A 55315-nucleotide genomic window follows, 5' to 3' on the forward strand; every position below is an offset into this window, starting at 1 on the left:
CATGCGGCATGGAACGCCTTGGTCAAAGTGAACGCCGATCGCCTCGTCATGATAGCGATCATGATGATGAGCCAGGTTGCTGTTGCCATGCTTGTGATTCCCTTCGTGGCGTTTCCAACGCCGGAAAGCTGGCCGTACATCTGGGCATCAACTGCTTTGAACACGGCATACTGCGTATTCCTTATTAACGCATATCGTTATGGTGATTTGAGCCACGTTTACCCCATTTCGCGGGGTTCCGCGCCGCTGATCGTTGCATTCATATCGGTGTTAATCGTCGGTGAAACGCTGAGCCGGCAGGCCGGACTGTCGGTTGTCGTTATCGCTCTGGGAATAATGAGTCTGACGCTGACGCGCGGCGCGGCAGGCTTCAGCGAGCCCAGAGCGCTGTTGTTTGCCTTGGGCACGGGCATCTTTATAGCCGGATATACAGTTGTAGACGGCTTGGGCGCGCGTCTTGCGGACAGCGCGCACAGCTACACTTTCTGGGTCCACCTCTTTAACGGCATTCCGATTACGCTTTTGGCGCTCTATCTGCGAAGGGGTCAGATCGCCGCATCGGTGAGCAAATCCTGGAAAGCCGGCCTGTTCGGGGGCGTCATATCGCTTTTGGCTTATTGGATTGTCATCTGGGCCATGACGCAGGCGCCCATGGCGCTGGTCTCCGCCGTGCGGGAAACGAGTATGGTTTTCGCTGTGCTCTTTGGTGTCTTCTTCCTGAAGGAGCGCCTCGACCTCGCGAGACTGGCATCTACCGGAGTTACCTTGATTGGGGCAGTGATGCTCAAGATGTCCAGGTAAGCGTTGTTCCTAAGACGACGGGCAACGGGACTTATGAGGTAAGTCTGCGCTGCAGAACGACATGCGGGCCGATGGGTGGCAGATCGAAGACCTCGCCGACCCGCTCGAACCCCTGGCCGAGATAAAACGGCTCGACGGAGGTCCGGCCGTTGCACCAGACGAGCCCGGACTGCCCTTCGGGCACCGGCTGCGCCTCAGCATAGGCAATCAGCGCCTTGAGAACTGCCACGCCGATACCCTGACCCTGCTGGGCCGGATCGACTGCCATGCCGCGGATGCGCCAGCCGTCCCAGTTTTCGGCCCAGTTCCCAGGTTCGAGTGGCAGTTCATGGAAAATCGAACCAATACCAATGATTTGCCCGGCGTTGTTAAAGTAACCGATGTGATGGCTGCCTGGCGCGTTGTCCAAAGGATAGCGGCAGGCGTCGCGGTCCTGGTTGGGCCGCAAGACACTGTGGCGCAGGGCGATACAGTCTTCGGCGGGGATTGGCCGCAGGGCGGGCTTGGCCGGGTGGTCTTCTGGCATCAGGGGCTATCCGAATCTGGCTCTGGTACTTCTTGAACGGCAGGCATAGGTTTCGCTCATGGAGGTCAGGGGTCAATGCCCTCCGGGCTCTTTTTCTCGGTTCCGTCGCGTCTTGATTCCTTCGGCAGGGTCGCCGGGTCAGACGCATTTGGCGCTGGGCACTGAGAGGCCAACCCAAATGAAACAACGCCGTGAACGACGGCGGCAATAGAGGAATGCAGGCAATGTTGGTGGGTGTTCCCAAGGAAGTGAAAAATCACGAGTACCGAGTCGGCCTGGTGCCGGCCTCGGTGCGTGAACTGGTTCACCATGGTCACAAGGTAACGGTCGAGACCAAGGCGGGTGAGGGCATCGGCTTCACCGACACCGACTATGAGGCCGCCGGGGCGGAAATCGCCCCCGATGCGGACAGCGTCTTCGCCAAGGCCGAGATGATCGTGAAGGTGAAGGAACCGCAACCGGCCGAGTACAAGCGGCTGCGCGAAGGCCAGCTCCTTTTCACCTATCTGCACCTCGCCCCCGATCTGGCCCAGACGAAAGGTCTGGTCGAGTCCGGCAGCATCGCCATCGCTTACGAAACAGTGACCTCGGCGCGCGGCGGCCTGCCGCTGCTGGCGCCGATGAGCGAGGTGGCCGGGCGCATGTCGATCCAGGTCGGCGCCCATTGCCTGGAAAAGGAGCAAGGCGGCTCCGGCATGCTGCTGGGCGGTGTACCGGGTGTCGCGGCGGCCAAGGTGGTGATCATCGGCGGTGGTGTCTCCGGCACCAATGCGGCCCGCATGGCCATGGGCATGGAGGCTCATGTGACAGTGATCGACCGCTCCCTGGAACGCCTCTATGAGCTGGACATGCAGTTCGGCCCGACGCTGAACACCATCTATTCAACCGTGGACGCCATCGAACGCCATGTCGAGGGCGCGGACCTCGTGGTCGGCGCGGTGCTGGTGCCCGGCGCGGCGGCGCCCAAGCTGGTGACGCGGGAGATGATCCGCAAGATGCGCCCGGGTTCCGTGCTGGTCGATATCGCCATCGACCAGGGCGGCTGCTTCGAAACCTCCCGGGGCACCACCCACGACGCCCCGACCTATATCGAGGAGGGAGCGGTTCATTACTGCGTCACCAACATGCCCGGCGCCGTGGCCCGCACCTCGACCTTCGCCCTCAACAACGCCACCATGCCGTTTACCCTGGCTCTGGCGAACAAGGGCTATCGCCGGGCACTGGCCGAGGACGAGCATTTGAAGCAGGGCCTCAATGTCGCCGGGGGCAAGGTTGCCTACAAGGCCGTCGCAGAGGCGCACGACATGCCCTACGTTCCGGCCGAAGAGGCCTTGGGGTTCTAGAAGGACCGGCGGACGAAGGGGCGGTGCTCTAGGTCAGGATGACCGGCCCACCCTTTGTCACCACCATGCTGTGCTCGAACTGTGCCGCCAGCGCGCCGTCGACGGTCTTCAACGTCCAGCCGTCGTCGGCCTGGTAGATCCTGCCCGAACCCTTTGTCAGGAAGGGCTCGATGGTGATGACCAGGCCTTCATGCAGAAGCTGGCGGTCCTTGGGGTTATAGGTGTTGGAGACGGTTGGCGGCTCATGAATGGCGCGTCCGACCCCATGGCCGGCCAGTTCCGGGATCACCCGGTATCCGCCTCGGCGTGCTTCCTTCTCGACCGCCTGACCGATGGCGTTGATGGGGCGGCCCGCGCGCACTGCCTGGATCGCCCGGTCCAGCGCCCGGCGGGTGGTGCGGCAAAGCTTCCTGATCTCCTTGCTGGGCGGCCCGACGGAAAAACTGGCGCCGGAGTCCGCCCAATAACCGTCGATCTCTGCCGATACGTCGATGTTGACCAGATCACCCTGTCGGAGCGGTCGCTTGTCAGGGACGCCATGCGCCACGCAGTCATTCACGCTGATACAGGTGGCGCCGGGAAAGCCATAGGCCAGTTCAGGGGCCGGACGGGCACCGAAAGCCCGCAGACAGTCGCGGCCGGCGGCGTCCAGTTCAAGTGGGGTGACGCCCGGTTGGAGCAGACCACGCATCGTGGCCAGAGTTTCCCGCACCGCGGTGCCTACACGTTTCAGCGCGGTCAACTCGTCGTCGGAATCGATGGTCATGAAGGTGGTTCCATAGCTCGTTGTTTTCGGCGGCAAAACTGAATTTGCCCCAATCGCGCTGTCTTGTCACGGTCAGGAGGCTGTGCGAGCCTTTGTTCAGGATCTCCCGGAACCGCCAAGGAAGTGGTCTTCATGGCCTGCTGCCATCATTACTTCGAACCGACTGAAGACGGCGACAACGCCTTTTCCGTCGATGCCTCGTCGATCACCTTCGGACGTGGCTGCCTGGCCGAGGCGGGCGCAGTGGCGAAGGCCCTTGGCATCGGCCGCATCGCGTTGATGACCGACAAGGCTCTGCGGGCGCTGCCGTTCTTCGAGAAGGTTCGGCGGTCTCTGGCAACCGCCGGCATCGACGTTGTGATCTACGACGAGGTTCGGGTCGAGCCGACAGACGAATCCTTTCAGGCCGCTGCGCGCTTCGCCGCAGAGAGCAAGGTGGACGGCTTCTTGTCGCTCGGCGGCGGTTCGGTCATCGACACCGTAAAGGCGGCCAGTCTCTATGCCACCTATCCGGCCGACTTCCTGACCTATGTGAACGCGCCGATCGGCGAGGGCAAGGCGGTGCCCGGGCCGTTGAAGCCGCACATCGCCTGCCCGACGACCTCAGGCACCGGCAGTGAGTGTACGGGGATTGCGGTTTTCGATCTGCTGGCGATGAAGGCGAAGACCGGCATCGTCTCCCGCGCGCTGCGGCCCGACCGGGCACTGGTCGACCCGGACGTCACCGCCAGCCTGCCCGCCAATGTGGTGGCGGCCAGCGGCTTCGACGTTCTCAGCCACGCCTTGGAATCCTATACCGCTCAGGCCTATACGAAACGCAAGGCGCCAGCGGATGCCAGTCTGCGTCCGATGAGCCAGGGCGCCAATCCCTGGAGCGATCTGGGCTGCCGGGAGGCTCTGCGTCTGCTGGGGCAGTACTTTCCGCGTGCCGTCGCCGATGCCGGGGACGACGAGGCGCGGGAACAGGTGATGTGGGCGGCCACCCTGGCGGGCATCGCGTTCGGTAATGCCGGGGTGCATGCGCCCCACGGCATGGCCTATTCGGTGGCCGGGCTGGTGCGTGACTTCCAGCCGGAGGGCTATCCAGATGCGGAGCCGCTGATTCCCCACGGAATGTCGGTCATCGTGAATGCCCCCTCCGTCTTCCGCTTCACCGCCGAAGCCTGTCCCGACCGGCACCTGGAAGCCTCCGGTTGGCTGGGCGCCGATCTGCGGGACGCCGGGGAAGCGGATGCGGGGGAGGTCCTAAGCGGTCAGATCGTCGCCCTGATGCGCCAGACCGGCATGCCCAACGGTCTCTCGGGCGTCGGTTATGGCGAGGCCGATCTGCAATCCTTGACCGAGGGCGCCTATCCGCAGCGCCGCTTGTTGGAGAACGCGCCGCGGCCGATCAGCCGCGAAGCCCTGACCGATCTTTACGGCGGAGCTTTGGCCTATTGGTGAAATCGGCTGAAATCAGCCGATTTTGCGGTGCAACAGTCCCTATCTGGCCTCACCTTTGGCGTTCAATTGGGTCTAGCTCGGTGCCAGGGGGCGGGACTAGACTGGCGCTCAAGATAAAACCGGTATTCCGCAATTTTTCGGGAAAGTTGGTCCGATGAACGTCATTCCGCCGATTCCAAATTCGCTTGAACAGCATTGGATGCCCTTCACGTCCAACCGCCACTTCAAGGCCAATCCGCGTATTCTGACCGGCGCCAAAGGCATGTACTACACGACCGATCACGGCGATCAGGTGATCGACGGCTCGGCCGGTCTGTTCTGCGTCGCGGCCGGTCACGGCCGCCCGGAGATTGCCGAGGCTGTCAACGAGACGCTCACCAAGCTGGATTATGCACCGCCGTTCCAGTTCGGCCATCCGGCCTCCTTCGAGGTCGCGCGCCGCATCGCCTCGGTGACGCCGGCGGATCTCGATCATGTCTTCTTCTCCAACTCCGGCTCGGAAGCGGTGGAGACGGCGCTGAAAATCGCGCTCGCCTATCATAAGGCAAAGGGCGAAGGCCAGCGCCTGCGGCTGGTGGGCCGCGAGCGCGCCTATCACGGCGTCAACTTCGGCGGCCTGACAGTTGCCGGTATGCTCAACAACAAGAAGGCCTTTGGCCTTGGCCTGCCGGGTGCCTGCCATATGCGGCACACCCACCTGCCGGAGCATGAATACGTCCAGGGACAGCCGGAGACCGGGGCTGAACTGGCTGAAGACCTGCAGCGTTTCGTCGACCTGCATGGTGCGGATCAGATCGCCTGCTGCATCGTTGAGCCGATTGCCGGGTCCACCGGTGCCCTGATCCCGCCGAAGGGATACCTGCAGCGCCTGCGCGAGATCTGCGATGCCCACGGCATCCTGCTGATCTTCGACGAGGTGATCTGCGGTTTCGGGCGTTGCGGTACCCAGTTCGGCGCCGATGCCTTTGGCGTGGTGCCGGACATGATCACCATGGCCAAGGCTTTGACCAATGGTGTGGTGCCGATGGGTGCCGTCGCGGTTCGCGACCACGTCTATGAAGGCATCACCGAGGCCTCGCCCGGCAACGGCATCGAGCTGTTCCACGGCTACACCTATTCGGGCTGCCCGGTCGCTTCGGCTGCGGCCATCGCCACCCGGAACATCTTCGAGGAAGAGGGTCTGGTGAACCGTTCGGCCAAGATGGGGCCGAAGTTCCAGGAAGCCCTGTTCTCGCTGAAGGACCTGCCGGTGGTCGCCAACATCCGCGGCTATGGCCTGATGGGCGGTGTCGATCTGGCGCCGGCCGAGGCGCCGGGTGCGCGGGGTATGCGCGTGATGCAGGAACTCTACGATGCCGGCGCCATGGTGAAGATGACCGGCGACTGCGCCTTGATCTCGCCGCCGCTGATCTGCGAAGACCAGCACATCGACGAGATCTTCACCAAGCTGCGGGACGTGCTTTCCAAGCACTGATCGGCGGCAGGATTGTTCCTTTGAAGAGGCGGTCTCGTTCGGGACCGCCTCTTTTGATTCAGACCTCTTTGATTAAGCGTCAGCCGAACAGGACAGCCGGCAGCCAGAGAACGATCTCCGGCCAGATGGTGATAAGGCTGACGCCGAGCACCATCAGCAGGAAGAACGGCAGGGCCGCGACGGCGACACGGTTGATCGGCACACCCGTCAGCCCTTGCAGCACGAAGAGATTGAAGCCGACAGGCGGCGTCATTTGGCCCAGTTCGACCATCAGCACCAGGAAGACGCCGAACCAGATGGGGTCGAAGCCCATGGCGACGACCGGCGCCAGGGTGATAGGCAAGCTCATGACGGTGATCGAGATACCGTCCAGAAAGAGGCCCAGAACGACGTAAAAGACGGCGAGGATGGCGATCAGTTGATAGGGCCCGAGCTCCATCACCGCTATGGCCTTGGCGACGTCCTGCGGGACGTGCATGTAGCCCATGGCCGTAGACAGAAACGCCGCCGCCACCAGGATTGAACAGACCATGGCCGAGGTGCGCACCGCGCCCATCAGGCTTTCGACCAGCAGCCGCCAACTTAGCTGTCTCAGACAGAGCCCCAACAGCAGCGTGCCGGCAACGCCGACGGCGGCGGCTTCCGAGGGTGTGGCAAGGCCCGAATAGATTGCCCCCAGCACTACCGCGATGAGCGACAGGATCGGCAGGAGGTCCAGGCTGGCGCTCAGCAGGCTGTAACGCTCCGTCTGCTCGCGCGGCGCCAATTCCGGCGAGGCGGCGCAACGCAGGGCGATGTAGCTGGAATAGAGCAGGGCAACCATCAGACCCGGCAGAATACCTGCGGCAAAGAGGCGGGAGATCGAGACCTCCGCCAGCACCCCGTAAATGATCATCACGATCGATGGCGGAATGAGCAGGCCAAGGCTGCCGGCCCCGGCCAGCGAGCCGATGGAAAGGCTCTGGTCGTAGCCGCGGCGCTTCAGTTCCACCGTTGTGATCTTGCCGATGGTTGCCGTCGTTGCGGCCGAAGAGCCTGAGACGGCGGCAAAGAGGGTGGAGCCCACCACGTTGGTATGGATCAGGCCGCCGGGCACCCGCGCGACAAAAGGTGTCACGCCGCGAAACAGCCGCTCCGAGATGTTGGTTCGAAAAATCATCTCCCCCATCCAGATAAAGAGGGGAATCGCCGCAAGCTCCCAGGAACTGGCGCTGCGGAAGAGGATCTTGCCGAGGATGGCGCCGATGCGCTGTGGCGGAAAGTCCAGCACCAGGATCAGGCCGCAGGTCGAGACCAGCAGCAGGCTGACGAACACCCAGGTGCCTGATCCCAGGAAAAGCAGGATGAGCACGAGGACAATGAGGCCGGAGAGCAGCGCGTCCATCTACTCGGCCACGTCCTGATTTACCGGGTTGCCGCCTTTGGCGACGCGCAGAAAGTAAGCCAGGAGCTGCAGCATGAAGAGCACGAGGCCAAGCCAGACGGCCCCGACCGGCAGCCACAGAGGCACCTCGGCAATACTCTCCGAGACCGATCCGCGGGTCCAGTGACGCAGGGCATCCCGCCCCACCCACCAGGCGCAGAAACCGGCCATGACGAAGGAGGCGGCGGTACAGCAGAGTTCGACAAGGCGCCGGGGGCGTCCGCGCAGATGCCCCACCGCCAGGTCGACCCTGATCAGGGCGCCTTTGTCGAGCGCGTATCCCAGCGACAGGAAGGTCATCGCCGCGACCGCATAGCCCACGAATTCATCCAGGACGAAGGTCGAGGAGTCGAAGAAACTCCTCAGCACGATCTCATAGATGATGTGCAGAAAGAGGTAGACGAGAAGGAGGGCCGCCAGCGCCCCGGCGGCGCGGCTGATCATGCCGACGGTACGCTCGAACACCGGCGCCCTCTCTTTCCCGCAAACGCCGGGCTAGTTGTTGAAGGCCTCGAGGATTGCCGAGCCCTTGTCGCCGGTTTTGGCCAACCATTCGTCACGCGCTTTGGCGCCGGCGGCATTCAGAGCCGCCAGATAGTCGTTGCCGACACCGGTAACCACCGTCATGCCGGCATCCTTCATGGCGGCGTAGTTGTCGGCGGTCCGGGTTTCCACCGTCTGCCAGACGTAGTCCTCTGCCGCCTTCGCGGCTTCCAGAACGGCGGCCTGCTGGTCGCTGGAGAGACCCTCCCAGGTATCGAGGTTGATGTGGGCCATGTTGAGCGGCATGGCGTAGTTTACCTCGGTAAAGTGGGAAAGATGCTCCCAGAACTTGGCGTTGGTGCCGCCCTCTGCAGAGGTCAGAACGGCCTCGATGCCGCCGGTCGAAAGCTGCGGTACGACATCGGCCCAGGAAAGCTGGATCGGGGCTGCGCCGGCCTGCTGCAGCGTGATGGTGCCGTTGGCGTCGTAGGTTCGGATCTTCAGATTGGAGATCGCGGTATCGCTGTCGACCGGCTTCTTCGCCCAGATGCCCGACGGCGGCCAGGGCGAGGCCCAGAGCAGCTTTTGATTGTTGTCGGCGAAGATCGCCTCATAGTCCGCGCGGGCGATCTCCATCAGCTTGCGGGCTTCGCTCGGGGTCTTTGCCAGGAAGGGCAGAGAGGGCAGCAGGAACATCGGGTCGATGCCGCCCAGAGGGCCGACGTAGGTGTTGGCGATGGGCAGGGCGCCATCGGCAACGGCATCCAACTGGTCTTTGGACTTGAAGCCGATGGAACCACCGAAGTGATGGGTGATTTCGATCGCCCCGCCGGTCAGCTCCGACAGCTTGGTGGAAAACACGCGGTCGCCTTCAGCGTGTATCGATGTGTCATTATACTCGTTGGCCATATCCCATTTGATCTCGGCTGCGGATGCGCCGAAGGGCAGCGCTGCGAGCGCCAAGCCGGCCAGGACTTTGCGAAATCCGTTCATATCTGCCTTCCCCTGTTCTTCATCCCGCTTTGTCGCGGTGATTGGACGAGGGGCAATCATAGCGGAGAATCCCAAAGCCGCAATTTGGCTGCAAGATCAGCAGCGCAAGCCCCGGCTTTTCGTACGGCGGCGGTAGTCGATAACCCCGCCGCGCCGGTCCGTTTCGATCACACAGCAGCGCAGCAGGGCATCCTTCAGTTGGCGGCGGCCGCGCTGGACACGAGATTTTACGCCGGAAACGGAGAGGCCAAGGCGTTCCGCCGCTTTCGCCTGGGTCAGGCCTTCGATGTCGATAAGCAGCAGCGCCTCTGCATAGGGCTGCGGCAGGCTGCGGATCAGTGGGGCGATGCAGCGCGCCAACGCCTCCGTCGCTGCAGGCTCTTCGGCATCGCCTGAAGACGGGCCTTGCGGCTCTGGCGCGGACGCCTGAGATAGAAATCTGCCCTCCGTTGCACGGCGCCGATGGTGATCCGATATCGCATTGCCCGCGACCCGCAGGGCCCAGGCAATCGGGCTGCGGGCCGCCGTGAGGCTGTCCTGATTTTGGGCAAGGCGCAGCAGGATCCCGCCGACGACATCGTCCACCGACGACGGGTCGACGCGGCGGCGCACGTACCCGCGAAGCCTGGTTTCGAATTCCGTCCAGGCGTCGTTATTGAGAGATGTCCGTTCTGCCATTGCCGCCGGGACTTACCCTAAACCGATGTCTTCTGTCTTTTCCCCAGACGCACAACAAACGCCGCCAAAGGCCGCAGGCGCCGGGGCAGGGTTGTCGTCGGTGATGCGATACCACTCCCAGCGCGCGCCGTCCGGCGCCCGCGACCAGACCTTGTCCTGGGTGGCGTGGCAGCAGGTTTCCTTGCGCTGAACCTCCTCGACGATGCCAGCCTGGGTCAGGCGCTCCAGATTGCTTCCCAGGGTCTCCTGGTCCAGAACCTCGACCCCCAGGTGGTTGAGGCGCTCCGGCGCGTCGGCATTCTCGAACAGCACCAGCTTCAGTGGCGGCGTTTCAATCGCAAAGTTTGCGTAGCCGTCGCGGCGCTTGTGCGGTGTGACTCCAAAGAGCTTGCTGTAGTAGTCAACGGCCTGATCGATATCGGGCACGTTGAGGGCCAGTTGCAGACGCATGGTCTTGCTCCTTCCGGGTTGATCTTATCCGGTAAGACGCAGCGGGCGGCAAAAGGACGCAAAAAAAACGAAGGAAAATCGGCCTATTGCGCCGGCTGTCCAGCCAGGGGCAGATCGGCCGCTTTTTCCAGCCGCAGCGCTTCCTCCCGGGCCGCCTCGGCTTTTGCCTGTTCCCGCCGCCGTGTCACCTCGATCGCGATGGCGCCGACCAGGGTGACGGCAATGATCAGCACGGCGAGTGCCGCGAGGTCGGGTTGCGTTCCCATGCGCACCTTGCCCGCCAGAACGGTGGTCAGGGTGCTGTCGGCCTGGATCGTAAAGACCGTGGTGTTGTAATTCTCGAAAGAGGTGAGGAAGGCGAGACCCATGGCCGAGAAGATGGCCGGCCGCAGAAAGGGCATCAGCACCTTCCAGAAGACCTGGACATGGGTGGCCCCGAGATCCAGTGCCGCCTCTTCCTGGGTGCGGTCGAAGCGCTGCAGCCGGGCCAGGAAGATCAGCATGGTATAGGCCGAAATGAAGGTCGATTGCCCGATGATCGTCAGGAACATGCCGCTGTAAAAAAAGGTGTCATAGTCGGCGTTGACGAAAGTGCCCAAGCGATCCCAGAACACCAGCGTGGAGATGCCGAGGATGACGCCGGGCATCAGCACCGGCGAGACCACGACGGTGTAGTAGATCGTCTGGAATTTCCGGTGCACCTGGGTCATCAGAATGGCGGCCGCGAGGCCAATGGGCACCGAGACGACCATCACGCCGATGCCGATCCAGATAGAATTGCGGATGCCTTCCATCATCAGGTCGTCTTCGAGCAGCGCCGGGAACCAGCGCCAGGTGAAACCTTCCCAGGGGACGACCTGGGGGAAGTCCACGTCGTTGAAAGCGGCGGTTCCCATCATCATCAGCGGCGCGAAAAGGAACAGGAAGAACAGGAAGATGTAGAACGAGACCAGAAGGCTCTGAATCCTTGCCGACGTCATTTCGCGATCTCCCCCAGGCTGACCTTGAAGAGGCGCATCACGGTCAGGACGAAGATCAGGCAGGCCAGAAGCAGGACGATGGCGTAGGCCGCCCCCTGTGGCCAGTTACCGCCGGTATTGAACCATCGATAGATGATCTGGGTGAACCAGAAGCTTGAAGGCCCGCCGAGAATCTGCGGCGCCGCCAGGGCGCCCGCCGTCAGCATGAAGACGAGGGTGCAGCCGGAGGCGATGCCCGGCTTTGCATGGGGCATCACCACACGCCAGTGAATGCGCCACCAGGGCGACCCCAGGTCGCGTGCCGCCTCCACCTGATTGTGATCCAGGCTTTCGATGGCATTATAGAGCGGGAATACCATCAACAGAATGTAGGCATAGGAGAGCCCGGCATAGAGTGCGATATCGGCACGGATGAAATCGATCGGCTGGTCGATGATGCCGAAGGTTTGCAGGAAGGCGTTGATGACGCCCGAGGTGCCGAAGAGAATGCGAAAGGCGAAGGCGCGCAGGATCTCGTTCACCCAGAACGGCAGAATGAGGATCAGGATCAAGGCCCGGGCCTGGCCGCCCTTGGCCACCTGGGCGATATAGTAGGCAATGGGGTAGCAGATCGCGAAGTTGATCAGCGTCACGAAGATCGAGGCGATGATGGTGCGCAGAAAGACCGTCAGATGCAGCACGTTGAACATCGCTTCGTCGCCCGGGCGACCGAACAGCAGGTAGCGGTAGTTCTTCAGCGTGTAGACGTCTTCCGGTCCGCCGATTTTCCCTGGCGGCAGATTGAAGCGGAAAGAGAAGTCCAGCATGTAGGCCTGAGGCAGCACGATCATGATCGCAACCCAGACGAAGACCGCCAGAAGCAGGTAGGTCGAGATGACGATGCCGTTGCGCCGAAAGAACCCGGTCATGGCGAAACCCTTCCCATCGCGCGCGAGGGGTGCAGATGGAGCGTCGCCTGAAGACTACTCATCGGCGACCTCCCCAACCGGCAGGACGACGGCGCGGTCGGCCTGAAAGCCGACGGTGGCGGCGGCACCTTGTTCGAAGGCTGGCAGATCACCGGAATTGGTCATAGACATGACGATGCTCTTCGATCCTTCGCCCTGCAAAAACACAGAGAAGAACGAGCCTTCAAACTCACTGTTCACCACTGTGCTCTGAATGGTGTTCTCCGGCACGGTCCCGCCATTGAGATAAGAAAGTGATTCCGGCCGCACGAAGAGCATCGCCTGATCGCCTGTTCGAAGGCCGCTCAGATTGCGTCCGCGCAGTGGGCCGAAGGTGGACTCGACCACGGCATAGTTGCTGTCGACGGCGGTAATGCGCCCGACGAAGGGGTTGTTTTCCCCCACGAAGGAGGCGACGAAGGAGGTCTGCGAGTTCTCGTAGACATCGGCGCCCGTGCCGACCTGTTGGATCACTCCCTGGCTCATGACCGCGATACGGTCCGACATGGTCAGGGCCTCGCCCTGGTCGTGGGTGATGTAAATGAAGGTTATCCCGACCCGCTGCTGGATCGCGCGAAGTTCGGTGCGCATGTGCTGGCGCAGTTTCAGGTCGAGGGCGGACAACGGCTCATCCAGCAGCAGCACTTCGGGCTCTACCGCCAAAGCACGGGCGATCGCGACCCGCTGCTTCTGGCCGCCGGACAGCTCACTGACTTTCTTGTCGCCTTGCCCCTGCAAAGCGATGAGATCGAGCAGTTCATCGGCACGTTTGCGCCGCTCGGCCTTGCCGACGCCGCGGACCTCCAGACCGAAGGCAATGTTGTCGGCGACCGACATCAGCGGAAAGAGGGCAAGGTTCTGGAAGATCAGCGCCGTGGGGCGCTTGTTGGGGCCGATGCCCCGCATGCTTTGGCCGCGGATCCGCACGTCGCCTTCTGTCGGCTCCAAAAACCCGCTGACGGCACGCAGGATCGTCGTCTTGCCGCAGCCGGAGGGACCGAGGAAGCTGAAGAATTCGCCGCCCTTGATACCCAAATGCGCGTCCTGCACCGCCGTAAAGTCGCCAAAGCGAATCGTTACGTGGTCCAGATCAACATCTGCACTCATGCCTGTTTGCCCCCATCTCGCTGCCGGGCGCCTTGGGCGCCGCCGACCTGTCGTTATCACGCCTCATAGGGTGGGCGTGTTCATCTGCTTCTTACTTGCCATGATATGCCATCGACCGGCAATGCCGGTGATGCTTCGCCCTCGCGCCGACTCCCGCGGTTTCAAGAGCGGCGTCCTGAGAAAAGGGAGAGGGCCCCGACCAGAAGGACGGGGCCCAAACCTCAGATCAGAAATCAGGCGGCGACGAATTTGTCGCTGTATTCTGCCCGAATCTCGGTGTACCAGGGCTCCGAAGGCGGCCACCACCAGAGCCGATCCAGGGCATCGCCGGGATAGGCTTCGCTGAAGGCCTTCTTGCTGTCGGCAGAGAGGTGGTTTTCTGCGCCGACCGCGACCGGGTTGTAGCCGGTTTCGTTGGCGATCAGACCGTTCACCTGAGCATCATAGACGTAGTTGATGTACTCATAGATCTGATCGATGTTCTTGGCGCCAATCGGCATGGACAGGCCGTCGAGCCAGGTGAGGGCACCTTCCTGCGGGGCCATGTAAGTGACCGGCTTGCCTTCCTTCTTCAAGCGCAGCGGCGGGCCGTCCCAGGTCTGGCCGAGGACCACGTCGTTCTGCATGAAGCCGTTGATCTGAGCATCGGCGTCATTCCAGAACTGCTTCAGCCAGGACTTGTGTTCGACGGCGAACTTGCCGATCTCGTCCCAGATGCGCCGCATGTTCGCTTCGTCCTTGTAGGCATCGAGCATGCGGTTGGAGGGAACCTTGCCGGAGGCGTCGAGGTGCAGGCCGATGCCGAGCATCATGGAGTGAGGCCGGCCCATGACTTTGCCCTTCATTTCCGGGCGCCAGAGGTCGCCATAGGACAGGTTGGCATAGTCCTGTTCCCACTTGTCGGTGCGCCAGGCCAGGGCTTCGGTGCCCCAGTGGTAGGGCAAGTGGTGGTTGCCGCCGTCCCAGGTCCAGCCGTCGGTCGAACCCTTCAGCAGGCCCGGCACGATCAGGTCGGTTTTCACCCGGCTCATGTCAAAAGGCTGCAACAGGCCGAGCGGCTTCCATTCGCCGGCACGGTCGACCGTCGGGCCGATCAGGTCGAAACCACGGCCCCTGGTCGCCCGCATCTTGTTCAACAGCTCTTCGTTGGAACCATAGGGCGTATGCTTGATCTTGATGCCGGTCTTCTGCTCAAAGCCTTCCAGGAAGGTCTTTGGCAGATAGTCCGACCAGTTCATCACCACCAGTTCACCGGAAGAGGCCAGTGCCTCGGGGCTGATGATGGCCGGCGCCACGGCCATGATGGCGCCGCCGGCAGCGGCCTGCTTCAGCATGGTCCGCCGTGTGAAGTGCCGCACCGCCCGGTGCGTCTTCGTACTGGTTGTCGGTTTATTGGATTTGCTCACGCTCGTTCTCCCCTCAAACAGTGGCGTGGAGAGGGCTGCCCTGAACCGGGCAGACGTCCCTGTTGACCTTGTGTCGGTGTTGATCGTTTATTGATAACGCTTATCCTTGAGTCTGGCAGTGGGCTTTGAAATGTGTCAAGGCCAACTCCGGCCCACCCATGGGGCCAAGCGAACCGACGGGCCGCCCATGACACTGAAGCAACGGCAGATTTGTGCGGTCTTTTTACTGATTGCAGCCGCTGCGGTCTCTGTTCTTCCAAAACCGCTGGCGGTGCAGGAACGCAATCTTACCCAGGTCATTTATGACTATGCCGTTACAAGCTATTGCGGGACTCTGGACGGCGAGGTCGAGAGGGGTTTCCGGCGGGAACTGGCAGAGCAGACGCTGCGCTCCGGTCTGAACGAAGCCGCCGCGCGAAAGCAGCGCATCAAAGGCTGGGTCATGGCGGACGATGAATGGCGCAACAGGGGCCTGGGTGGGCACAAAGCCTGGTGCCGGGAGGAAGGGATGGCGGCGAGCCACCACTTTCGAGCTATCGCGAGAGGGGACAAGGAACCCTAGATTGTGTTCGGAGGCGGGATCTTGCCGGATCGAGGAAGCCCGCACCGCAGGGCTTGAGACCTTGGATGGAGCCTCCTAAGCTCCCTTCATAGGCCCAGAAACAGCGTTCAAAACCATGCGTGATTTTATTTTTCCGGTGCGGCACGACGGCGACCTCGGGCTTCAGGCCCAGCTCCGCCGGCAGCTTATCGATGCCATTATCGACGGCCGTCTTTCCGGCAGCGATCCGCTGCCCTCCTGCCGCCGGCTGGCGCAATCCCTGGGCGTGTCGCGCAACACGGTGGTGCTGGCCTATCAGGCCCTGGCGGACGAGGGCCTGCTGATTTCCCGCGAACGGGTGGGATACTTCGTCAACACCGAGATGGTCTTTCAGCAGACCGAGACCAAGGGCGGCTTTCCCGAATTGGGCGCGGAGCAGTCGGTGGAGTGGTGGAGCCGCCTGCGGCTGCATCCTTCGGAACTGGTCAATGTGGAAAAGCCCCGCAACTGGCGGCGCTATCCCTATCCCTTCATCTACGGGCAGCCGGATCCGACCCTGTTTCCGGTATCGACCTGGCGGACCTGTTCGCGTCAGGCGTTGGGGGTCGATGCGATCCAGAAGTGGACCGAGGATAACTTCAACGAAGATGATTCCCGGCTGATCGAGGAAATCAGGACCCGGGTGCTGCCGCGCCGCGGCATCAAAGCGGCTCCCTCGGAGATCTTGATCACCCTGGGGGCACAGAACGCTCTGTTCCTCATTGCCGAGCTTCTGGCAGGGCCGGGCAAGGTGCTGGCGGTGGAGAATCCGGGCTATGTCGACACCCGCAACATCTTCGCCTTGAAGGGAACGGAGATCCGGCCGATCCCGGTCGACCGCGAGGGTATCGTCGTGGATCACCGGATGGATGGCTGCGCCTGCGTTTATGTCACGCCGAGCCACCAGTCGCCGACGACGGTGACCCTGCCGCTGGAGCGGCGCATAGCGCTGTTGGAGAACGCGCAGAAGTCGGACTTCATCGTCATCGAAGACGACTACGAAGCCGAAGCGAATTTCCTCCATGCGCCGACGACGGCCTTGAAGGCCATGGACCGTTCCGGGCGCGTGATCTACATCGGCAGCTTTTCCAAGTATCTCGGCCCCGGTCTGCGCATGGGCTACATGGTCGCTTCGGAAGAGTTCATCCATGAGGCGCGTATGCTGCGCCGCCTGATGCTTCGCCATCCAGCGACCAACAACCAGCGCACCATGGCGCTGTTCATCGCCGGCGGCCACTACGACGCCCTGGTGCACCGTCTGCAGCGAGATTTCCGGATCCGCTGGGAAAGCATGGGGGAGGGGCTGGCCAGGTTCCTGCCGGAGTTTTCACCGCGGCCATCCTGCGGTGGCACCAGTTTTTGGCTGGAAGGGCCGAAGAGCCTGGATACGGACGTTCTGGCCCGAGAGGCGTTGGCTGAAGGCATCGTGATCGAGCCGGGCTCGCTCCACTTCCTCTCCAAAAAGCCGCCGCGCAACTTTATGCGCCTTGGGTTTTCGTCGGTGCAGCCGGGGCGAATCGCGCCGGGCCTGGAGGCTTTGCGCGGCCTTATCGATCGAAAGCTGGCGAAGGCGGACTAGAAAGACTAGTCGTTCATGACCTTGTCGATCTGCGTTTGATCGAGTGTGTCCATGTTGCCGTTGATGATCGAGGAGGCGACATCGACAAAACTCTGCAGCTTGCGGGTCACGCCTTCGACACCCAGTTGCAGAGGGCCTTCTTCTCCCGCATCGATGAGTGCTTTGATCCTTGGCAGAGAATCCGCAATCAGCCGATTCATCTGGTCGACCGTGGCATCGAAGGCCTGGCGGTAGTTGGCCGGGGCATTTTCGTAGGCGAGGATCGCCAATTCGGCATCGGAGAAACAGCTGTCACGAAAGTGATCCGCATAGCTCTTGGGCTGCCATTCCTGGCAGTCCTCGAAGCAGTCCGTCATCGAGGGAACCATCTCGAGCAGCATGATGATTTCGTTGAAGTGATTCAGGTAGTCGGTGGCCAGAAGCGTGTTTTCATTGATGTTCTTGCCGCGCACCAGCAGCCGGTAGGTGCCGGTGAAACCGGCGCCCTTGTCGGTCGCTTTCGAATCCTCTCCGTCGGCCTTCTTTGGCGCCGCTTCGACAGCAGCCTCTTCTGTGGCCAGGATCTCTGGTGAAGCCATTAACTGAACCTACCCGCTGCAAATGCTTGCAGCCCAACCTTTCCGTGTTCCAGACATGAGCCGGAATTCAATCACATAGCTGGTTTAATTTTCCTTTCTAAAGGTAAAACTACCCGCAATTTCAATGCGTAGGCTATGGGCGACTACAGAATGCGCGACTCTCGGTTAAAGCGAATTATCTAAATAAACAGATCATAAGACTCATACTCGGTGATGTTTGTGTAGAAGACAGTCACTTCTTGGTCCGGCCCTATATCTTCTAACGCGATTAACGAGGCCCAAAGACCAACCGAGTCGTCGGTCCAGGACACCTCCGCGTTGGGCTTTTCCGCGTGATTGCATAGAGAGGAGAGCCCGAAAGCCAGGAGGCAGTCATATTGCCCTTTACGGGCGTAGCTGCCTGGATCGGCGAAGTAGTAGGTAAAGACATCGGTCTGATCGATAAGATGGCGCTCTTCCGAAGGCATGCGTGCCGCCGGCGCCCTTTCTATCAGTGTTCCCGCTGCGATTGCCTGATTTGCAAGGATACCCCGGCCTTTTCCCGGAATTGTCGCGACTTTCAGCATAGTCCCCATCCCCCGATGCCCAGCTTTCCCATGGTTGCATGACCGGAGCACAATGCAAACAACTGTCGCAGGGTGCGCTCTGCGGCAGCCCGGCCGGCGGCAAGCGGTGATGCGGCTTGCAGCCCCTGGTGAGCCTGATTAGGCTCCCGCCCGTCGGGTCGGGAAAGAGGCGCGGCCACAGTCAGTTCAATTCGAAAAAAAGAGGCGAGACGAAGAGATGACCAAGGTTGCCTTCATCGGGCTTGGCGTCATGGGATTTCCCATGGCCGGGCACCTGGCCGCGGCAGGCCATGACGTGACGGTCTACAACAGGACCGCAGCCAAGGCGCAGGACTGGGTTTCCAAGCATGGCGGCACGGCCGCGGCGACCCCGCGTGAGGCCGCAAGCGGGGCGGAGATCGTCTTCTCCTGTGTCGGCAACGATGATGATCTTCGCAGTGTGATCCTGGGAGATGACGGCGCCTTTGCCGGCATGGGCGAGGGCACGATCCTTGTCGATAACACCACAGCCTCGGCAGAGGTGGCGCGCGAACTCGCGGCCATCGGCGAAGAACGCGGTATCGCTTTCATCGACGCGCCGGTTTCGGGCGGACAAGCGGGGGCGGAAAACGGCGCCTTGACCGTCATGTGCGGCGGCGAGCAGGCGGCCTTTGACAATGCGAAAGCTGTTATCGACGCCTTTGCCCGGGCGGTGACCCTGATGGGGCCGGCCGGGGCCGGCCAATTGACCAAGATGGTCAATCAGATCTGCATCGCCGGACTGTTGCAGGGACTTTCGGAGGGCATGAGTTTCGGCCAGAAAGCAGGGCTCGACATGGAAAAGGTGATCGACGTGATCGGCAAGGGGGCCGCGCAGTCCTGGCAGATGGATAACCGTGCCTCGACCATGTGCAAGGGCGAGTTCGACTTCGGTTTTGCGGTCGACTGGATGCGCAAGGATCTCGGCATCTGCCTTGCAGAGGCCAACAACAACGGTGCGCGTCTGCCGATCACCGCTGTGGTCGACCAGCTCTATGCCCAGGTTCAGGCCCGTGGCGGCCGGCGCTGGGATACCTCCAGCCTGATGCATCTCCTGGCCAACGATTGAAGCCACAGACCGTTTCCGACTCTGGTTGCCGCGGATAAGGGAAAGAGGTCAGTCTATGCCTTTCGACAGTTTCCTGTTGCATGCCGCTATTGCGGGTGTTCTCGCGACCCTGGTCCTCGACATCTGGCAGCGGCTGCTTTTCGCGGTCTCCGGCATTCCGCCGGCGGATTGGGGTGCGATCGGCCGCTGGTTCGCCTACCTTCCGAAGGGCCGGATGATCCACCGTCCCATCGGCGATACCCCGGCAGTGCCCGGTGAGGCGGCCATCGGCTGGACCATGCACTACGTGATCGGGGTGGCCTACGGTGTCGCCTATCTGGGCCTGCTGGTTTTTGTGTTGGACAGCCCGGCCAGCCTGCTGAACGGGCTTGTTTTCGGCGCTGTCTCCGTCGTCATTCCCTGGTTCGTGATGCAGCCGGGTCTTGGCATCGGCGTCATGGGCCGGCTCGCCGCCAACCCCTGGGTGCCGCGCCTCAACGCGTTCTTCAGTCACGTCATTTACGGCGCCGCGCTTTACGCCGGTATCCGGCTGGCGAGTCATTTGTCCTTGTGAGAGAAGAGGGCGGGACGCGGAAAACCTCCCGCCCTCGGACTCGTGTCGGCCTAAACCAGGGTGCCGAGATTCAGGTCGTTCTGGTCCAGATCGCCGGTAACACTTGTGACCGTTGCAACGACGGTGTCGAAGACGGCGTCGCCGGTGGTGTCGACCGAGATCACCGCATCCTGACCGGTGCCGGTCTGCTGCACATCGACCCGGGCGCTGCGGTCCACATCCGCAACACCAAGGCTGTCGAGCAAACCGTCCAGGTCGACGAGATCCGCGCCCGTCGCATCGAAGCCGTCGATCAGATCGCCGGCATCGAGGATGTCGTTGTAGACGAAGACGTCATTGCCGGTGCCGCCGTGCATGGTATCGGCTCCCGCGAGGTTGACGGCCAAGGCATCGCCTGAGATGAGGTCAGCGCCGGTGCCGCCGAAGATGGTATCGTCGCCGCCATAAGTCACGTCAGCCAAGCCGCCCAGGGAGAGGGAGTCTCCGGCGATTTTGTCGTTTCCGCCGCCGCCGTAGATCAGATCAGCACCGGCGTGCAGGGAGCCTGCCGTGGTGGTTGAAATTGCCGTCCCGCCATTTTGAGCCAAAGCGTCGCCAGCAACAAGGTCGTTGCCGTCTCCACTGTCGATCGTATCGCTTCCGGCGCTGGCTTGGCCGGCCAAGGCTGCGTCGCTGTTCGCGGTCGCCGTTCCGCCATTCCGGACGAGCACATCGCCGCTGATGGTGTCGTTGTTGCTGCCCGCGGTGATGCTGTCGTTTCCGGCATGGCTGCCCGCAAGGGCAGTATGGTTGGCCGTCGCGCTGGAGCTCGAATTGCCGGATGCGAGTGCATCGCCGGCGATGAGGCCCATTCCACCATTGCCGGTGATGATATCGCTGCCGGCGGAACCACCGTCTCTCGCATCGCTGAACATGAAGGCCACCGCGACACCCCCGTCGCTGATGGCCAGGCTGTCGCCCGCGAGGGTATCGGCGGCCCCGTCTCCGGATAGGGTATCATTGCCAGAAGCGCCTTCAACCGCGGTATGTCCGGCAATCGCTTCTGTGAACCCGAAACTTATGGCGAAGGCGTCGCCCGCGATACTGTCGGAACCATCGATACCACGCAGACTGTCGTTGCCGGCTTCGGCAGTATTGCCGAAAGCCGAGTTTTCAACGGTTACCTGTGCCGAGAAAGTGCCAATGGCCAGGGCCTCGCCGGCGATTGCGTCATCGCCGGGACCGCCGCCAATGGTATCGTTGCCCGCAATGGCATTCACGGCGGTGTTGGTGCTTCTCGCCTCTGACGTACCATCGGCGGCAAAGCTCAGCGTTTCGCCCGCCAGAGTGTCGGCGCCGCTGCCACCGAGAATCGAATCGTTACCTTCCATGGCTCCGGCGGCCGCGCTGTTGAGATGGGACGCATTCACCGGACCGCTGTGCGAGGCGAAGAGGATTTCACCGGAAATGAGATCGTCGCCGGCCCCACCGGAAAGATGATCGTTGGCGCCCCGGCCTTCGATCAGGTCGTCGCCGGCCCCGCCATTGATGGTGTTGTCGGTGTCGTCTCCGGAAATGATCGGCCCCAGCATCGCCAGGGCGGGGACAGCAACACCTCCAAGCGTGCCCAAGCTGTCAGAAATACCTTTGGTGTTTTGGTCGTCGGAGGAAATGAGAGATGGAACGTTCTCTTGTGTCATGGCTGAACTCCTCGCAGACTTGGTTGAACAGCGAAGAAGCATTGCACGCAATTAAAAGTGGAATCAACTCATGGACGATGATCATGATATGAATCTTGTTAAAGTTTAGCGATATGCATTCATATTGATTAAGCATCTGGTTTATATTGTTTATTTTCATGCCAACGAGGGCTTGTTTGCGCTTACCGAAACGATTTCTTTGAAACCAGCAGGCACTTAGGCCCGTTTTGCTTTCGTTGATAAACCGATGGTTGCTGCTTGGCTTGCTAACCGGAGGCTGAAGTCTGTTTCACGGCCTGCCAGAGATCCTCGAGGGCCTCCAGGCTTTGGTTCTCGGGTTTTTGACCCTTATCGTGGAGCTTGGCTTCCACGCCGCGAAACCTCCGTTCGAACTTCGCGTTGCTGCGACGCAGGGCTGCCTCCGGGTCGACACCCAGATGACGGGACAGATTGACCGCTGCGAAGAGCAGATCGCCAACTTCATCCTCTAGTTTGTCCGGATCGCCACCTTCGTCGATTACCTCCCGGATCTCACCGACTTCCTCTTCGATTTTCTCGAAAACCGGCGCCACCGTGGGCCAGTCGAAGCCGACCCGTGCCGCCCTTTTTTGCAGTTTCTCCGCCCGCAGCAAGGCGGGCAGGGCGGCCGTAACCCCGTCGAGAGCCGAAGCGGTTTCACCGTTCCCCCTTGCCGCAGCCTTGGCAGCGCGCTCCCGCGCTTTCTGGTCTTCCCAGGTGACCTTTACCTCATCGGGCGTGTCGGCCCTGTGGTCGCCGAAAACATGGGGATGCCGGCTGACCATTTTGTCGCTTATGGCTTCTGCGACATCGGCGAAGCTGAAATGCCCGTCTTCCTCTGCCATGCGGGCATGGAAAACCACCTGCAGCAGCAGATCGCCGAGTTCGTCCTTCAGAGCCTGCATGTCGCCCTGCTCGATGGCATCGGCAACCTCATAGGCTTCTTCAATAGTATAGGGCGCGATGGTGGCGAAGCTCTGCTTAACATCCCAGGGGCAGCCGCTCTGTGGGTCGCGCAGGCGGGCCATGATCGACAGCAGACGGTCGATCGTCGGCGTTTCGGGGGACTGGGAGAGGGGCGTGTGATCGGTCATGGCGGAAAGATTAACCAAAGCGGGCCGGGACAACCAGAGGCGAGAGAGAATGATTAAGGAAAGGCAAACACTTATTCTGTATCTGTGTCTCCATGTGGGGCAGTGCAGAACTTTCCGAAGGTGTGCCAGACGACACCTTCTTCAGTCAGAATTCAAGCGCTCTCTATGCTTATTGGCATAACCTGGCGCTGCGCCGTGGTGGCGTGCCTTTGCGGGAGGACTTCGACCCGGCCGAAGTCTTGCGCCTGCTGCCGCATATCTTCATCGTCGAGAAGGAAGTCGATACAGGCCGCTTCCTCTTCCGGCTCTCGGGTACCGCCATCCGCGACATCATGGGCGTAGAGAATACCGGCCGCTACCTGGATGAGCTGTTGGACGGCGAGGACCTCGCCAACGTCGCGAGCATGTTCGACGAGGTTATGGCCCATGGCACCTGCATGCGATCCATTGAGGGGCTGACCTATAGCGACCGCAGCTATCTGCGGGTGGAGATCTTGCGGTTGCCTCTGGTTCACGGTGATGGGAGCCAGCGCCTGGTGCTGGGCTGCCTGTCGCGGATAGAGAATGACTGCCGACCGAACCAGGTGCCGGGTCAGGTGAAAGACAAAAGCCTCATTCAGATCGACAACGACGTGTTGCCCAGGAAGTCGTTCTGAGTCTGCCCCGGACATCAACAGAGGCTCATCGGGACATAGTGGATCGGGACATAGTGAAACGGCGGTCGGGCTAGCGGCCGCCGTTTCAGAAAACCTGTCCTGAGCTTTGCTTCAGCCTGCCGGGCCGACACAGAAGTTCGACACGGAGTTGGCTTCGCTCCACTCCTCGACTTCGTCGTGATCGTCCAACGAGATGGAGAACTGGCAGGTCGCATTGAAGCCCGGCGTGTAGCAGCCGTTTGGGATGCCCTGAGTGATGAGCACCTGGCCGTTTGCCGGCACGTTGGCGACGATCTTGGCCGGGGCCGCACCGGAATTGGGGAAACTGGGCGTCCACTGGAAGGCGCCGCTGTCGCTGCCCCCGGCATTGCGGATCCAGAACTTGATCTGCACCGGTGCGCCGCCCGCGGGGTTCTTCTTACAGTAACTGTGCTCGGGAAAACCCTGCGGCAATCCGTGCGGATTGTTGTAGAAGGGGATCACTACGAGATTGGCCAACTGGCTGGGCGTGTCAGGGCCGCTGTCGGGCTGTCCGTCGGGGCCTGGCCGCGGCTTGCTTGACGGCTTGCCCGCGCCTCGGCCCGGCTCACGCGGAGGCTTCGCCGGTTTCATGATCTTCAATTGGATCGGCGCCTTTTCGGCCTGGGTGGATCGGGTCTGCGCGGCGCTGTCGTTAGCCGTCGCGCCGGCCATCGTTAGGGCGGCGAAGGCCGCCATGGTCAGATAGGAGACAGTGCTCTTGCGCATTTTTCAGGTCCTCTTTGCCTCGATCCGGCATTCGCCGGAACTGTTGGTCACGCCCGTGTGTCGTCGGTTGGTTACAATTGGTTCAAAGGGACCTTCGTGATGGAGGGGGAGAGGGCGCTTCAAGCCGTGGTTTTCGATCTCGACGGCACCCTCGTGCACTCGGCGCCGGACATTCATGCTGCGGCCCGGCGTCTGCTGGAGGAGCGTGGCCATCAGGGGCCGGATCTGGAAACGGTGATCGGTTTTGTGGGGAACGGCGTTCCAAAACTGGTGGAGCGCCTGCTCGACTGGACGGCCGAGGAAGCCGACGCCGAAGCCCACAGCGCCGCTACGAAGCGGTTTCAGGAGATCTACAACGCGGCGCCTTCCGCGCTATCAAGTCTCTATGAGGGTGTAGACGAGGTGCTGGCCGAATTGGCAGCGGCCGGCCTTCGCCTCGGCGTTTGCACCAACAAGCCCGAAGTGCCCGCCCGTCAGGTTCTGACCGACCTGGGCATAGACGGTTATGTGACGGCTCTTGTGGGCGGCGACAGCCTGGCGCGCCGCAAACCGGACCCTCTACCGCTGCTGCAAGCGGCGTCAGCTCTCGGCGTATCCCGGGAGGCCCTGGTCTTTGTCGGCGATAGCGAGGTCGATGCGGCAACCGCATCCGCCGCGGGCGTGCCCTTTGCCCTCTTCACGGAAGGGTATCGTAAAGCGCCCCTGGAGAAGATTCCCCACCAGGTCAGCTTCTCTCACTTCGGGAAGCTGTCATCCCTGCTTGCGGACCTGGGTTAGCGGGAGTGCGAAATCGAAGAAGCACTATCCAAGGCTGATAGAGACGCGCAAACAAGTCAGGGCAGGGGGCAAAGCAGACTTGGCCGGAGAGAAAGTCCGCCGGCGACTCGTTTCCGAGCCGCCGGCGGTCACGCGCAGGCTTTGATGGGCTCTAAGCTCAGCCGCGCGGTCTCAGACGCCTTTGGGGCTTCGCCGGTGAGGGATCGCCCTGGCCCGGCGTCGCTTTGAAGCCGCCGTTCGGGTTGATCGCCACGCCGCCGATCTTGCCGTCGCCGTTGCAGTCGATCTTCACGTTCACCTTGATGAAGTAGTTGTTGTTCTCGTTGCTCTCCGCGACCTGCTTGTTGGCATCGAAGTTCACTCGAATGGTGTTCATGCCTTCTTTCAGGTCGACGGTGAACTGATGCCAGTCGATGCCGCTGTAGGCAGCCAGGCCACCGGGCACGTTGTGGGTATGGATCAGTGTGTTGTCCCGGTAAACCTTGGTGACGAACGCACCGGCGTTGCCCGCGCCTTTATTGTGGGTGCGATAGGCGCCGGGGTGGAAACGGCAGAGGTTCTGCTGCGGCCCGACCTGCGTAGCGTCGGCTTGGTTGGGGTTGAGCTCTTCGGTCTGGCCCCAGCCGACGGGACCGGACTTCATAATGAAGCCGAGCGTGGTCGGGATGATGTCGGGCAGGGCGTGGGTAAGGCCGCCGGGGGCCTTGGACTGGGCGGTCTTGAACGCAATGGTCGGCTGGTACTGAACCATGGGGCCGGCTGCGCCGGCGGGCAGGGCCGTCGTCAGCGCGACAGCGCCGGCCGCAATGGCGAAAACACCAGCAATGCCGGCGAGCGTATTCTTGGAAGAGCGCATCTCAACCTCCTCATAGGGATGACAAGGCGCCAGAAAGCGCCCGGGTTATGAGGAAGTCGTTTGCCGGCCCCGAAAGGTTCAAAGGCTGATCAGGCGGGCCGTTAACCAGGGTGTGGCGGCAGTGCGAAGAGGGCGGTTAAGCCGCCCCTCAGAGGATTGCTGCCATGTTAATGGTTGAGGAAGGCGAGGCGCGGCTAACGTTCGACGCAGGTGTCGCCTGAACAGTCGTAGGTCGCCTTCATATAGCGGATGTAGGTCTCTTTTTTCTCCAGCAGCTCCTTCGTCCTGTTACGGATCTTGCCGCAGGCCGCGCCGGTGAATCCGTCGGCGCTGATTCCCTTAAGTCCGATCTGCCCATAGGGCGAAAGCCTGGCGATTTCACCAAGCGCGCTTGACACACCATAGCCGCGGCAGATCGCGGCTGCCTTGGACATATAGCCCAGATACCACTCGAACTTCTGGCTATCGGACCAACTCGGGTTCGGACCGCTAGACGGCATCCGCGCCGCCTCGGCATTTCCGACTGAGGCGGCGGCGATTTCAGTGGGAACAGAAGGGGCGCCGATAAGGGCAGAGACGTTGGAAGGAGGCTGTCTATGGCGCGCTCGCAGAGCGCCTTTGCTTTGAAGGCTGCGTCGTCGGCGTTCAAAGTCCGATCATGATCAGAACTCTGGTGTGGCTCGTATTCGTCGCCAGCGCGCTTCTCAGCGCTTTCTTTGCCTTTGTCGCAGTGGAAGCGTTCCTGACGGTGGCATTCCGTTGCCCAGCGATTCGATGCGACAACGCCAAGCCCGTAATCGCGATCGGTTCAGCCCTGAGCGGTGTCTGCTTCTGTTTTACAAGGCTGTCCGCGTTATGGCTTTGGCAGCGAGGCCGCTGTGCGGAGGTTTTGGATCCGACTCGATCAAGTCTTTTCGCGCATAATGTATATTATGGAAAATATAGGTATTTGGCGGATGCCCGGGCTCCGGCCGGTATCCCAAATACACAAAGGGCCGCGGTTTGCGGCCCTTTCGTCTTCGGCTTTGGCATCGGACCCCGGATCGGTTTCGAACGATCCCGGCGAGCCAGCGACCCCGGCGGGAAGCTTCTGCTGCTTCCCGCGGGTCGTTTCTTCGGCAGTTAGGCCGCGGCAACCGTGCGGTTGTCGTTGACGCCCTCTTCGCCGTCGGTCTTGCCTTCGGTCTGGTAACGCTCCGCCAGCTTGCTGTGCTGGAACAGAACCGTCTCCAGATAGGCATCGCGCTTGGGGCGCGGATCGTGGCCGCGGGCAACGGCATCGATGTCGCCGCGCGACAGGCCGATATCGTCCAGCTCACGGTCGGTCATGTCGCTGAGGGTCTCATAAACCCGGCGATAAGCCATGTACTTGGAGATCTTGCCCGTCAGCGCGCGAAAAGCGCTGCCGATAGCGTCCGTCAGATTGGCGATCCCCTGGGCAATGGCCTGGGAGCGCATGGCTTCTGCGCGTACGAGCGGGTCTTTGATGTGGTCGTATGACATCGTGTTCATCGTCTGCTTCCTTACCGAATGCCGCCCAGTTTGATGAGCGGACCTTGTTTTGATGGGAGCGCTAAGGACCCCAGCCCCTCGATCTCGCGAGGTCCCTCGAAGTGCTTCCGACAGAAAGAATATGGACCCGAGGGGCGCGCATCTGCAGCGCCATTGCTGCACCGCAGCAATGCACAAATGTCATGGCGGGATTAAGAAGAGATTAACGCAATAAAACAGTCATATAAGTCAACTTACTGAACTACGGTGCCAAGTTACGCATAGCTAGCGCCGGGACGCCGCCCCGGCAGTGCCCCCAGCTCTATCCTGCGCCGCGCCCTTGTAGATGTCCTTGATCTGGCGGGCCATAAGGCGCTCGGGCTCGGCGGGCACCTCGAAACCGAAGTCTCGGTAAAGCGCCTGGGCGTCAGCGGTCGCCAGCATCCAGCGGCGCAAGCCCTGCAGCCCTGGATGGGCGATGACGCAGCCGATCAGCCAGCGCCCCAGCCCCTGCCCCCGCGCGGTTTCCAGCACGAAGACGTCGCAAAGCCAGGCGAAGGTGGTGCAGTCGGTGACGACGCGGGCATAGCCGAGTTGATCTTCCGCTTCGTAGAGGCCGAAATTCAAGGACCCGGCAACCGCCCGTTCGACGATGTCGAGCGGGATACCCTCCGACCAATAGGCCGTTCGCAGAAAGCCGTGGATCACCGGCAGGTTCAGCCGGCCGGGGTCGGTGCTCACTTCGTAGCCGCCTCTTTGCCATGTCTGCACCATGTCCCTCGCCTCCTTCACGCCGCCGCCATCGGATTGGATTTCGGGATCCAGACAGCCATCGGGGCCCGCTCCGGAGGAGGAGAATAACGTTATACAACCGGAGCAATGCACGACTGATCTTAATTGGCGCTTTCCTGCTTGTCGCTTTATAATCCGCGGTAATCGGGGAAAAATCCCGAAATAACAACGCGTTCAGGGACCAACTTTATGTCTTTCGGGTTTCGCTCCGGGGCCACGGCGATGGCCTCATTCGTTTTTATGGCGGTACTCTCCGGCGAAGCGTTTGCCGAGGTTCGGGTCTATGAGGCGCCGGAAGCGCCCAAGGTTCAAACCTTAAAAGAGACGCCTTCCCTGGCACCGATGGTGAATGCCGGTCAGCTGCCGAAAATCGGCGACCGGGTGCCCGCGGTGCCGCGCGTGTCCGTCAGCGGCCCCAACCTTTCCGTCGGCAGGCATGGCGGTGAATTGCGAATGCTCGTGACCCGTGACAAAGACGTGCGCCTGCTGAACGTCTACGGCTATGCACGCCTTGTCGGCTACAACGAGGCGCTGGAGGTCGAGCCTGATCTGCTGGAAGCCCTCGAGGTTGAGGACGGACGCATCTTCACCTTCAAATTGCGCAAGGGTCATCGCTGGTCGGACGGGCACCCTTTTACCTCTGAGGATTTCCGCTACTTCTGGGAGGATGTTGCGAACAACGAGGCGCTGACCCCGACGGGGCCGTCCCAGGTGCTGCGTGTCGAGGGCGAACTGCCAAAGGTCGAGTTCCTCGACGAAACCACGATCCGTTACAGCTGGTCTCAGCCCAATCCCTTTCTGATCCCCGCACTTGCCGGCGCGCGCCCGCTCGATCTTTTCATGCCGGCTCATTACTTGAGCGCGTTCCATCCCAAGCACGGCGACCAGGCGAAGATCGACAAGGCAGTTGCCGAGGCCGGCGCGCGCAACTGGGCCCAGCTGCATAACCGCCTGGGCAACATGTACAAGGCGACCAACCCGGATCTTCCCACCTTGCAGCCCTGGTTCAACGCGGTGAAACCGCCCTCGACCCGCTTTGTCGCCGAACGCAATCCTTACTATCACCGCATCGATGCCTCCGGTCAGCAACTGCCCTATGCCGACCGCTTCGTGCTTTCAGTGGTTGGCGGCTCGCTGGTTCCCGCCAAGACCAGCGCCGGGGAGTCGGATCTGCAGTCCCGCGGCCTGCACTTTTCCGACTACACCTTTCTGAAGGCGGCTGAAGAGCGCAGCGGCTTCGACGTCCGCCTCTGGAAGACGGTCCGCGGCTCCCAACTGGCTCTCTACCCGAACCTGAATGTCAGCGACCCGGTTTGGCGGAATCTGAACCGCGATGCCCGCTTCCGCAGGGCGCTTTCTCTCGGCATCAATCGAAGCGAGATCAACCAGGTCATCTACTACGGGCTGACTTTGGAAGGGAACAACTCGGTGCTGCCCGACAGCCCCCTTTTCAAAGAGGAGTATCGTGCCGCCTGGGCTGACTACGATATCCAGAAGGCGAACGCTTTGTTGGATGAAATCGGCCTGACGGAGCGTGACAGTTCCGGTGTCCGCCTGCTGCCGGATGGACGCCCGGTGGAGATCATCATCGAAACAGCCGGCGAAAACACCGAAGAAGTCGATGTGCTGGAGCTCATTGCCGATTCCTGGAAGGCCATGGGCATCAAGCTCTTCACCAAGCCGTCGCAACGCGAGGTGCTGCGCAACCGCATCTTCTCAGGCGAGACGATGATGGCCATGTGGTACGGCTACGAGAATGGCATTCCCACGGCTTACACCAGCCCGGAAGAGTTCGTGCCGATCCATCAGCAGAGCTACCACTGGCCGAAGTGGGGTCAATACGCCGAAACCGGAGGGCAGGCCGGTGAGCCGGTCGACATGGAAAAGCCGAAGCGGCTGTTGGCGCTCTACAAGGAATGGCTGCACGCCAAATCCCGGGAAGCAAAAGTCGCGGTCTGGGAAGAGATCCTGACGATCCAGGCCGAAGAGGTCTACACCATCGGGCTGGTGGCCCATGTGCCGCAGCCGGTGACGGTCGCCAGCAGTCTCCGGAACGTGCCGGAGGAGGGAATCTATAACTGGGACCCCGGGGCTCAGTTCGGCATCTACCGGCCGGAGCGTTTCTGGTTCGACCGCTAGATTTCCACGGTCAATCCGTCGTATCCCGGCTCGACCCCCGGCGGGCAGCGGCTCAGCAGTTCGTCGTAGTCGAGCTTCTCGTTCATATGGGTCAGGATGGCCCGCTGCGGTTTCACCCTGGCGATCCACTCCAGCGTCTGCGCGACATGGGAATGGGTCGGATGCGGGTCGTCTCTTAGACAATCGACGACCCAGAGTTTCACGCCGTCGAGCGCGGCAAAGGCTTGCTCATCCAGCGCAGAAGCATCGGTCGAATAGGCGATATCGCCGCAGCGGAACCCGAGGCTGGGGTCGGCGCCATGCTGCTGGGTGAAGGCGGTCACCGGGATGTTGCCGACCCTGAAATCCCCGTCGATCACATGATCGTCCAGCAAGGCCGGATAGAGGTTATCGGCTGTGCGGCTGGAGCAAAACGCATAGGCAAAGCGTGTCGTCAGCGCGGCCCGGGTCTGGGCGTCCATATAGGCGTCGATCGGCTTTCGCCGGGAATAGACGATGCCGCGCAGTTCATCCAGGCCGTGACTGTGGTCGGCGTGGGCATGGGTATAGAGCACGGCATCGAGCGCGGTGATATCGTTGTCCAAAATCTGCTGGCGCAGGTCCGGCGAGGTATCGATGAGGATGCGGGCTGTGGTTCCGGGTTCCTCCCCTTCGCCCTCGATCAATACGGAAACCCGCGAGCGTCGGTTTTTCGGGTTGTCGGGTTTTGCAACACCCCAGGTGCCGCCGGCCTCGCGCCCGGCGACCGGCACGCCGCCGGAACCGCCGCAGCCCAACACCGTCAGCTTCATGGCATCCTCTCAGGCCCGCCGGGCACGGCTGAAAAGCTGAAAGAAATTTTCGGTCGTGAGTGCGGCAAAGTCTTCCTCAGGCATGTCTTTCAATGCTGCCAGGGCTGCTGCCGTGTAGGCGACATTGGCCGGCTCGTTGGTCTTGCCGCGCTTGGGTACCGGCGCCAGATAGGGCGAGTCAGTCTCCACCAGCAGACGGTCGAGCGGCACCTCGGCCACGGTATCGCGAAGCGCCTGGGCGGACTTGAAGGTCACGATGCCGGCCAGAGAGATGTAAAAGCCGATGTCGAGGGCCGCGCGGGCCAGTTCGGGCCCGGCCGTAAAGCAGTGGATGACACCCGGGAAAGGACCCTTTGCATATTCTTCCTGCAGGATCGCCACGGTATCGTCATCGGCGTCGCGGGCATGCACGATGAGCGGCAGCCCGGTCTTGCGGCTGGCCTCGATATGGGCGCGAAAGCTCACCTGCTGCGCTTCGCGCGGCGAGTGTTCGTAGTAGTAGTCGAGGCCGGTCTCACCAATCCCTACCACCTTCTCATAGGCTGCCAGTTCCAGCAGGCGCCCGGCGTCTTGCTGGCCTTCCTGCCCGGCCTCATGCGGGTGCACGCCGACCGAGCAGAAGACCGAGGGAAAGCGTTCGGCGATCGCGCGGATCGTGTCGAACTCGCTGATCTTGGTGCAGATCGTCACCAAGGTCGCGACGCCGGCAGCTTGCGCCCGCTCGACCACCGGCCCCAGGTCGCCGTCCTTGGCCAGGTAGTCGAGGTGGCAATGGGAATCGACCAGCGCCGGAGCGGCCTCTTCGGATGACACGGAAGCGGCCATGAATCAGGCCTCTTCCTCGATAAAGCGGGGAAAGATCCCTTCGGGGGCCGGCAAGGCGGTGCCCGGCGTCAGCCGGGTCTGCAGGGCGGCAAAGTCGCGCTCCGCCGTGTCGACCGCGAGCTGGTCCAGCATCTTCTCCATCGCATCCGGCATCACCGGCTGGCAGAGAATCGCGAGCTGGCGGATGGTGTCCGCCAGCACATAGAGGACCGTTGCCATGCGCGCCGGATCGCTTTTTTTCAGTTTCCAGGGCGCTGCGTGATCGATGTAGCGGTTGGCGGCGGAAACCACCTCCCAGGTCTTGGTCAGAGCGATGTGGAATTGCTGAACGTCCAGCTCCCTGCGCAGGTCCTGCAGCAACCCCGTTGCCTGATCCAGCAGCGCCTCATCGTCGGCGTCCAGATCGCCCGGCTGCGGCACCTGCCCTCCGCAGTTCTTGGCAATCATGGACAGCACACGCTGGGCCAGATTGCCGAACTGGTTGGCAAGGTCGTAATTCATACGCCCGACCATGGCGCTGCGCGAGAAGTCGCCGTCGTTGCCGAAAGGCACTTCACGCAGCAGGAAATAGCGCAGCTGGTCCAGACCATAGGTTTCCACGAGCTCCGCCGGCACCAGGGCGTTGCGCAGTGTCTTGGACATCTTCTCGCCCTCGTTGGTCCACCAACCGTGGGCAAAAACCCTTTTGGGTGTCGGCACGCCGGCCGCCATCAAAAATGCCGGCCAGTAGACGGCGTGAAAACGAAGGATGTCCTTGCCGACCATATGAACGTCGGCGGGCCAGAAGGTCTTGAAGTTCTCGGACTCCGCATCGGGATAACCGACGGCGGTGATGTAGTTGGTCAGGGCATCGAGCCAGACGTACATGATGTGGCCCGGCGCATCGGGCACCGGAATGCCCCAGCCGAAAGTGGTGCGGCTGATGGAGAGATCTTTCAGCCCACCCTTCACGAAGCTTATCACCTCGTTGCGGCGGCTCGCCGGAAGGATGAAGTCGGGTTGCTCTTCATAGAGCTTCAGCAGGCGCTCGCCCCAGGCCGAGAGACGGAAGAAGTAGGACTCCTCCTCGACCCACTCGCATTCGGCGCCGGAGGGGGCGATCTTCTTGCCGTCTTCGCCGTCCTCAAGCTCGCTCTCGGCATAGTAGGCCTCGTCGCGCACGGCATACCAGCCGGCATAGCTGCCGAGGTAGATGTCGCCGGCTTCGACCAGTTTCTGCCAGAGTGCCTGGCAGGACCGCTTGTGGCGTTCCTCGGTGGTGCGGATGAAGTCGTCGTTGGAGAAGTTCAGCAGACCGGAGAGATCGCGGAAGTTCTGGGAGACCTTGTCGGTGAAGGCCTGTGGATCGATGCCGGCCGCCTCGGCGGATTTCTCGACCTTCTGGCCATGCTCGTCGGTGCCGGTCAGGAAGTGAACCTGATAACCGTCCAGGCGCTTGAACCGGGCCAGTACGTCACAGGCCAGCGTGGTGTAAGCGTGGCCGATATGCGGCGCATCGTTCACATAGTAAATCGGGGTCGTGACATAGTACGCCGGCTTTCCTGCCGTCATCAGAGATCTCCATCGGGGGCGACCGGGGGGCCAGGTGCCGGCCTCGCCTCATCCGCACTAGGAAGCCGCGTTCTCCAAATCCAGGAAAGCGGTCAAAACCACCTGTTTCCGGTCCAGATTGGCTGCCTCGGTCCTGGCAAAAAGGCGGCTGATCTTCTCCCACAGGCCAAGCCATTGCGCAAGGGGGCGCCCGGCCAGCAGGCGCCGGGCCAGCTCCGCCTCGCCGGGCACAACCTCGACCAGGGCGGCGCCGGTCGACCCCGAACGGATCAGGCGTCCCAGCCACCAGATCAAGAGCTCCATTCCGGTCTGAAAGGCCGTCGGGTTGCGGTTTTGGCCCCACTTGTCCGCCAGGGCGTGCAGGGCCTTCACGTCGATCCGCGGCAGGGTGGCGATCAGGGCGATCAGGTCTTGATAGAGCTCCAGTCCGCCATGACGGGCCAGAGCCAGGGCGCGGCCGATGCTGCCGTCGGCCAGCCGGGCCAGTGCAGCGGCTTCGTCTGGCTCAAGCTCGGGCTGGTGTGCCTGGAGCAGTTCAGCAACCACGGATTCTGCCAAGGGCGCCAGCGGCAGCTGGCAGCAGCGCGAGCGGATGGTCGGCAGGAGGCTGCCCGGGGCGTGGCTCACCAGCAGCAGGATGCAGCGCGGCGGCGGTTCCTCCAGGATTTTCAGAAGGGCATTGGCGGCGTTGCGGTTGGTCTCGTCTATGGAGTCGACAATGGCGACCCGCCAGCCCCCTTCTCCCGCCGTCATGCGGGCAAAGCCGAGCAGGCGGCGGACATCCTCGACCGGAATCACGCTCCGCAGTTTGCCCTTGTCGTCGACCTGACGCTCCAGGGTCATCAGGTCGCTGTGCCCTGAGGCTGCGACACGGCGGAAGACGGGATCCTCGGCTGCGATCGCCAGGCCGGTTGGGCTGTCGCCGAAGAGGCCCTGTTCCGCCGGCGCTTCCGCCAGCAGATAACGCGCGAAGCGGTAGGCCAGGGTTGCCTTGCCGACACCGCGCGGTCCGGAAAGCAGCCAGGCATGGGGCAAGCGGCCGGACTCCGCCGCCTGGAGCAAAGTCGCTTCCGCCGCTTCCTGGCCCCGCAGAGAGGCCGTCAGCCGCGGATGGGGCCAAACCGGTTCTTTGTCGCTCACGACAAGGTGTCCTCATGCTTCTCGGCTACGATCACCCTGATCTTATCAGCGACGGACTCCGCCGTCCCGGCGGCATCGACGAGAATGCAGCGTTGCGGTTCGTCTGCCGCGATTTCGTGGAAGCCCCGGCGCAGCCGCTCGTGAAAAGCGCGATCCATGGTCTCATAGCGATCTTCGGCAGCAGTGGTGGACGTCGCCCGCTGGCGCGCGCGCTCCAGGCCATCAGCGACCGGAAGGTCGAGGATCAGCGTCAGGTCCGGCATCAGGCGGTCCAGGACAAGCGCGCGCAGCTTTTCGACGGGCTCCCGGCCCAGTTCATGTCCGAAGCCCTGATAGGCCAGGGTCGAGTCGACGAAGCGGTCGCAAACCACCCAGTTACCGCGGGCCAGGGCGGGCTCGATAGTCTTGATGACATGGTCGCGGCGGGCGGCGAAGTGCAGAAGCGTTTCGGTCAAGGCATCCCAGCGGCCCGCCTCACCGGTTACCAAGAGGTCACGGATCTGCTCGGCGCCGGGGCTGCCCCCGGGCTCCCGCGTTTCCACCACCGTTACGCCTTGCTCGCGCAGCCAGGCGGCAAGAAGCTTTTGCTGGGTGGATTTGCCGGCCCCCTCGCCGCCTTCCAGAGTGATGAAGCGGCCCCTTGCCTTGCCGACCGTTGCCGTCGTGTCGCTCAAGGGGTTCCCAGCAGCAGGAACTTGATGCTGGCCGCAATCCGTCCAAAGGGCCCGAGCTGCTCGACGTCTTCGCCGGCCATCAGCGGTACTTCAACCGGCACGCCGTCCGGCCAGGAGACCCGCAGGGTAGCGATCTCCTGCCCAGAAGGAACCGGTGCCGGGATGGGGCTGTCATAGACAACGGAGACTTTCATCCCGTTACGCACGCTGCGCGGCAGGGTGACGACGAGATCCTCGGCCATTACGAGGGGCACGGTTTTCTCGGCACCAAGCCAGACCGGTGCCTCGTCGACGGTCTCCCCACTCTCGAAAAGGGCGTAGTTGCCGAATTCCCGGAAGCCCCAGGACATCAGCCGTTCGGACTCGGCTGAGCGTTCCTTGATGCTGCCCAGGCCGTTCACTACAAGGATCAGCCGGCGGTCGTTCTGAACCGCCGAGGCCGTCAACCCGTAACCGGCTTCCTCGGTATGTCCGGTCTTCAACCCATCGGCGCCGATGTTCTTGTAGAGAAGCGGATTACGGTTGCCCTGACGAATATCGGTCCAGGTGAATTCCTTCTCCGAGTAGTAGTGATAGAACTCGGGGTGGTCGGTAATGATCCGATTGGCAAGGGTTGCAAGATCACGTGCCGTCATCCGGTGGTCCGGGTGCGGCCAGCCGGTCGCATTGGCGAATGTACTGCCGGTCATGCCGATCTCGCGCGCTTTGGCCGTCATCTGCTCGGCAAAGGCTTCTTCGCTGCCGGCAATGCCTTCGGCCAGGACGATGCAGGCATCGTTGCCCGATTGCACGATCACACCGCGCAGCAGATCTTCGACACGGATCTGGTCCCCGACTTCCACGAACATTTTGGAACCGCCCATGCGCCAGGCTTTCTCGCTGACCGGCAGCTTATCGTCGAGGGACAGGCTGCCCGCTTTCAAGCGTTCGAAAACCATGTAGGCCGTCATGATCTTGCTCATCGACGCCGGGGGCATAGAGACTTCCGAATTCTTGTCGAGCAAGATGGCGTTGGTGTTCGCGTCCATCAGGAAGACTTCGCGGGCCTGGGTTTCCAGAGCCTCCGCCGTGGATGCCAGAGGTGCCGACAAGCCAATGGCCGCTGCCAGCGCGAAGGACAGAATGATTGATCTGGTGAGGGTCATTTCACGTTTTTCTCCGGGCGCAGAGGGCCTGAACTTTTCTGTGGCACAGGTTCCCGCGCAACATCAATCGACAACAACCTTGGCATCGGTGATGCCATTGTAGAGAAGCCTCTCAAGCAGCTTGTCGGCTTCGCCGACATCGCGCACCGGGCCGAGGCGAACGCGGAAGAAACGGGTATCGCCGACGACGGCGCGCGCAATCTGCACGTTGCCGAGAGAAGACAGCCGCGCGCGCATACGCTCTGCATTGACGATCTCGGCGAAAGCGCCGGCCTGCACATACAGTCGGGTCCGCCGTACCGCTTCCTGGGTGACGACCGGCTGTGGATTGACGACCAGCGGCGCTGTCGCCGTGTCACTGGTCTGAAGCTGTGCGGCAGAGGCGGTTCGCACGGGTGCGGGCTTGACGGGAGCGCCGGCTGCCGGCGCGGGTGCGGCCTCGCCGGCGGGCGGCAGTTCCTGAACCGCCACCGTTTCAACGGGGACCGCCGGCGGTGCATCGGCATCGGGGCTCAAGCCCTTGGCGGCATTGACCAGTTCGCGGGTTTCGGGTTCCAGGATGGTGACCCGGACCTTTGCGGTTCCCTGCCTGACGAAACCCAGAAGTTCGGCACCGCGTTTTGAGAGGTCGATGATGCGGCCGTGGGCAAAAGGGCCGCGATCGTTGATGCGCACCCGGATCGAGCGGCCGTTTTCCAGGTTTGTCACCTGCACCAGGGTCGGCATCGGCAGCGTCCGATGGGCGGCGGTCATGGCGTTCTGGTCGTAGATCTCGCCGTTTGCGGTCCGCTTGCCGTGGAAACCGGGGCCGTACCAGGAGGCCACGCCGGTTTCGTCATAGTCGTAGTCGACCCGCGGGTAATACCAGATGTTCTTTATCTGATAGGGCCGACCGACCTTGTAGTTGCCTTGTTGCGGAGGGGTTGCGTCGGGGGGCAGTTGCAGCCGCTTTGCATTATGAACCGCCAGTTCGGTTTCAGCGCAGCCCGCGAGAATTCCCATCAAGCCCAGCAGTACCGCGCCGGATTTCCATCCCCCGGATATCCATCGCCCAGCCACCATATTGTATTCTCGCAAGCGTTCCCCACTATCTCTTGTAGTCTATGCGTCTTTTGCTTCTCCGGCAATCATGCTGCCAAGGGGGGGCGGCATACCGGAATCAGGGTTTTCTCAATTTCTCGATCAGTTCCATCGTCGGATAGCCGTCGGCGGGCTCGCCGATCGATTTTTGATAGGCGCTGAGGGCGGCGCGCGTCTGGCGGCCGACCAGACCGTCCGGCTCCCCGGCATCAAAGCCCCTGGCATTCAAGAGCGCCTGCATCTCCTCGATGATCTTCAGGCTGATCGGCTGTTCCTCCGGCAGGGAGGCGAGCGGCGGCGCGCCGGCAATGCGATCGGCAAGATGGCCCACAGCCAGGGCGTAGAGGATGGAGCGGTTCCAGATCAGGATGGTGCGATAGTTGTTGTAGGCGAGGAACGCGGGGCCCCTGTGCCCTGACGGCAACACCATCGCGGCATCCAGATCGGCGCTTGGCAGCGGGCTGCCGTCGATCCTGGTGACGCCGTGAATCTCGGCCCATTCGCGCAGCGGCTTGGCGATATTGAGACTGGCTTGGCTGTGGTCGAAACCAGCGGGAAGCCTGACCTCCCTGCCCCAGGTTTCGTCACCCCGCCAACCTTCCTGAGACAGGTAGTTGGCGGCGGAGGCGAAGATGTCGGGCAGGCTGTTCCAGATGTCGCGCTTGCCGTCGCCGTCGAAGTCGACGGCGAAGTTCACGAAAGTCGAAGGGATGAACTGCACCTGCCCCATGGCCCCGGCCCAGGAGCCGGTCATCCGCTCGGCGGCGATGTGCCCCTCGTCGATGATTTGCAGGGCGTTCAGCAGCTCGTTGCGAAAGAAGGCGCTGCGCCGGGAATCGTGGGCGAGGGTCGCCAGGGCGCCGATCACCGGAAAGCCGCCGGTGTACTCGCCGAAGTTGCTCTCAAGGCCCCAGAAGGAAACCAGGAACCGGGGCTGGACGCCGTATTTGGCCTCAATGCGCTGCAGAAGGTCGCGATGCTCCTCCAACAGACGCCGGGCGCGGTCGACCCGGGTGTCGGTGACGCTGGATCGAACATAGCGGGTGAAGGTCAAAGTGAATTCGCGCTGACTGCGGTCTTTCTCCAGAACCCGCTCGATGGGCTTCACCCCGGCCAGCGCCGCCTCGACGGTCTGGGACCGGATGCCTTTGCCAAGGGCTTCCTGCTTCAATTCATCCAGCCAGCGGTCAAACCCGGCATCGGTTTGCTGCGCCGTCGCGGGCGCTGTCAGGCACAAGGTGACTGCAAGGCCAAGGGCGAGTGCTTTGACAGAGGATGTCAGGCTCGGCATGAAAACGGTCACCCCACGAAACGTTGCCACAACGCGGCCGGCATTTTGGAGAACGCGGCCCGACTGGCTGTTCTTGTGCCATAGGCCCAAGAGTCGTGGCAATCCAAGCTTCCGCCTTCTTTGCCCAGCCTAGGGATCCTCAGTCACCTCAAAGGTGATGCTGTCGCCGGCCAGCAGGAACACCACCGCGCCGTCGGCGGCCTTGTAGGTCCATTTCTCTATGGGGCCGATCTTGGACACCTCACTCGGCTCACCAAGCGCGGACTCCAGGTCGGCGCGTGTTGAGGCTCCGTCGGCCTTCTTGATGATATCGGCTTTGCTGGGCGCGAAGCAGCCGGCAAGCATTAGCACCAGCAGGAATGCAAACGCGGTTGTGGCGGAACGCATCGAATCACTCCTGTGGACGTTGGATTCCAGGCTTCTGTCTAGCTTTGCCGCGCGATCCGGGCAAGTGCGCGGCGGAGAATAGTCGGTTGCGCGAAGAGCGGCTGATCCTGCTCGCGCCGGCCACCCGAACCGGCCTTAGACCCGTGTCGGTCTCAAAATAAGGAAAAGCCCCGCCGGGGAGGCGGGGCTTTTGAGAGGTCGATGCAATCAATTTCAGGAGACGGTCGATGAACCGTGAAACAAGTATGTTCCGGAGATGGTAAACAAATGGTTAACAGCTTAATGATTCATGAATCATTCTGTTATTTGGTCCGGTGATAAACCCGGCAGTCTGTCGTCCCCTCGCCGCGAAACAGGTAAACCACTTGATTTTCCGCCATTTTTGCCCGGTCCACCAGGCTGCCGTGGCCGCCGACCGCAGCGCCGTAGGTACGTCCGTCGACGATGCCGATATAGAATTTGTCGCGCTTTTGGCGGAAAATCCGCTTGTTGCAGGCCTTCGAAAGCTCCGGATTCAGGACCCAGGCTTCATGGAGTCGGCCCTCGTCGCGCACCAGCAGGCGCGATCCGGCTCGAACCTGTTTGGTTTTGCGCCCCAACACCGATGTATCGGCTGATCCGCCGGAGTTATGAGTGGGATAGTGACCGGGGTTGGTGGTGTAGAGCTTGCCGGCCAGCACGGCGGTTCCGCCCTGGCCGAAAGTGGCGCCAAGGGTAACGGTGAAATACACCATTAATGTCAGATGCTTGACCATGATTACCTACCATTTTGCGCGAAGCGCAGGCTCTTCCTGAGCCTCTTCAAGGTATCAGCAGTCGCCTAGGGCCGCGTTAAGGGCTGTGACTAACAAAGGACTAACGATTCAGTCTTGAAACCCGGGCCTTGAAACCCCGGACCTTGAAACCCTGGGGTTGAGGGGCACGTAACAGTCTTAAGAAGGGCGACGACGGCCACACGTGGTGGCTTTCATGGGAGGCCGGGCAGGCACTCCCCGATACACCCAGGGAGATGGACATCACTGCTCTAGACCTTCAGATGGCGCGCGAGGAGCGCGCCGCGCCCAAGCCTGCGGCGGAAAACGCCGTTTCTCTCACCGGCCTTACCACCGCCGTACCGAAGTATGTGCTGCGCCAGGAAGACGTGGTCACCCGCGTGCGTTCTCTCTTTGGCGGACGGCGCATCAACATCGACCGTCTTTTGCCCGCCTTCGACAACGCCGGTATCCTCACCCGCCGGTCCTGTGTGCCTATCGAATGGTATCTTGAGCCCAGCGACTGGAAGACCCGGAACCAGTTGTTTATCGACAATGCCCTGGATCTGTTCGAGGAAGCGACCTTGCGTTGCCTCGAGCAGGCAGGTCTGCCGCTCGATGCCGTTGATGCCATCGTGGCTGTTTCGACCACCGGGATCGCCGTGCCCAGTCTGGATGCGCGGTTGATGGATCGCCTCGCGTTCCGGCGCGACGTCATCCGGCTGCCGATTTTCGGCCTGGGCTGTGCGGGCGGTGTGATGGGCCTGTCGCGGGCCGCGGCTTTGGCCAAGAGCCGTCCGGGCATGCGGGTTCTCTGCCTGGTGGCGGAACTCTGCGCCCTCACCTTTCGGGCCAACGACCGCTCCAAGAGCAATGTGATCGCGACGGCGCTTTTCGGTGACGGCGTTGCTGCGGTTTTGCTGGAATCACCCGGCGATCCGGCGTTACCCGGCGCTGGCGCGCCTGAGACCCGACAATCTATGCCGCCGCTGCAGCTTACGGCATCAGGTGAATATACCTGGCCGGCGTCGCTCGATGTTATGGGCTGGGATGTTGAGAACGACGGGCTCGGTGTGGTTTTCTCACGCGACATACCGTCGCTCGTCCAAGACCGCCTGGGGGCAGCTCTGGATACCTTTCTCGCAGATCACGGCTACACCCGGGCCGATATCGACGGCTACGTCTGCCATCCCGGTGGCGCCAAGGTGATCGCCGCGCTGGAAGAGGTCTTCGGTCTTGAGGAAGGCAACCTCTCGGCGGCACGGGGTGTGCTGCGGGACTTCGGTAACATGTCGGCGGTGACGGTGCTTTTCGTGCTGGAGCGTATGCGCGCGGCCGGCATGAAGGGCCGCTACATTATGACGGCGCTCGGCCCTGGCTTCAGCGCAGGCTTCCAGATCCTGGAGGCGTGAAGCCATGAGCGTGCTCTGGGCCGTTCTGATCCTCGTCGCCCTCCAACGCCTCGGTGAACTGGTTTACGCCCGGCGCAACACGCGACGCCTTCTGGCTGAAGGCGGACAGGAGATTGGCGCCGGTCACTATCCCCTGCTGGTCGGCCTTCACACGCTGTGGCTTCTCGCGCTGCTGGTTTTTGTGCCGGCGGACGCTCCCGCCTCTTGGCCCCTGCTTGGGATTTTCCTGGTACTGCAGTTGTTGCGCCTTTGGGTCCTGATCACGCTGGGCCGCTACTGGACCACCAGGATCATCACCCTGCCCGATGTACCGCTGGTGCGAAAAGGCCCTTACCGCCTCTTCCGCCATCCCAATTATCTGGTCGTGGCCGGTGAAATCCTGGTGCTGCCGCTGGCCTTCGGCGCCTGGGAGATCGCGCTCGCCTTTTCCGTGGCCAACGCGATCGTCCTGGCTGTTCGAATAAGCTGCGAGGAGCGCGCCATCGCACCCCGTCGCTCTGAATCGTTGAAGACGGGGCCGGTCAAATCTCCATGACGATCCGGCCGTCGATCTTGCCGGCTTCCATGCGCCCGAAGATGTCGTTGACGTTCTCCAGGCGGTCGGTTGCGAAGTGGGATGCCACCTTGCCCTCGGCGGCAAACTGAAGCGCTTCCGACAGATCGTTGCGGGTGCCGACGATCGATCCGCGGATTGTTTTGCGCATCAGCACCACTTCGAAAATCGGCAGCTCGAAGCCGCCGGGCGGCAAACCGATCAGGCTCATGGTGCCGCCGCGTCCCAGCATGGTAACGGCTTGCGAGAAAGAATCGCGCGATACCGCGGTAACGACGACGCCCTCGACCCCGCCGTTTTTGGCGATCTCTGCGGCGGCATCGGTGGTCGCCGCGTTGAAGACCTGATCAGCGCCGGAGTCCGAGGCCATCTTCAGCTTCTCCTCCGCAATGTCGATGGCGATCACGTGAAAGCCCATGGCCTTCGCGTACTGAACCGCAAGCTGCCCCAGTCCGCCGATTCCGACCACGGCGACGGTCTGTCCCGGCTTGGCCTCGGTTTCCTTCAGGCCCTTATAGACAGTGACCCCGGCGCAGAGGATCGGGGCGGCGGGCGCGAAGTCGAGGCCGTCGGGCAGATGGCCGACGTAGTCCGGATCGGCAAGGACATAGTCTGCAAAACCGCCATTGACGCTGTAGCCGGTGTTTGCCTGGGACTCACAGAGCGTTTCCCAGCCGCCGACGCAGTGGCGGCAGCAGCCGCAGGCCGTGTGAAGCCAGGGCACGCCGACGCGGTCGCCTTCCTTCACCGAGGTAACGCCGCGGCCGACCGCGGCAACTGAACCGACGCCCTCATGCCCTGGAATAAAGGGCGGTGTGGGCTTCACCGGCCAGTCGCCCTGCGCGGCGTGCAGGTCAGTGTGGCAGACCCCGCTGGCTTCGATCTTGACCACGATCTTGCCGTCACTCACTTCGGGTTTATCGACCTCGCGAATGTCGAGCGGCTTCCCGAACTCGGTGACGACGGCGGCTTTCATTGTGCTTGGCATCGATACCTTCCTTTGTCGATTCCGTGCATCCGCCCAGCCCGTTTGCACAAACACAAAATCTAACATGGCTATGAGGCAGGCTTATGAAAAGCGGCCGTTGTTTGGTAAAACCTATCAGGGCCGAAGGCCCAAACTATCTCTGACCGGTATCTGCCGTGCCGCGGGGCAACGTGAGTCGCGTATAGATTTCGCCCAGCAAGCCGCGGGGTAGAAAAATCACGCAGAGCACGAAAAGCAGGCCGAGGCCAAGCAGCCAGGCCGGCCCCAAAAGGTCGGCCAGCGTGTTTTCGGCGAGACGTACGATAATGGCGCCGAGAAACGCCGTCAGCAGGCCGTGTCGCCCGCCCAGGGCGACCCAGATCAGAACTTCGGTGGAGAGACCGAAACCGATCAAGGGCGGCGAGACGAAGCCGAACTGGGCAACGAAAAGCGCGCCTGCAAAACCGGCGACAGCCGCCGAGATGGTAAAGGCGGAAAGTTTCACGGCCCTGGTGTCGTAACCCAGGAAGGCCGTGCGGGCTTCATCGCTGGCCACCGCCCGCATCACCACGCCACGGCGCGAGCGCACCAGAGATTCCAGGATGATGTAGACGGCAATGGCGGCAAACAGGGTCAGGTAATAGAGCGGCAGAGGATCGAAGATTTCGATGTCGGCACCGAAGACACCAAGGTTCACCGGCGGTACCGACATAAGCCCGTTCATGCCGCCGGTGTAGGGCCAGCGTGCCATCAGCCGTTCGGCAATCACCGCGACGGCCAGCATGACGATGGCCAACTGCGCGCCCTGCAGGCCTCTGCCGTAGAACAGGAAACGCCCCAGCAGGTTGGCGAAGACCGCCGGGACCGCCAGCGCCAGGGCAATGCCGAGATAGCTGCTGGTCCAACCTTCCAAGCCGGGCAGCATGCCCAGGGTCGAAAGGCTCATGGCATAAGCGCCAAGTCCGAAGAAGACCGCATGACCGAAACTCATGAGACCGCAGTGGCCCCAGATCAGCGCCAGGCTCATGGCAAAGATGCCATAGGTAAGATACTGGGCGATCTGGGTGACTTCCCATTCCCCCAGCACCAAAGGCAGGGCGAGAAATCCGACCCAGATGAGCGCATCCGTACGATTGCGGCGGTCGGCGAAGAATTGAGCAGAAAGCGTCATCGCGGACCGCCACGGCCAATGAGGCCACCGGGGAACAGCCTGATGGCGACAACCGCCATGGCAAACACCACGACCTGGGCCATGACCGGCGACCAGAGGCCGGCGGTCACGCTGTCCGTCGCACCGATCAGCCCGGCGCCCAGAACCGGCCCGGCGAGATGACCGGCGCCGCCGACCAAGATGGAGAGAAAGGCCGGGATCAGGAAGCCAAGACCCATTTGCGGGTCGACGCTCATGATCGGCGCCATCACCGCGCCTGCGAGCCCCGCCAAGGCTGCGCCATACGCAAAGGTCAGGCGGTCGAAGGTGCGGGTCGGAACGCCGAGACAGCCGGCCATGGAGCGGTTGGCGATGACCGCCCGTGCCGCCAAGCCGAAGCGGGTGCGGAAAAAGAGGTAGAAGGTTCCCGCCACAACCAGCAGGGCCACGGCCATGATGAACAGTCGGTAAGCGGGATAGCTGGCGCCGAAAATCTCCAGTTGAGCCGTGATCGGCGCGGCGGTCGATTGGGCCCCCGGCCCAAAGAGCAGGACCACGCCCTGCTTGATGGCGATGGAGATTCCCCAGGTCGCCAGAATGGTGTCGAGAAAACGATGGTAGATGTGGCGGATCACCAGCTCTTCCATCAGCAGGCCGATGAAACCGACGAGAAGCGTCGCCGCGATCAGGCCGATCCAATAGGGAACTCCCGCCTGCTGCAGCAGCACCAGGGTGTAGGCGCCGAGCAGAAAGAGTTCGCCATGGGCCATATTGATGACCCGCATCAGCCCGAAGACAATGACCAGCCCCATGGCCACAAGGATAATCACCAGCACATAGTTGGTGGCATCGAGCAGGAGCAGCAGGGCTTGGTCCATCTCTACCCCTCTCCTAGATCGCCAAGTGCTTGTGAAGCAGGCTGTCGTCGGCGCGCAGCGTGGCACTGCTGGCGTCGGCCACCAGAACGCCGTTCTCGATAAAGAGGCAGCGCTCGGCAATGGTGAGGGCGAGTTCGACGTTCTGTTCGACGGTCACCAGAGTCAGTCCCCGTTCTTCCACCTCCCGGCGCATCGCGCTGCCGACCTCGGTAACGATGGAGGGTTGCAGCCCTTCCGAAGGTTCGTCGAGCAGCAACATCTTCGGTTGGCCGGCCAGCGCCCGCCCTATGGCGAGTTGCTGCTGCTGGCCGCCGGAGAGCGTGCCGCCTTTCTGGTTCAGGCGTTCTTTCAGGATCGGGAACCGCTGGAAGACCTGGTCCGGCACGGCCGCTCCGAGCCCGTTCTTCCCCATGGCGCCGAGGAGCAGGTTCTCCTCGACACTCAGATCGGGAAAGATCTCACGGCCCTGCGGCACATAGGCGAGGCCGGCCTTGGCGATGACTTCAGGCTTGGCGCCGTCGATCCGATTGTCGCCAAACTCAATTTTTCCTTCTTTGGCTTTGATCAGGCCCATGACGGCGCGCAGCATGGTGGTCTTACCCATGCCGTTGCGCCCCAGCAGAGCGACGCTCTCCCCCTCGCCCACCGACAGATCGAAACCGCGCAGCACCCGGCTGCCGCCGTACCCGCAGACGAGACCCTCTATGCGCAGCATGGTCATGCCTGCCCCAGATAGACTTCTTTGACCAGCGGATCGTCGCGCAGGGCGGCAAAGCTGCCGCGCCGGACGATCTTGCCGCGCAGCATCAGGGCAACGGGGCAATCTAGTTCCTCGACAAAGCCCATATCGTGCTCGATCACCACGACGGCGCAGCCGTAGTCACGATGCAACGTTTTTATGAGCGCGACCGTGGCCGCGGTCTCCGAGCCGGTCATGCCGTTGGTTGGTTCGTCGAGCAGAAGCAGACGGGGTTTGCCGGCCAGCACCATGACGATTTCCAAGGACTGCTTTTCGCCATGCGCCAGAGTCCCGGCCGGGACCGCCCTGCGTTCGGAAAGGCGGGCAAGCGCCAGCAACTCCTCCATATCCGCTGCTTCGATACCCGGACGGCCGCCCGCTGCGAGCGACAGGTTTTCCTCCACCGTGAGCTCGGGATAGATTCCGGGCACCTGAAACTTGCGCAGGATTCCGCGCCGCGCGATCTGATAAGGCTCAAGCCCGCGCAGATCCTCGCCGTCAAACTTCAACGCACCGGCGTCGGAGGCGATCGCAGCAGTGATCAGATTGAAGAGCGTTGTCTTGCCGCAGCCGTTGGGGCCGATCAGGCAGAGCATCTCCCCGGCGGAGAGCGAAAGATCGAGCCCGTCGGCGGCCCGGACGCCGCCGAAATCCTTTTCCAGACCGGTGATTTCCAGCAGCGGCGTCACAGCGCGCTCATGACGACTGCTCAGCCGTCCAAGGTGACTTTGCCGACGATCTCCGCGCCGCGGGAGGCCATGAAATAAAGCCCCATATGATGCGTCAGGTCCTGCGGGTGAGCCGCTGTTTTCGGCAAGCCCAGGCTTTCGGCGACCGAAAGCGGCAGGTCGTAAGTCGAACAGCCCTCGCTGTAGACGGAGATGTCTCTCAGGCTCGGCATCAGATCGTGGTTGCGTGCCGAGAGCAGGGTCAGAACAAAATCCATGACGCAGATGTCGGTGCAGATACCGACCACCAACAGGCGCTCCAGCCGCGCCCCGTTCACCCAATCGACCACGGCATTGCTGCCGTCCGGGCGGATTGCCCCGACGAAACCGTTGATGCAGTCTTTGCGCACCAGGGTGGTGTTCGGATCCTCTTCCAGCCAGGCCAGTTCGGGCACCAGCTCCTCTTCCCCCGTCCCCGCTTCGCAGTGCGGCGGATAAGGCGGTTCCGGTTTGCCCGGCACGTGGGTGTCCAGGAAAGCGAGGATCTGCCAGCCTTTCTCCGTGAAAGCCCGGGCCAGGCGGTCGGTTTCCGCAACCATGGTCGCCACCTGAGCGTTGGGCGCCGGCGGTGCGAGATTGCCCGCTCCGACGGTGGCGAAACCGTTCACCTCGTCGACAATGACCAGTCCGGTCTTCTGCTTTCCCAAAACCAGATCGACCGGGGCGACCGGCAGGGCCGCCGTCAGATCGCGGGTCAGGCCCGGCAGATCGGCACTATCCGGCATATCGCCCTCCCGGGTTTGCCTGGATCATCAGCTGCAACCGGCCTCCGGTGCGAGCCGCCCCAAATCCTGTACGGTCTTCAGCCCGTCGCCTTCGGTTTTTGCCAGGAACATCGGCAGGGTGACGTGATGGTCGGCGGAGCCGATGGTTACCGGTCCGGCCGGCGAGGCAACGATCAGCCCTTCAAGCCCGTCGACCACGGCCTCCCGGCTCACCGTCCCCTGGCGCTCCAGGGCATCGCGCAGAGCGTTAATCGCGTTGTAATGGGTCATCACATAGTGGGAGATGGGCACGTCATCACCGGCTGAAGCACGGATACGCGCGACGAAATCCTTTACCCCCGGGTTGTCGCTTGAGGCGACGAAAGGCACCGTCACCCACATGTTCTGCCCACCGCCGGGCCCGAAGGCGCCGAGGTAGGTTTCGGCAAAGCCGAGGAAGCCGACAGTGACCTGATCGAAAAGACCGAAAGCCTCGGCCTGCTTGATGAAGGTGATGCCGTCGCCGCCGGGCAGCGCGAACAGAAGGGTCTTGGCCCCGCTGTCGGCGATTCGCCGGATCACCGGGGCAAACTCCTTCACGCCCCAGGGCGTGAATTCCACGCCGGCCACGGAGCCACCCTGCCCTTCGGCCAAAGTCTTGGCCGCTTCGAACATCTTTTGCGGCCAGACGTAGTCTGCCCCGAACATATAGGTGCTGCCGCCCACGGTTTCCTGAAGGTACGGCAGCAGTTTCGCCAGTTCCTGGTTCGGCACCGTGTTGAAGGAGAAAAGGTAACGGTCGCAGGCCCCGCCCTCGTAGTTTGTGGCATAGAGCAGCGGCGTTTTCAGGCGCTTGATGGTTGCCGTCATGGCGTCACGCGCATTCGAAGTAATGGGCCCGGTCAGTGCCACCACGTCGTCGCCGCGGATCAGCTTGGTCGCCTTTTCCACCGAGGTCTTGGGGTCGGTCTTGTTGTCTTCATAGATCACCTCAAGCGGTTGCCCGAGGATGCCGCCGGCGTCGTTGATTTCCTTCACCGCCAGATCGATACCCAACTTGGCCTGATTGCCGAAGAGCTCCAGCCCGCCACTGAAAGGAAGCACGGCGCCGACTTTGACGGCATCAGCCGCCAGCACGGTTGTGCCGAGGCCGGGTAGCGCCGCCAAGCCGGCCGCTGCAGTGCCGGCAGCCAGAACACTGCGCCTTGAAAGACCTTTTTTGAGACTCTTGACCGTTTTGCCCATGATTTCTCCCCTGATTGCGCCCTTGCCGCCCTTACCCGGCTGATCTGAGGCGGAGAGTGTGCCGCGCCTTGGCCCGAGCCGCAACAGTCAGCCGGTTGCAGCCTGACGCCCCGTACCATCAAGGGGCGATCTGCGGGCCGATCCGGGCCGCCCGGAGAGCCGCTTGCCTTTCGTTCCCAGGCCGCTTAGAACCGTTGGCCGCGGGGGCCCGCCCCCTTTGTGCGAGATGGATGGGTGGCCGAGTGGTTGAAGGCACCGGTCTTGAAAACCGGCAGGCGTGAGAGCGTCTCGTGGGTTCGAATCCCACCCCATCCGCCACTCTCGTTTGCGCCTCCTTTCTCTTCAATGGCTTAGCGGCCAGAGCGTCTAACCAGTCTTCAGACGTCGGGGGAGCCTTGGCGGTTCGGAGGGTTGGGAACGAGGCTTTCAGCCTGCCACCTGGCGCGGCAGGGCGCCGATCAACAGCTCGCGAAGCTCCAATGGATTGATGGGCTTGTTGAGATACCCTATTCCCTTGGACCGGCAGGTTCTTTGCAGCTCAGGAGACCGCTTGGCCGTAACCAGAGCCGCGGCTGTCGATGCGAAGCGGCTCCGCACGGCGTCAATGGCATCAAGTCCGTTTTCGCCAAGGTCGAGTTGATAGTCGACAAGCAGGATGTCCGGCGCAATGCCGATTTCATCAAGAAGCTGGAGCGCCTCGGCTTGGCTGGCGACGTCGAAAACACTGACGCTCCAACTCTCCAGCAGCGTTGTCATGGCCCAGCGTACCTCTCTGTCATTCTCAATGATCAGAGCGATCAGCTGCCCCCCTCCGGGGCCCGCCTTGCCGGCCACCGTCCGGCCATCGGATTCATCGGCCTGCGCTGCCTGCATGCTGGTCGGCAGGGTGACGAGGAACCCGGTTCCTCTTCCGGTCTGCGATATCATTTGCAAGGGGTGGCCGAGTAGCGCACAGGCCCGCTCGACAATCGCCAGACCGAGCCCCACCCCGACCCCGCTACCCTCATGATCGGCGGTGCCCAGGCGCTGGAACTCCTTAAAGACGAGCTCCCGCATTTCCTCTGGGATCCCAGGTCCGGTATCCCAGACCTGAACGATCAGATTGGCGCCCCGCCGGCGCACGCCCACCAGTACCTTGCCGGCGGCGGTGTAACGGATCGCGTTGGCGATAAGGTTCTGAAGAATACGCCTGAGATAAGACGGATCGCTTTGCACCACCAATCCGCAGTCGACGACGTGCAGGTCGATGCCCTTCTGCCGGGCCAGAGGCTGGAACTCATCGCGCAGCGGTCCCAGAATCTGACTCATAGGGACAGCCGAAACCTCGACGGCCGCACGGCCTGAATCGAGTTTGGAGATATCCAGGAGCGCAGCCAAGATCGCCTCGACGCTGTTCAACGCACTCTCGATGCGTTGGGTAACCCGCAGCGGTTCGGCGCTGAGATCCATGTTCGACAGGGATGAGAGGAAGAGCTTGGCCGCGGACAGCGGCTGCAAAAGATCATGACTGGCCGCCGCCACAAACCGGGACTTAGAGGCATTGGCGAGTTCCGCAGCCTTAAGCGCGTCTTCCAGGGCAATTGTTCGATCCAGCACTCTTTGTTCGAGCGTCTCGTTCACCTCGGACATGGCGTCGATCGCTTCGCGTTCCGCGGTCACGTCGCTGAAGCTGATGACAAAACCTTTGTCCGGCATCTCCTGACCGAAGACGTCGAGGTGGACCTTCCCCCGATGGCTGACTTCCAGGGAAAGAGGCGCGCGCAGGTTTGTCTGATGAACCCAGTCCGTCACCTTCCGCAAAGACTGCCCTTTGGCGAAGGTCAGGTCCTGGGCAATGTGCTCAAGCAGGCGGTCAAAACTGGTGCCGACGCGCAGCAGGTGCATGGGTGGATTCAGCAGCGCGGCAAGGCGCTGGTTCCAATCGACAAGACGGTGCTGGTCGTCGAAAATACAGATTCCCTGATTGATGTGTTCCAGGGTCGCACGGATCAGGCGTGCCTGGTCATCGAGCAGTTTCTCCCTTTCCTGCCGCTCCATCCGGATCATGTCCGTTACATCGGTTTGCAGGATCGCGGTGCCCTGGTCCGGCGTGCGATGTTCGCTGACCTGAACCCAGCGGTCGCCGGTGATCCTCACATTGAAGTTAACGTGGCTTTCCTTGTGCTTGCGTTTGCGCTGTTCAGCCCAGCTGGCCGGGGTTTCCCCGGACGGAAGCGCCAGACAGCTGCTCTGGCTGACCAGCCGTACATAGTCCTGAAAAGCCAACCCAGGGCGCAGCTGGGCGCGGATATCGGGCATATGCATGCCAAAGCGGCTGTTGCACATCACCATCACATCGTCAGCGTTGAAAAGCGCGAAACCTTCCTGCACCGCTTCAAGCGCATTCGACAGATCGGCGCGGGCCCGCTCCGCCGCTTTATTGGCGCGCGACAACTCGGCATTGGACTGGTTGAGCAGCCCCAGGGTCTGCTCCAGGTCCCAGGTGCGGGCCTGGACCTCTTCCTCGAGCAAGAGCGCCCGCTGGAAGTGGGCATAGGCGGCGCCGCTGTCGTCGGTCGCCTGCTCAACCCGCCGCATCAGAACGGAGGTGATCTTCAGAAGCTTCCGGTTCTGCTGCTCGAGGCTGTCCTCGGGGTTGATCAGCAAGGAGTTCATGTCTTCGATTCACTCGGCGGCGGATAAATTGCGATACCGGTCATGGTGTGGTTCACATGGACAGAGTTCACCTGTTCGCCATAGGTGCTGAAGCCGACAACCCGGTTTGCTGCCAGGATGCGTGACAAGGGCCCGATCGCCTGCTTCTGCTCCGCCTCGACGCGGCGCAGGATACAGTCGCAGGCAATGATTGCTTCCGGCTGGCCGCGGCGGGAAAGGTCGCTCAGCGCCGCATCAAGATCCTCCGCGATGTCCCGCGGTTCGGCAACGGTGAGCACCAATCCTTCATCTATGGCCGAGAAGAACGTCAGGTCGCCATTGGGCTCGACCTTCTGAATGGCGCGCACATGGTGCTTGCCGCCAACCTTTACCACCACGGGGTGGGCAGCGAAGATGAATGAAGAGAGTTGCTCTGGGTCCATGCCGACGATCCGGGCATACTCGCGCGCTGCCGGCTCACCATTGATCTCGCGAACCACCCGGCGATCCGGATCGGCCTCTGTCACCACCATCTTTTTTTCGGTTGGCGTCAGGTGATCGAAGTTGAAGACCTTGATGGCGCAATTCGTTCTGATCAGCGCCAGGACCGCAGCATCCTGATAGACACGGCCGCCGTGAATGACGAAGGTCTGCTTGAAGTCGAGCCCGTCACCCGCGGACCCGCCGAACAGCGGCGTCGGCCCCAGCGCGGTCGAGAGCGCTGAAACCAGTTGATCTTCCAAGAGTGACAACCCGTCGACCATCAGAAAGGCGAATTCTGAGGCCCAATCCGGCGCCCGGCGGGCCAACTCACCACGCAGTTTGACCGTTGTCCGAACGAGATCCTCGCGCACCAGCCCTTCAAGGTCGTCGATGAATTCTATGAGAGAAACGAACTGCTTTCGCGGAAAGGCAACGGCGACGATCTCCTCTTCCGTATAGCCCTGAGGTGAAATCTCTCCGGCCGTTGTGCAACCGATCACCGGTGTGCTGCCGAAAACCGCCTCGGCCTCGCGCGCGATGGCGGTCAGATCGCCGGTGGGGGAGATGAACAGGATAACGAGGTCGAGCCCGTCGGTTCCGACTTCCTCAGCTAGCAGCGACAGGGCCGCCCGGGCGTCGCGAGCGGCGGCATGAGCCGTCCGTACCGCGTTCCGGCCACGCTTACCGGCCACCGGTGGCATTACCGGCGCGTCCATATGACCTCCCCAAAACAGACTGATTTATTTGTTTTGGATAGGTTAGGTGACCTTGTTGTCGTCCTGCAAGATCTTTGCGAAATGGGTGTTTTGCGCCATCAGCACCGCCTGAGTTCGGCTCTGAACCCCCAACTTGCGTAAAATCGCCGTTACATGCGCCTTTACCGTGGTCTCGGCGATGGAGAGATCATAGGCGATCTGCTTGTTCAGCTTACCCTCACAGACGCATTGAAGGATGCGGGCCTGCTGCTGGGTTAGCTGAGACAGGCGGAGTATCGCATCTTCCTCCGCAGATTGTGGCGACGCATCATCCTCCGATACCTCGACATAACCATCGGGCAGATAGACCCTGCCCGCCCAGATGTCGGTAAAAGCCCGCAGGAAGACGTCGCGCTGGCTGTGCTTGGGCACGAAGCCCGACGCGCCCGCTTTGATCGCAGAGGCGACGATCCGGTTTTCGGCAAGAGAGGAAACCACGATGATCGGCACATTCGCAGCGATTTTCTTCAAGCGAACCAGCCCTTCCAGGCCGTTCACATCGGGCAGATTGAGATCCAGCATCACCACGTCGGGCTGCAACCCTCCGCGGATCTGCTCGATAGCCTGCTCCAGCCTTTCGGCGGTGACGATCTCCTCCACCCGGATCGCCGACTTCAAGGTCATGGAAAGCGCTTCGCAAAACAGCGGATGATCATCAATCACAAGGGCTGTCGAAAGGCGCACCGCCTCCGGCTGTTCTTCACGCTGTGTCGAAACTCCGGGCATCCTGCTCCCAATCCCATTCGCTGCCTTCAGCTCCCCCCTGTCGAGCATGGTAGCCCAAGGCGGCCCGCTGCGATACCCGACCAAAGATCTAGCTCTTCAGGGCCGGAAACGAAAACAGGCGCGCCCCGCAGGACGCGCCTGTTCCGCTGTTCAAGAAAGCCCGGGCCTCAGTTGGCCGAAACGAGTTGCTTGGGCACTTTGAAGACCCAGACCAGACCACCCTGGTTCAGGTAGCTCACCTTCTTGGCGACCTCGCCGCCCCAGAGCGGCACCGCGCCGCCCCAGCCGGAAAGCACGGCAACGTACTGTTCACCTTCCATCTCCCAGGTGATCGGCTGACCAACGACGCCGGAGCCGGTCTGGAACGACCAGAGTTCCTCACCTGTTTCGTCGTCAAAAGCTTTCAGATGACCCTCCGGCGTACCGGTGAATACCAGACCGCCGGCAGTGGTCATGACACCCGACCAGAGCGGCGCGTTATTCTTGACCTCCCATTTCACCTCGCCGTTCATCGGGTCAATCGCCTTCAATGAGCCGATGTAGTCTTCGAACAGAGGTTTGATGGTGAAGCCGGCGCCCAGATAGGCCGCACCTTTTTTGAAGGTGATGGGCTCGTTCCAGATATCCATGCCCCACTCGTTGGAAGGCACATAGAAGAGCCCGGACTTCTGGCTGTAGGCCATGGGCATCCAGTTCTTCCCGCCAAGGAAAGAGGGAACGGAGAAAACATTCTCGCCCTTGGCGCCGTCCGCCGCTGCCGAAGGATCGCCCGGCCGATTGTCCTCGACAAAGACCGGGCGGCCGTTCTCGTCGATGCCTTCGGCCCAGGAGATGTCCTTCACGAAAGGAAAGGCATCGACAAAGGCACCGTCATCAGCATTCAGCACATAGAAAAAGCCGTTCCGGTCCGCTGTCGCCAGCCGCCTGTTGCCCGCCGCGTCGACAAAGGGGATGACCTCGTTAACCCCGTCGTAGTCCCATCCCTCGCGCGGGGTGGTCTGAAAATGCCACTTGATCTCGCCGTTCGACGGGTCGATGCCAAGGCGGGAGGCGGCATAGAGGTTGTCGCCGGTATTATCGGGCCGCGGCTGACCCGCATTGCGAAGATGGCTGTTCCAGGGCGCCGGGTTGCCGGTACCCATGATCAGGGTGTCGGTTTCGATATCATAGCTGCCGCCGAGCCAGGTGGCGCCGCCGCCGGTCTTCCAGAGGTCGCCCGGCCAGGTGGCGTTCAGTTCGCCGGTCATGGTCGACTCTTCGCCCTTGAAGGTGCCCATATGGCCTTCGATCACCGGCCGCGTCCAGACAAGCTCGCCGGTTTCGGTATCGCGGGCCTGCACCTCGCCGACAATACCAAACTCGCCGCCGGAGTTGCCGGTGATGATGAGACCATTCACGATAATCGGCGCGGCGGTATAGGAGTAACCGGCTTTGTAGTCGGCGATCTTCTTGCGCCAGACCACGTCACCGGTCTTGCGGTCAAGGGCGACGATGCGCGCATCCAACGTCCCGAAAAACACCTTGTCGCCATAGATCGCCGCACCGCGGTTCACCACATCGCAGCACGGTAGGATGCCTTCGGGCAGTCGTGCGTCATACTGCCAGAGCTCTCTGCCGGTCATGGCATCCAGGGCGAAGAGCCGGGAATATGAGCCGGTGACGTACATAATGCCGTCATAGATCAAGGGCTGGCTTTCCTGGCCGCGCTGCTTCTCGCCGCCGAAGGAAAAGGCCCAGGCGGGAACGAGGTTCTTCACGTTGGACTTGTTGATGGTGTCCAGCGGACTGTAGCGCTGGAGATCGCGCCCCATACCGTTGGTAACGATCTGATCGGTCACCGTCTGGTCGTTGCGCAGATCGTTTTCCGTCACCTGTGCCTGCGCCAAGCCGGAACCCAACATGCCGGCTGCAACTACAAGCAAGAACCGATGCATTTTATCCTCCCTTGCCGTACCCATAACGGCTTCATCCGAAGCTGCCGGCTTCTACCGGCTTTTTCCGTCTCTTGGAGTATCCGCCTCTGATCGAGCCTTGGAAATTGGCCAATGGTCGTAGGTTAGCCAGTGCCGGGCCGTCTGCTGCCTTGGTCGTATTCCAACTTTCCGGAGAAACTGTAATCTGGATGGCACAAGAAATGTCGCACCAAAAGATGTCACGCAGGGCAAGCGATCAAGGGAGATGGGAAATGAAATGCCTCGGATGGCTTGTGGCTGCGGTCTTGGCGCTCTCGCCTGCTGCCGGCGCCGCTGTCGCCGAAACGCCGACCCTCCGCATTTCGGTTCTGAAGTTCGGCACCGTGAACTGGGAACTCGACACCATCGCACACCACGGTTTCGACAGGCAGAACGGGTTTAACCTGGATATACAGGGTGTCGCCGGCGGGGCAGCCGCCAAGGTCGCCTTTCAAGGCGGCGAGGCCGACGTAATCGTTTCCGATTGGATCTGGGTGGCCCGGCAAAGGGCGGCGGGTAAAGACTATGTCTTTATTCCCTACTCCAAAGCGATCGGCGGCATCGTGGTACCGGCCGACAGCCCGGCCAAGACACTAGCTGACCTCAGGGGGCAGAAGATCGGCGTCGCTGGTGGTCCTCTGGACAAGAGCTGGATCATCCTGCGCGCCTTTGCAGAGCAGGCTTACGGCGTCGACCTGGTCGCGGAAACCGAGCAGGTTTTCGGCGCCCCGCCGCTGATCT

55 protein-coding genes and 1 tRNA gene (2 of these 56 cut by a window edge) are annotated in these 55315 nt (G+C 62.0%); 15 read left to right on the forward strand and 41 right to left on the reverse strand.

All coding sequences use genetic code 11. The features are described 5' to 3' along the window. A protein-coding gene (locus ACP146_RS11025) for a DMT family transporter (protein ID WP_422366804.1) crosses the window boundary here: on the forward strand, positions 1-801 show its 3' portion. Its footprint begins 45 nt before the window's first position; the window shows 801 of its 846 coding nt (coding positions 46-846); its start codon lies beyond the left edge, outside the window; the stop codon is at positions 799-801. A gap of 31 nt (positions 802-832) precedes the next feature. Here ACP146_RS11025 and ACP146_RS11030 read toward each other — a convergent pair whose 3' ends face one another. Then, positions 833-1327 (reverse strand): GNAT family N-acetyltransferase, encoded by a 495-nt coding sequence (locus ACP146_RS11030; RefSeq protein ID WP_422366805.1) that lies wholly within the window; start codon positions 1325-1327, stop codon positions 833-835. A gap of 224 nt (positions 1328-1551) precedes the next feature. Here ACP146_RS11030 and ald point away from each other — a divergent pair, with 224 nt between their 5' ends. Beyond that, positions 1552-2670: an alanine dehydrogenase gene (gene ald, locus ACP146_RS11035; RefSeq protein WP_422366806.1), complete on the forward strand. Its 1119-nt coding sequence runs from the start codon at positions 1552-1554 to the stop codon at positions 2668-2670. Positions 2671-2698: 28 nt separating this feature from the next. Here ald and map read toward each other — a convergent pair whose 3' ends face one another. Beyond that, positions 2699-3436, reverse strand: coding sequence for a type I methionyl aminopeptidase (gene map, locus ACP146_RS11040; protein WP_422366807.1), 738 nt, complete (start codon positions 3434-3436; stop codon positions 2699-2701). Positions 3437-3568: 132 nt separating this feature from the next. On the opposite strand from map, the gene ACP146_RS11045 reads away from it, so the two are divergent. Both ACP146_RS11045 and ACP146_RS11050 read left to right on the forward strand, forming a co-directional pair. Next, complete coding sequence (locus ACP146_RS11045; protein ID WP_422366808.1) at positions 3569-4879, forward strand: hydroxyacid-oxoacid transhydrogenase; 1311 nt, start codon at positions 3569-3571, stop codon at positions 4877-4879. Positions 4880-5033: 154 nt separating this feature from the next. Next, positions 5034-6353, forward strand: a complete 1320-nt coding sequence (locus ACP146_RS11050; protein WP_422366809.1) for an aspartate aminotransferase family protein — start codon at positions 5034-5036, stop codon at positions 6351-6353. A 79-nt stretch (positions 6354-6432) separates the two neighbouring features. Here ACP146_RS11050 and ACP146_RS11055 read toward each other — a convergent pair whose 3' ends face one another. The 9 genes from ACP146_RS11055 to ACP146_RS11095 form a co-directional block, all read right to left on the reverse strand. After that, positions 6433-7737 carry a TRAP transporter large permease gene (locus ACP146_RS11055; protein WP_422366810.1) on the reverse strand — a complete coding sequence of 435 codons (1305 nt, stop codon included), beginning with the start codon at positions 7735-7737 and terminating at the stop codon, positions 6433-6435. Next, positions 7738-8241, reverse strand: a complete 504-nt coding sequence (locus ACP146_RS11060; RefSeq protein WP_422366811.1) for a TRAP transporter small permease — start codon at positions 8239-8241, stop codon at positions 7738-7740. A gap of 30 nt (positions 8242-8271) precedes the next feature. After that, the gene (locus ACP146_RS11065) at positions 8272-9252 is read right to left on the reverse strand and encodes a TRAP transporter substrate-binding protein (protein ID WP_422366812.1); all 981 of its coding nucleotides are present in this window, start codon (positions 9250-9252) and stop codon (positions 8272-8274) included. 96 nt (positions 9253-9348) lie between these two features. Further along, complete coding sequence (locus tag ACP146_RS11070; RefSeq protein ID WP_422366813.1) at positions 9349-9930, reverse strand: sigma-70 family RNA polymerase sigma factor; 582 nt, start codon at positions 9928-9930, stop codon at positions 9349-9351. A 12-nt stretch (positions 9931-9942) separates the two neighbouring features. Further along, a complete protein-coding gene (locus ACP146_RS11075) occupies positions 9943-10380 on the reverse strand; it encodes an ArsI/CadI family heavy metal resistance metalloenzyme (RefSeq protein ID WP_422366814.1) in 438 nt (145 codons plus the stop codon). A gap of 83 nt (positions 10381-10463) precedes the next feature. After that, on the reverse strand, positions 10464-11360 hold the full coding sequence (locus ACP146_RS11080; protein WP_422366815.1) for an ABC transporter permease: 897 nt from the start codon (positions 11358-11360) through the stop codon (positions 10464-10466). Continuing rightward, a complete protein-coding gene (locus ACP146_RS11085) occupies positions 11357-12268 on the reverse strand; it encodes an ABC transporter permease (protein ID WP_422366816.1) in 912 nt (303 codons plus the stop codon). Before ACP146_RS11085 ends, ACP146_RS11080 begins: the two co-directional genes overlap by 4 nt. Before the next feature lie 54 nt (positions 12269-12322). Beyond that, positions 12323-13414, reverse strand: a complete 1092-nt coding sequence (locus tag ACP146_RS11090; RefSeq protein WP_422366817.1) for an ABC transporter ATP-binding protein — start codon at positions 13412-13414, stop codon at positions 12323-12325. Between the two features lie 233 nt (positions 13415-13647). Continuing rightward, on the reverse strand, positions 13648-14820 hold the full coding sequence (locus tag ACP146_RS11095; protein WP_422366818.1) for an extracellular solute-binding protein: 1173 nt from the start codon (positions 14818-14820) through the stop codon (positions 13648-13650). Between the two features lie 187 nt (positions 14821-15007). Here ACP146_RS11095 and ACP146_RS11100 point away from each other — a divergent pair, with 187 nt between their 5' ends. Then, positions 15008-15382, forward strand: a complete 375-nt coding sequence (locus ACP146_RS11100; protein ID WP_422366819.1) for a hypothetical protein — start codon at positions 15008-15010, stop codon at positions 15380-15382. 115 nt (positions 15383-15497) lie between these two features. Continuing rightward, positions 15498-16979: a PLP-dependent aminotransferase family protein gene (locus ACP146_RS11105; protein WP_422366820.1), complete on the forward strand. Its 1482-nt coding sequence runs from the start codon at positions 15498-15500 to the stop codon at positions 16977-16979. A 5-nt stretch (positions 16980-16984) separates the two neighbouring features. Here ACP146_RS11105 and ACP146_RS11110 read toward each other — a convergent pair whose 3' ends face one another. Both ACP146_RS11110 and ACP146_RS11115 read right to left on the reverse strand, forming a co-directional pair. Next, positions 16985-17557 carry a hypothetical protein gene (locus tag ACP146_RS11110; protein ID WP_422366821.1) on the reverse strand — a complete coding sequence of 191 codons (573 nt, stop codon included), beginning with the start codon at positions 17555-17557 and terminating at the stop codon, positions 16985-16987. Positions 17558-17736: 179 nt separating this feature from the next. Then, entirely contained in the window at positions 17737-18123 is a 387-nt protein-coding gene (locus tag ACP146_RS11115; RefSeq protein ID WP_422366822.1) for an SET domain-containing protein-lysine N-methyltransferase, read from the reverse strand. Between the two features lie 217 nt (positions 18124-18340). Here ACP146_RS11115 and ACP146_RS11120 point away from each other — a divergent pair, with 217 nt between their 5' ends. Together ACP146_RS11120 and ACP146_RS11125 are read left to right on the forward strand one after the other, a co-directional pair. Continuing rightward, on the forward strand, positions 18341-19210 hold the full coding sequence (locus ACP146_RS11120; protein ID WP_422366823.1) for an NAD(P)-dependent oxidoreductase: 870 nt from the start codon (positions 18341-18343) through the stop codon (positions 19208-19210). Between the two features lie 55 nt (positions 19211-19265). Then, complete coding sequence (locus tag ACP146_RS11125) at positions 19266-19763, forward strand: DUF2938 family protein (RefSeq protein WP_422366824.1); 498 nt, start codon at positions 19266-19268, stop codon at positions 19761-19763. Positions 19764-19813: 50 nt separating this feature from the next. Here ACP146_RS11125 and ACP146_RS11130 read toward each other — a convergent pair whose 3' ends face one another. Beyond that, complete coding sequence (locus tag ACP146_RS11130) at positions 19814-21442, reverse strand: beta strand repeat-containing protein (protein WP_422366825.1); 1629 nt, start codon at positions 21440-21442, stop codon at positions 19814-19816. Between the two features lie 266 nt (positions 21443-21708). Next, positions 21709-22554 carry a nucleoside triphosphate pyrophosphohydrolase gene (mazG, locus tag ACP146_RS11135; protein ID WP_422366826.1) on the reverse strand — a complete coding sequence of 282 codons (846 nt, stop codon included), beginning with the start codon at positions 22552-22554 and terminating at the stop codon, positions 21709-21711. A gap of 122 nt (positions 22555-22676) precedes the next feature. Between mazG and ACP146_RS11140 the strand changes: the two genes are divergently transcribed. Then, complete coding sequence (locus ACP146_RS11140; RefSeq protein ID WP_422366827.1) at positions 22677-23210, forward strand: PAS domain-containing protein; 534 nt, start codon at positions 22677-22679, stop codon at positions 23208-23210. A 111-nt stretch (positions 23211-23321) separates the two neighbouring features. Here ACP146_RS11140 and ACP146_RS11145 read toward each other — a convergent pair whose 3' ends face one another. After that, positions 23322-23957, reverse strand: a complete 636-nt coding sequence (locus ACP146_RS11145; protein WP_422366828.1) for a hypothetical protein — start codon at positions 23955-23957, stop codon at positions 23322-23324. A 99-nt stretch (positions 23958-24056) separates the two neighbouring features. Between ACP146_RS11145 and gph the strand changes: the two genes are divergently transcribed. Further along, positions 24057-24734 carry a phosphoglycolate phosphatase gene (gene gph / locus ACP146_RS11150; protein WP_422366829.1) on the forward strand — a complete coding sequence of 226 codons (678 nt, stop codon included), beginning with the start codon at positions 24057-24059 and terminating at the stop codon, positions 24732-24734. Between the two features lie 157 nt (positions 24735-24891). Here gph and ACP146_RS11155 read toward each other — a convergent pair whose 3' ends face one another. The 4 genes from ACP146_RS11155 to ACP146_RS11170 form a co-directional block, all read right to left on the reverse strand. Continuing rightward, positions 24892-25590, reverse strand: a complete 699-nt coding sequence (locus ACP146_RS11155; protein ID WP_422366830.1) for a CARDB domain-containing protein — start codon at positions 25588-25590, stop codon at positions 24892-24894. A gap of 194 nt (positions 25591-25784) precedes the next feature. Then, positions 25785-26090, reverse strand: coding sequence for a hypothetical protein (locus ACP146_RS11160; protein ID WP_422366831.1), 306 nt, complete (start codon positions 26088-26090; stop codon positions 25785-25787). Between the two features lie 622 nt (positions 26091-26712). Beyond that, on the reverse strand, positions 26713-27102 hold the full coding sequence (locus ACP146_RS11165) for a DUF1127 domain-containing protein (protein WP_422366832.1): 390 nt from the start codon (positions 27100-27102) through the stop codon (positions 26713-26715). 264 nt (positions 27103-27366) lie between these two features. Continuing rightward, entirely contained in the window at positions 27367-27855 is a 489-nt protein-coding gene (locus tag ACP146_RS11170; protein ID WP_422366833.1) for a GNAT family N-acetyltransferase, read from the reverse strand. A gap of 240 nt (positions 27856-28095) precedes the next feature. Between ACP146_RS11170 and ACP146_RS11175 the strand changes: the two genes are divergently transcribed. Beyond that, the gene (locus ACP146_RS11175; RefSeq protein WP_422366834.1) at positions 28096-30012 is read left to right on the forward strand and encodes an ABC transporter substrate-binding protein; all 1917 of its coding nucleotides are present in this window, start codon (positions 28096-28098) and stop codon (positions 30010-30012) included. Here ACP146_RS11175 and ACP146_RS11180 read toward each other — a convergent pair. From ACP146_RS11180 to ACP146_RS11225, 10 genes are all read right to left on the reverse strand, one after another. Next, the gene (locus ACP146_RS11180) at positions 30009-30803 is read right to left on the reverse strand and encodes an MBL fold metallo-hydrolase (protein WP_422366835.1); all 795 of its coding nucleotides are present in this window, start codon (positions 30801-30803) and stop codon (positions 30009-30011) included. The genes ACP146_RS11175 and ACP146_RS11180 overlap by 4 nt on opposite strands. Positions 30804-30812: 9 nt before the next feature. Beyond that, positions 30813-31628: a TatD family hydrolase gene (locus ACP146_RS11185; protein WP_422366836.1), complete on the reverse strand. Its 816-nt coding sequence runs from the start codon at positions 31626-31628 to the stop codon at positions 30813-30815. 3 nt (positions 31629-31631) lie between these two features. Continuing rightward, entirely contained in the window at positions 31632-33179 is a 1548-nt protein-coding gene (metG, locus tag ACP146_RS11190; RefSeq protein ID WP_422366837.1) for a methionine--tRNA ligase, read from the reverse strand. 57 nt (positions 33180-33236) lie between these two features. Beyond that, positions 33237-34319 carry a DNA polymerase III subunit delta' gene (locus ACP146_RS11195; protein WP_422366838.1) on the reverse strand — a complete coding sequence of 361 codons (1083 nt, stop codon included), beginning with the start codon at positions 34317-34319 and terminating at the stop codon, positions 33237-33239. Next, a complete protein-coding gene (gene tmk, locus ACP146_RS11200; protein WP_422366839.1) occupies positions 34316-34993 on the reverse strand; it encodes a dTMP kinase in 678 nt (225 codons plus the stop codon). Before tmk ends, ACP146_RS11195 begins: the two co-directional genes overlap by 4 nt. Continuing rightward, a complete protein-coding gene (locus ACP146_RS11205) occupies positions 34990-36138 on the reverse strand; it encodes a D-alanyl-D-alanine carboxypeptidase family protein (RefSeq protein WP_422366840.1) in 1149 nt (382 codons plus the stop codon). Before ACP146_RS11205 ends, tmk begins: the two co-directional genes overlap by 4 nt. A 63-nt stretch (positions 36139-36201) precedes the next feature. Beyond that, a complete protein-coding gene (locus tag ACP146_RS11210; protein WP_422366841.1) occupies positions 36202-37200 on the reverse strand; it encodes a septal ring lytic transglycosylase RlpA family protein in 999 nt (332 codons plus the stop codon). A gap of 97 nt (positions 37201-37297) precedes the next feature. After that, positions 37298-38509: a lytic murein transglycosylase gene (locus ACP146_RS11215; protein ID WP_422366842.1), complete on the reverse strand. Its 1212-nt coding sequence runs from the start codon at positions 38507-38509 to the stop codon at positions 37298-37300. A gap of 129 nt (positions 38510-38638) precedes the next feature. Further along, positions 38639-38896, reverse strand: a complete 258-nt coding sequence (locus ACP146_RS11220; RefSeq protein ID WP_422366843.1) for a hypothetical protein — start codon at positions 38894-38896, stop codon at positions 38639-38641. Positions 38897-39198: 302 nt separating this feature from the next. After that, on the reverse strand, positions 39199-39651 hold the full coding sequence (locus ACP146_RS11225) for a hypothetical protein (RefSeq protein WP_422366844.1): 453 nt from the start codon (positions 39649-39651) through the stop codon (positions 39199-39201). A 254-nt stretch (positions 39652-39905) separates the two neighbouring features. On the opposite strand from ACP146_RS11225, the gene ACP146_RS11230 reads away from it, so the two are divergent. Both ACP146_RS11230 and ACP146_RS11235 read left to right on the forward strand, forming a co-directional pair. Continuing rightward, positions 39906-41060: a type III polyketide synthase gene (locus tag ACP146_RS11230; protein WP_422366845.1), complete on the forward strand. Its 1155-nt coding sequence runs from the start codon at positions 39906-39908 to the stop codon at positions 41058-41060. Positions 41061-41064: 4 nt separating this feature from the next. After that, positions 41065-41595: an isoprenylcysteine carboxyl methyltransferase family protein gene (locus ACP146_RS11235; protein WP_422366846.1), complete on the forward strand. Its 531-nt coding sequence runs from the start codon at positions 41065-41067 to the stop codon at positions 41593-41595. On the opposite strand, the gene adhP is transcribed toward ACP146_RS11235, so the two are convergent. From adhP to ACP146_RS11270, 7 genes are all read right to left on the reverse strand, one after another. After that, positions 41582-42601, reverse strand: coding sequence for an alcohol dehydrogenase AdhP (gene adhP / locus ACP146_RS11240; RefSeq protein ID WP_422366847.1), 1020 nt, complete (start codon positions 42599-42601; stop codon positions 41582-41584). The genes ACP146_RS11235 and adhP overlap by 14 nt on opposite strands. 133 nt (positions 42602-42734) lie before the next feature. Beyond that, positions 42735-43751, reverse strand: coding sequence for a branched-chain amino acid ABC transporter permease (locus ACP146_RS11245; protein ID WP_422366848.1), 1017 nt, complete (start codon positions 43749-43751; stop codon positions 42735-42737). Next, positions 43748-44608, reverse strand: a complete 861-nt coding sequence (locus tag ACP146_RS11250; RefSeq protein ID WP_422366849.1) for a branched-chain amino acid ABC transporter permease — start codon at positions 44606-44608, stop codon at positions 43748-43750. Before ACP146_RS11250 ends, ACP146_RS11245 begins: the two co-directional genes overlap by 4 nt. A 13-nt stretch (positions 44609-44621) precedes the next feature. Then, the gene (locus tag ACP146_RS11255) at positions 44622-45329 is read right to left on the reverse strand and encodes an ABC transporter ATP-binding protein (protein ID WP_422366850.1); all 708 of its coding nucleotides are present in this window, start codon (positions 45327-45329) and stop codon (positions 44622-44624) included. Further along, the gene (locus ACP146_RS11260) at positions 45326-46036 is read right to left on the reverse strand and encodes an ATP-binding cassette domain-containing protein (protein ID WP_422366851.1); all 711 of its coding nucleotides are present in this window, start codon (positions 46034-46036) and stop codon (positions 45326-45328) included. The genes ACP146_RS11255 and ACP146_RS11260 overlap by 4 nt, the downstream gene beginning before the upstream one ends. A 20-nt stretch (positions 46037-46056) precedes the next feature. After that, a complete protein-coding gene (locus ACP146_RS11265) occupies positions 46057-46800 on the reverse strand; it encodes an isochorismatase family protein (RefSeq protein ID WP_422366852.1) in 744 nt (247 codons plus the stop codon). A gap of 27 nt (positions 46801-46827) precedes the next feature. Further along, positions 46828-48024 (reverse strand): substrate-binding protein, encoded by a 1197-nt coding sequence (locus ACP146_RS11270; protein ID WP_422366853.1) that lies wholly within the window; start codon positions 48022-48024, stop codon positions 46828-46830. A gap of 228 nt (positions 48025-48252) precedes the next feature. Here ACP146_RS11270 and ACP146_RS11275 point away from each other — a divergent pair. Then, positions 48253-48342 (forward strand) — tRNA-Ser (locus ACP146_RS11275). 108 nt (positions 48343-48450) lie between these two features. On the opposite strand, the gene ACP146_RS11280 is transcribed toward ACP146_RS11275, so the two are convergent. The 4 genes from ACP146_RS11280 to ACP146_RS11295 all read right to left on the reverse strand — a co-directional run bounded on the left by ACP146_RS11280 (position 48451) and on the right by ACP146_RS11295 (position 54556). Next, a complete protein-coding gene (locus ACP146_RS11280; protein ID WP_425032590.1) occupies positions 48451-50679 on the reverse strand; it encodes a PAS-domain containing protein in 2229 nt (742 codons plus the stop codon). Further along, positions 50676-51857, reverse strand: coding sequence for an FIST N-terminal domain-containing protein (locus tag ACP146_RS11285; RefSeq protein WP_422366855.1), 1182 nt, complete (start codon positions 51855-51857; stop codon positions 50676-50678). The genes ACP146_RS11280 and ACP146_RS11285 overlap by 4 nt, the downstream gene beginning before the upstream one ends. A gap of 42 nt (positions 51858-51899) precedes the next feature. After that, positions 51900-52622 carry a response regulator gene (locus ACP146_RS11290; protein WP_422366856.1) on the reverse strand — a complete coding sequence of 241 codons (723 nt, stop codon included), beginning with the start codon at positions 52620-52622 and terminating at the stop codon, positions 51900-51902. Between the two features lie 167 nt (positions 52623-52789). Further along, a complete protein-coding gene (locus ACP146_RS11295) occupies positions 52790-54556 on the reverse strand; it encodes a PQQ-dependent methanol/ethanol family dehydrogenase (RefSeq protein ID WP_422366857.1) in 1767 nt (588 codons plus the stop codon). Positions 54557-54807: 251 nt separating this feature from the next. On the opposite strand from ACP146_RS11295, the gene ACP146_RS11300 reads away from it, so the two are divergent. Continuing rightward, positions 54808-55315, forward strand: partial view of an ABC transporter substrate-binding protein gene (locus ACP146_RS11300; RefSeq protein WP_422366858.1) — the 5' portion only. Its footprint extends 467 nt past the window's final position; the window shows 508 of its 975 coding nt (coding positions 1-508); its start codon is at positions 54808-54810; its stop codon lies beyond the right edge, outside the window.

It is taken from the genome of Pelagibius sp., from assembly GCF_965249265.1.
Taxonomy (GTDB): Bacteria; Pseudomonadota; Alphaproteobacteria; order Kiloniellales; family Kiloniellaceae; genus Pelagibius.

Excerpts from the sequence above, each read along its gene's own strand:
- ACP146_RS11030 (WP_422366805.1), bottom strand. The coding sequence starts at position 1,327 with ATGCCAGAAGACCACCCGGCCAAGCCCGCCCTGCGGCCAATCCCCGCC.
- ald (WP_422366806.1), top strand. The coding sequence starts at position 1,552 with ATGTTGGTGGGTGTTCCCAAGGAAGTGAAAAATCACGAGTACCGAGTC.
- map (WP_422366807.1), bottom strand. The coding sequence starts at position 3,436 with ATGACCATCGATTCCGACGACGAGTTGACCGCGCTGAAACGTGTAGGC.
- ACP146_RS11045 (WP_422366808.1), top strand. The coding sequence starts at position 3,569 with ATGGCCTGCTGCCATCATTACTTCGAACCGACTGAAGACGGCGACAAC.
- ACP146_RS11050 (WP_422366809.1), top strand. The coding sequence starts at position 5,034 with ATGAACGTCATTCCGCCGATTCCAAATTCGCTTGAACAGCATTGGATG.
- ACP146_RS11055 (WP_422366810.1), bottom strand. The coding sequence starts at position 7,737 with ATGGACGCGCTGCTCTCCGGCCTCATTGTCCTCGTGCTCATCCTGCTT.
- ACP146_RS11065 (WP_422366812.1), bottom strand. The coding sequence starts at position 9,252 with ATGAACGGATTTCGCAAAGTCCTGGCCGGCTTGGCGCTCGCAGCGCTG.
- ACP146_RS11070 (WP_422366813.1), bottom strand. The coding sequence starts at position 9,930 with ATGGCAGAACGGACATCTCTCAATAACGACGCCTGGACGGAATTCGAA.
- ACP146_RS11075 (WP_422366814.1), bottom strand. The coding sequence starts at position 10,380 with ATGCGTCTGCAACTGGCCCTCAACGTGCCCGATATCGATCAGGCCGTT.
- ACP146_RS11080 (WP_422366815.1), bottom strand. The coding sequence starts at position 11,360 with ATGACGTCGGCAAGGATTCAGAGCCTTCTGGTCTCGTTCTACATCTTC.
- ACP146_RS11085 (WP_422366816.1), bottom strand. The coding sequence starts at position 12,268 with ATGACCGGGTTCTTTCGGCGCAACGGCATCGTCATCTCGACCTACCTG.
- ACP146_RS11090 (WP_422366817.1), bottom strand. The coding sequence starts at position 13,414 with ATGAGTGCAGATGTTGATCTGGACCACGTAACGATTCGCTTTGGCGAC.
- ACP146_RS11100 (WP_422366819.1), top strand. The coding sequence starts at position 15,008 with ATGACACTGAAGCAACGGCAGATTTGTGCGGTCTTTTTACTGATTGCA.
- ACP146_RS11105 (WP_422366820.1), top strand. The coding sequence starts at position 15,498 with ATGCGTGATTTTATTTTTCCGGTGCGGCACGACGGCGACCTCGGGCTT.
- ACP146_RS11110 (WP_422366821.1), bottom strand. The coding sequence starts at position 17,557 with ATGGCTTCACCAGAGATCCTGGCCACAGAAGAGGCTGCTGTCGAAGCG.
- ACP146_RS11115 (WP_422366822.1), bottom strand. The coding sequence starts at position 18,123 with ATGCTGAAAGTCGCGACAATTCCGGGAAAAGGCCGGGGTATCCTTGCA.
- ACP146_RS11120 (WP_422366823.1), top strand. The coding sequence starts at position 18,341 with ATGACCAAGGTTGCCTTCATCGGGCTTGGCGTCATGGGATTTCCCATG.
- ACP146_RS11125 (WP_422366824.1), top strand. The coding sequence starts at position 19,266 with ATGCCTTTCGACAGTTTCCTGTTGCATGCCGCTATTGCGGGTGTTCTC.
- ACP146_RS11130 (WP_422366825.1), bottom strand. The coding sequence starts at position 21,442 with ATGACACAAGAGAACGTTCCATCTCTCATTTCCTCCGACGACCAAAAC.
- mazG (WP_422366826.1), bottom strand. The coding sequence starts at position 22,554 with ATGACCGATCACACGCCCCTCTCCCAGTCCCCCGAAACGCCGACGATC.
- ACP146_RS11145 (WP_422366828.1), bottom strand. The coding sequence starts at position 23,957 with ATGCGCAAGAGCACTGTCTCCTATCTGACCATGGCGGCCTTCGCCGCC.
- gph (WP_422366829.1), top strand. The coding sequence starts at position 24,057 with ATGGAGGGGGAGAGGGCGCTTCAAGCCGTGGTTTTCGATCTCGACGGC.
- ACP146_RS11155 (WP_422366830.1), bottom strand. The coding sequence starts at position 25,590 with ATGCGCTCTTCCAAGAATACGCTCGCCGGCATTGCTGGTGTTTTCGCC.
- ACP146_RS11160 (WP_422366831.1), bottom strand. The coding sequence starts at position 26,090 with ATGCCGTCTAGCGGTCCGAACCCGAGTTGGTCCGATAGCCAGAAGTTC.
- ACP146_RS11165 (WP_422366832.1), bottom strand. The coding sequence starts at position 27,102 with ATGAACACGATGTCATACGACCACATCAAAGACCCGCTCGTACGCGCA.
- ACP146_RS11170 (WP_422366833.1), bottom strand. The coding sequence starts at position 27,855 with ATGGTGCAGACATGGCAAAGAGGCGGCTACGAAGTGAGCACCGACCCC.
- ACP146_RS11175 (WP_422366834.1), top strand. The coding sequence starts at position 28,096 with ATGGCCTCATTCGTTTTTATGGCGGTACTCTCCGGCGAAGCGTTTGCC.
- ACP146_RS11180 (WP_422366835.1), bottom strand. The coding sequence starts at position 30,803 with ATGAAGCTGACGGTGTTGGGCTGCGGCGGTTCCGGCGGCGTGCCGGTC.
- ACP146_RS11185 (WP_422366836.1), bottom strand. The coding sequence starts at position 31,628 with ATGGCCGCTTCCGTGTCATCCGAAGAGGCCGCTCCGGCGCTGGTCGAT.
- metG (WP_422366837.1), bottom strand. The coding sequence starts at position 33,179 with ATGACGGCAGGAAAGCCGGCGTACTATGTCACGACCCCGATTTACTAT.
- ACP146_RS11205 (WP_422366840.1), bottom strand. The coding sequence starts at position 36,138 with ATGACCCTCACCAGATCAATCATTCTGTCCTTCGCGCTGGCAGCGGCC.
- ACP146_RS11210 (WP_422366841.1), bottom strand. The coding sequence starts at position 37,200 with ATGGTGGCTGGGCGATGGATATCCGGGGGATGGAAATCCGGCGCGGTA.
- ACP146_RS11215 (WP_422366842.1), bottom strand. The coding sequence starts at position 38,509 with ATGCCGAGCCTGACATCCTCTGTCAAAGCACTCGCCCTTGGCCTTGCA.
- ACP146_RS11220 (WP_422366843.1), bottom strand. The coding sequence starts at position 38,896 with ATGCGTTCCGCCACAACCGCGTTTGCATTCCTGCTGGTGCTAATGCTT.
- ACP146_RS11225 (WP_422366844.1), bottom strand. The coding sequence starts at position 39,651 with ATGGTCAAGCATCTGACATTAATGGTGTATTTCACCGTTACCCTTGGC.
- ACP146_RS11230 (WP_422366845.1), top strand. The coding sequence starts at position 39,906 with ATGGACATCACTGCTCTAGACCTTCAGATGGCGCGCGAGGAGCGCGCC.
- ACP146_RS11235 (WP_422366846.1), top strand. The coding sequence starts at position 41,065 with ATGAGCGTGCTCTGGGCCGTTCTGATCCTCGTCGCCCTCCAACGCCTC.
- adhP (WP_422366847.1), bottom strand. The coding sequence starts at position 42,601 with ATGCCAAGCACAATGAAAGCCGCCGTCGTCACCGAGTTCGGGAAGCCG.
- ACP146_RS11245 (WP_422366848.1), bottom strand. The coding sequence starts at position 43,751 with ATGACGCTTTCTGCTCAATTCTTCGCCGACCGCCGCAATCGTACGGAT.
- ACP146_RS11250 (WP_422366849.1), bottom strand. The coding sequence starts at position 44,608 with ATGGACCAAGCCCTGCTGCTCCTGCTCGATGCCACCAACTATGTGCTG.
- ACP146_RS11255 (WP_422366850.1), bottom strand. The coding sequence starts at position 45,329 with ATGACCATGCTGCGCATAGAGGGTCTCGTCTGCGGGTACGGCGGCAGC.
- ACP146_RS11265 (WP_422366852.1), bottom strand. The coding sequence starts at position 46,800 with ATGCCGGATAGTGCCGATCTGCCGGGCCTGACCCGCGATCTGACGGCG.
- ACP146_RS11270 (WP_422366853.1), bottom strand. The coding sequence starts at position 48,024 with ATGGGCAAAACGGTCAAGAGTCTCAAAAAAGGTCTTTCAAGGCGCAGT.
- ACP146_RS11280 (WP_425032590.1), bottom strand. The coding sequence starts at position 50,679 with ATGAACTCCTTGCTGATCAACCCCGAGGACAGCCTCGAGCAGCAGAAC.
- ACP146_RS11285 (WP_422366855.1), bottom strand. The coding sequence starts at position 51,857 with ATGGACGCGCCGGTAATGCCACCGGTGGCCGGTAAGCGTGGCCGGAAC.
- ACP146_RS11290 (WP_422366856.1), bottom strand. The coding sequence starts at position 52,622 with ATGCCCGGAGTTTCGACACAGCGTGAAGAACAGCCGGAGGCGGTGCGC.
- ACP146_RS11295 (WP_422366857.1), bottom strand. The coding sequence starts at position 54,556 with ATGCATCGGTTCTTGCTTGTAGTTGCAGCCGGCATGTTGGGTTCCGGC.